Genomic DNA, 57671 nt, shown 5'->3' with positions numbered 1-57671 from the left:
TGAAAATTGAAAGTTGAAAATTGAAAATGAGAGTGAATCACGGAATTTGAAATCACAGAATAAGCGTTGGTTCGTGCGGCTGGAATCATAAATCATAAATCTAAAATCATAAATTACTATGCGTTCTCTTTTGGCGGCAGTGATGATGTTTACGCGTTTACCATTATGGAGATTGGTAAACGTGGATAAACGCTATTTCGCGGATGTGATTAAGTTCTGGCCGTTGGTGGGATTTTTGACGGGGGCGACAACCGGCGGTGTGCTGTGGTTGGCGGCACAAGTGTTGCCGTTGGGAGTGGCTTGTGTGTTGGCGATTATAGCCAGAATATTATTGACCGGGGCTTTGCACGAGGACGGATTGGCAGATTTCTTTGACGGCTTTGGGGGAGGAACTTCTAAAGAGAAGATTCTGGCAATCATGAAAGATTCCCATATCGGGTGTTACGGGACCATAGGTTTGGTGCTTTATTTCATGTTGTATTATGCTTTATTATCGAGTTTCGACCCCGCGATGATTTTTCCTATCGTGATAGCCGCTGATTGTTTTTCCAAATTGTGTACAGCGGTAATGATAAACACGTTATCTTATGTCCGCAAGGAAGAAGAGAGTAAAACAAAGGTGATTTACAGTAAGGTACGAATACTTATTTTCGTTCTCGTGGGGGCTATCACGATGATTCCCTTCTTTTTTCTAAAAGACGCGTCATTCTGTTGGGCAGTGGTTCCCGCTATATTGGCGGCTGTTGCTCTACGCTTCTTCTTTAAGGCAAAGATAGGAGGCTATACCGGCGATTGTTGCGGGGCCTCCGTCTTGATTATCGAACAGGTATTTTACTTGGGAGTACTCGTGATCTGGTGTCGCTATCAATTTTTGTTTTAGATTTTCTCATGTATTGTACAACTCGCCGAATAATAAGGTCTTCAATTCTTGAAGATCAAGTTTAAGGATTGATATTTAGTCCTCTATTTTGATTCGGATAATGTGTCCGTCTGTTTGTTGAACTTGCAAGGTGCCGTCTTCTCCGATTGGGTAGACGGTTTTGTACTTGCAGGGAACAATCTCTTTTCCGTCCGTGTTGATATAGCCCTCTGTGTTTTGATGCCTGACAATAGCGTATCCCTCGGGGGTAAATTCTCCGATATAGGTGTACTTGCAAGGAATAAGTTCTTTGCCTTCGCTATTTCGTAAGCCGACCATGAATTCGTCATCCATGACGAGCAGGCGTCCGAGGTTCAGACTTAGCCAATAGATGTCTTTGTATTTACATGGAAGCATGACTTCTCCCCTGATGTTGACCATCCCGAAGTGTTTGTTTTGAGACATGCGGTACAGGTTACCTCCCAATTTCCCGATGGATTCGTAAATACAAGAAAGTAATTCGTTGCCCGAACTATCGATAAGCCCGTATTTTTGACTTTTTTTCACGCGAAATAGTCCGTTCCCGAAATCTTGAATGTCCTCGTACTCGGCAGGGACGATTTCTCTTCCGGAACGATTCATGTATCCGTATTTCCCGTTTCGTTTGACGGGAGCGGTTTCGTAATTCTGGAAGTCTTCTATCCGGTCATATTTACATTCGGTCAGTTCCCTGCCGTCCCCGCTCATAAGCCCGAATTTATTGTCCCGTTCCACGCGTATCAGTTTGCCCTTGAATAGGTTCACTCTCCCGTCGCATAGCGTGAGGGAGGTATATTGGCAGGGAAGAATTTCTTTCCTGTCTATATCGAGAAGTCCATGAAGGGAATCTTGTGTCGTGAGGTATAGAATCGGACCGAATTTACGGATTTTATCGTATTGGCAAGGAAGGATTTCTTTCCCTTTTTTGTTGATGAACCCGAATTTTTGTTCCCGTTTCGCGAGAGCGATACCTGTAGAATCGAACTCTTCGATGTCGTCGTACAGGAAGGGAATAACGGTTTGATCGGTAAGGGTGATATAGCCGTATTTATTCAGTTTTTTCGCTTTGATAATCGTGTCTTCTCCCGGAAATTCGATTTCATCATACAGGCAGGGAATAATTTCTTCGCCGGTAGTCGTGATAATTCCTTGGCAGCGGTTGAAATAGACTTTTGCCACGTTGTTTTGGAAAGATTCTGCGGCATCGTATTTCAACGGGATAACGATATCGCCGGACATATTGATGTACCCGTATTTGCTGCCCATTTTGACAGCCGCCAAACCTTCTTGGAAGTCAAGAGCGTGGTCATATTTGTAGGAAATGATTTCTTCCCCCTTCTCGTTGATGAATCCCCATTTACCGTTGGCAAGCTGGTGGGCGTATCCCGTGAAGTTGTAATTATTTTGGCATGAACATACAATTACTATGTAACAAACGCTTAGTATAAATAAAATAGAACTTTTCATTGTAGTTAGATTTACTTCTAATCGAATCAAAAATATAAATTAATTGGCAAAATTCTAGCAGGATAGGAAAAAAAAGACGATTTTTACAAAGTGAAAGATTGTATTATGGAAGTAATTTTGGTAAGACATACGAAAGTAAATGTCGTGCCGGGCATGTGTTACGGGAATACGGATGTGGATGTGGCTTCTTCGTTTGAAGAAGAGGCGGAGCGTGTACGGCAGGCATTATTAAAGCATGAGTTTGACGCTATTTATTCGAGTCCTTTGCAAAGGTGTCGTAAACTGGCTCTTTATTGCGGGTACGAGAATATGCTGTTGGACGAGCGATTGAGAGAATTGAATTTCGGGAGTTGGGAAGGACAGCGTTGGGACGAGATTCAGGATCCCCGGTTGCAGGAGTGGTATGACGATTGGTTAAGTATGCCGGCGGGAGGGGCTGAAAGTTTTTTACAACAATACAACCGGGTTTCAAGTTTCATGGATGATTTGAAAGAAACGAAGAGCCGGAGTGTCTGCGTGTTCACTCACGGGGGAACAATCCGGGCGGCATTGATTTATGCCGGGAAGTACAATTTTAATCAAGCTTTCACGGATGATGTGGATTACGGATCTCAAATCAAGATTACAATATGAGAAATATTGTTATTGTTTTATGCCTGTTATTCACGGTGAATCTTTTTGGTGAACAGAAAGAAAAAGAGGATGAATATATTCTATTGATTAGTTCGTATAGTAGTCGCTATCCTTGGCCGAAGATGATAGAGAATACTTTTCGTGACGAGGTGGGAAGAGTGGAAGGAAGGGTTAAAGTGTATAGCGAGTATCTGAATTGCGACAGGTTTTCTTCCTCTGAAATATGGTTGGAGAGGATGAGGATGATTATTCGGAATCATGCTTCCCGTCCTCCTAAAATTGTCGTACTGATAGCCGACGGGGCTTGGATGGCTTACCGGAAAGCCTATTCCGGGGAATGGGGGGATGTAAAAGTACTGCTTGGCGGGGTCAAGGATTGGGGAATGGATTTTGACCGTTACTGTGACAAACAACATTTGTCCGCGAATGATTTCGTGGCAACGGCCGATTTGTGCAAGCGGTATAACGCGACAGGATTGACGGAGCGCGTGGGGGTGAATAAGACGATACATATGATGAAACGATTGTTCCCGGATACGAAGAATGTTGCCCTTATCGGGGATAATTGTTTTTACGGGATATTTGCCTCTTTACTTGCCCAGAAGTTTATCCCGGGAGAGCATCCGGAATTGAATTATATACCGTTGGACGGTCGTTTCCTCACGACGGATTCTTTGTTGCGGCGTTTACGGCAATTACCGGAACACACGGGTATCGTGTACGCGTCATGGTTGCAGGATGTTACCGGACAGACGAATGATTTCGAGAGAATGAACGACAACATTCTTGCGCTGGTGGGGCAGCCTGTGTTTTCTCTTTCCGATTGGGGCGGGAAAGGCGACGATTTTATAGGTGGTTATTATTATTCGTCCATGAATTACGGGCAACGGTTAGCCGGAATTGCTGTCGAACTGTTGCATGGGGTTGAACCGGAAAATATACCGTTACACAATGCCAGTGATGATTTCGGGGCGCATCTGAACAAGAGTTTGGTCGTGAAGTATAACTTGGACCCGGCAGTCGTGGGAGAACCGGTGACTTATTTCAACGTTCCTCTTTCTTTCTGGGAAGAGAACAGGAGAGTACTGCTAAATGCGTTGATCGGTTCGTTGGTTTTTGTCTTGGTGGTAATGATCGGTTTCTATTTTTACCGGACAAAGAACTATTTGAAGTGGCAACAGAAGTTAAGCGAGAGTTTGAAGAGTTCTTTGGAGAACCAGCTTCATGTTTCAGAGACACTGGAAACTTTTTTACAGGAGAAAACCGAAGCGGAAGCGGTGAATCAAATGTTGTTGCGGATGTTGGAAGAGTATAATGCAGATCGGGCGTATATATTCGAACTGGACCGTTCCGGGCAATATTGTGACAACACGTACGAGATTGTGGCGGAAGGTATTGAACCTCAAAAAGAATACTTGCAACATATACTTTTGGCAAACTCGGGAAATTTTTATTCCATGGTATGGCAGAATGAGTTGCTTGCCGTGGATGATTTAGAGGCTACCCGCGGAAGCATACCGGAGGAGGAATGGCAGATATTGGCGAATCAGGGTATTCAGTCTATTCTCGTGGCTCCTTTACATTCGAACAATCGTACATGGGGATTCGTGGGTGTTGATTTCGTGCGGGAAAAGAAGGTGTGGACGGAACAGGATAAATTGTATCTCAGCACGTTGTCGCATGTTTTGTGTATCGGCATGTCCCATTATCGTTCGGAAATACTTCAAAAAGAGAGTGAATTGCGTTTCGGTTATCTTTATCGCAATACCTCCTTGGCGATATGCCTTTTTGACACTAAAGGGGTTTTGCAGGAAGTGAACGAGTGTTTCCTCGAGGCGACGGGAATCATGAACAAAAAAGATTTGTTGGGACTATCTCTCTATTCTCTTCGTTTCCTTTCCGATGAGCGTTGGAAAGTGCTGGACGGAACGGGACAACTGGTAATGGATTACGTGTTCTCTCCCAAGGCATGGAAAGAGGCGTACGGGATTTATTCCCGTCGGGTTTCTTCCTGTTATTTCACGGTTCACGTGAAAGAACTGAAAGATGAGGTTGATAATACTCTCGGGTATATGATGGTTTGGATTGATAACACGGTACTGGTGGAGGCGAGAGCGAAGGCCGAAGAGTCCGACCGTTTGAAATCTGCTTTTATTGCCAATATGTCGCACGAGATACGGACTCCCTTGAATGCTATCGTCGGTTTTTCCGAGTTGCTTACCACGGACGAGGAGGTGGAAAAAGAGGAGAGGGACGAGTATATCAAGTTGATACGGACGAACACGGATTTATTGTTGCAGTTGATAAACGATATTCTCGATCTGTCGAAAATTGAAGCCGGAGTGTTGGATTTTGTCCCGGAGAAAGTGGATTTGGAGTTACTTTTGTCGGGCATCGAGGCATTGTATAAGATGAAAGTCAGGGAAAATGTGAATGTTGAGTTTGTGAGTAAACATACCGGATTGCAGTTTTTGTTTGTAGATAAAAACCGGTTGAGTCAAGTGATATGTAATTATTTGAATAATGCCTTGAAATTTACCGCGAAAGGACATATTTATTTCGGGTATGAAGTCCGGGAGAATGACGTGTATTTCTTTGTCGAGGATACAGGTACCGGAATACCGCGGGAGAAACAGGAGTCTATCTTTCAGCGTTTCGTGAAATTGGATTCTTTCAAACAAGGTACGGGACTGGGACTTTCAATATGTTCCACTATCGTGGAGAAATGGAAAGGGCAGATTGGTGTAAAATCGGAAGAGGGACGAGGTTCCACGTTCTGGTTTACCGTGCCGAGATTATAGAGAGGTGTGTTCGTATGCGTTGTTCTTTGCTTTCTTTTTTTCTGCACGGAGTTTTTTGCGCAATCCTTTCTCGACGGCAAGTACAAGGAAAACGATTAGAAATAGTATTGCGACGTTGAGCCACGTGCGGAAACTGGACTCGTAGAAGTCCGTCATGGCAAATTTAGCGATTGCGGCCAAGATCAATATATACAGACACGTGCGTACATTCCGCAGCTTCTTTTCCGTGGAAGCAATGATGTCATTATCGGAAGATTCCTTTTCTGTTTTCATGGCCTTGTGGTTTAGTGCGTGTAATTATATTTTTGTAAAGGTATGAAATTAATTTTAGATATCAATCACGTGAAATTGCACTTATTCCCGTGTGTTGTAGAATTCTCGGTATCTTTCAATTGCATCCTCAAGCAATGCTTTTTCGATTTTCGGTTGACGTTCAAAGAAAGTGGTTTCTATTTTTATCTGGCTTCTTTGAGCAATCTTTTTCCAATTCCCGACAATTCTGCCGTTATACAAGATGACGGGATAGAATATGCCATTGTTAGAGAATGCTTTCGGGTGGTGAACGGGGTCTATCACTGTGCCTCGCTCTTTATAGCTGATGAGGTATTCGTCATAGGAAGGCAAGAGATGAAGTTGTGGTCGCGTGGAAGGTGCGTTAGAGCAGGATTCATGCACGTGTAACTCGAAAGAGCCGTATTTTTCCACGTGCAACTCCGATTTGATGGTTTCTATCGCTTGTTTGGCTTCCGAGATGAGCAAACCGGACCACCAAGTGAAATCTTCTAGGCTGGCAGGAGAATGGCTTCTGAAATAATAAGTAGCTAATTTAGCCAGAGCTTCTTCTTTGTGTAGCTCTTTTACGGGGGGAATGCGTTCTTCCAAGAGAGCGTAAGTCGGTTTTTGTTTCCTGTCAATGCCGCTGCAAATGATACCTTCCGATTCTGAGCGGTTCAAACAATATTTCAAGAATATGGGATCTCCGCTATGGCTCATTTGCACAAGAGTTTTCTCCAGTTCTTCCTTGGTTAGACTCTTGCCTTCAAGAATTTTCTCTATGTCCTGTTTACATTTTTGATATTCTTTCTCGCCAATATTTATTTGGCTACACCATGACTTGAATGCTGCTATATTACGTTGTTTGCATAGTTTCAGCATCCAGCGTAAATCTTCTGCCGCGACAATGTGCCACGTGGGACGCATGACATGGGTACGGATGATTTCTCCTTTTTGTAGAGCCTCTTCAACGACAGATAAAGAACCTGATTTTAGTCTTATTCCGATAGCCCGTTTTACCATCGGGTAGTTTTGAGCTTGTATCGCACCCATCCATGTCACGAGTTCTTTCGGTGTTTCGAATCGTGAATTTGTCAATTGTTGGCATTGCAGACGGATGTTTGTCAACATATGTGGGTTTGTTAAGTTATAAGGTTTATAAAGTTCATAAAGTTCATAAAGTCTTTACCGCCACAAGCATCTTACTGAAAAAACTTATATACTTTATAAACTTTATAAACCTTATGAACCTTATGAACTTATTCTATCGTTTTACTTCTTCTTTTACGTTCGTTTTCGTCCAAGTAAATCTTGCGAAGGCGCATGGCTTTAGGGGTGACTTCCACGTATTCGTCTTCTTTGATATATTCCAGTGCTTCTTCCAAGCTGAATAATATCGGGGGAGCGATGTTCGTTTTCTCGTCCGAACCGCTGGCACGCATATTCGTTAATTTCTTGGATTTGCAGACGTTGATAACAATATCGTCTTGACGTGAACTTTCGCCGATTACTTGTCCGGCATATACTTCGTCGCCCGGGGTAATGAAGAATTTACCTCTATCCTGCAATTTGTTGATCGCGTAGGCAAATGAATCTCCTGTTTCCATGGCAATCAGCGACCCGTTGATGCGCATCTCGATATCTCCGGCGTAGGGCTCGAAACCTTTCAGACGATGTGCCATGACAGCTTCTCCCGCGGTAGCGGTCAGCAAGTTACTTCTTAAACCGATGATGCCTCTGGAAGGGATATCAAAAGTCAAGTGTACCCGTTCGTCACGGTGCTCCATGTTTGTCATAGTTCCTTTGCGGCGGTTGACCATCTCGATGGCCTTGCCGGAAACCTCTTCCGGGAGGTCGATGGTTAATTCTTCCACGGGTTCACATTTCACGCCGTTGATTTCTTTGATGATTACTTTCGGTTGTCCGACTTGTAATTCATAACCTTCGCGGCGCATGGTTTCGATCAATACGCTCAAATGAAGGACGCCTCGCCCGAATACAATAAATGAATCGGCTGATTGCCCCGGCTCAATCCGTAAAGCAAGGTTTTTTTCCAATTCCCGGTCTAAACGGTCTTTGATATGGCGGGAAGTCACGAATTTTCCGTCCCGTCCGAAGAATGGCGAGTCATTGATCGTGAACAACATACTCATGGTCGGTTCGTCAATGGCGATGGGAGCAAGAGCTTCCGGGTTCTCGAAGTCCGCGATGGTGTCTCCGATCTCAAAACCTTCGATTCCCACGAGTGCACAAATTTCTCCACATTCAACTTCTTCTACTTTCTGTTTGCCCATACCTTCGAAGGTCATCAGATCTTTAATACGGGTTTTTATTTTGGTGACGCCGTCTCTTTTGCAAAGCGTGACGGGCATACCGGATTTCAACGTGCCCCGGGTTAATTTACCGATGGCAATCCGTCCCACGTATGAAGAATACTCCAAAGAAGTGATTAACATTTGGGGTGTCCCTTCCTGTACTTTCGGGGCGGGAATATCTTTGATGATAGCGTCCAGCAATGAAGTAATGTCTGTTGTCGGTTTGCGCCAATCCGTGGACATCCAACCTTGTTTCGCGCTACCGTAAACAACCGTGAAATCCAATTGTTCTTCGGTGGCATCCAACGAGAACATCAAGTCGAACACTTGCTCGTACACGAAGTCCGGGCGGCAATTTGTTTTGTCAACTTTGTTTACAACTACAATCGGTTTTTTACCTAACGCGAGAGCTTTTTGAAGTACGAAGCGTGTTTGCGGCATCGTTCCCTCGAAAGCATCAACTAACAATAAAACTCCGTCAGCCATATTTAATACCCGCTCCACTTCTCCACCAAAGTCGGCATGTCCGGGGGTATCAATAATATTTATCTTGTAATCTTTGTAATGAACTGAAACGTTCTTTGCCAGAATGGTAATTCCTCTCTCTCTTTCTAAGTCATTGTTGTCAAGGATTAAATCTCCCGTGTTTTCTTTTTCTCTGAAAAGGTTTCCTTGAAAGATCATCTTGTCAACCAAAGTTGTTTTTCCGTGGTCAACGTGTGCGATAATCGCGATGTTTCTAATTTTCTGCATTTTGCTCCTATGGTATTAAATCCAAATAGGGCGCAAAGGTAGTGTTTTTTTCATAGAAAAGGGGCTCATTGAGCCCCTTTTTTTATTCTACCCTGTTGGCACTTCCCAAAACGTTAATGGTTTTGTGCTTGTATAATTCTTTTAAAGCATCTCTTGCCGGTCCCAAATATTTGCGGGGATCGAACTCTGCCGGTTTGTTGGCGAACACTTCGCGAACGGCTGCGGTCATGGCAAGACGACCATCCGAGTCGATATTGATTTTGCAGACAGCGGAAGTGGCTGCTTTACGTAATTGTTCTTCCGGGATACCTACCGCGTCTTTCAATGCACCGCCGTATTTGTTGATTTTGGCAACTTGATCTTGCGGAACGGATGATGAACCGTGAAGAACGATGGGGAATCCGGGGATTCTTCTTTCGATTTCTTCCAGTATGTCAAAACGTAATGGAGGGGGTACTAATATACCGTCAGCATTGCGGGTACATTGTTCCGGTTTGAATTTATTCGCCCCGTGAGAGGTACCGATGGAAATAGCTAACGAGTCAACACCCGTTTTCTTCACGAAATCTTCCACTAAGTCCGGGCTGGTGTACACGCTCGCGGCGGCAACCACGTCGTCCTCGATTCCTGCCAATACCCCGAGCTCTCCTTCCACGGTAACGTCATATTTATGAGCGTACTCTACTACTTTTTTGGTGAGTGCCACGTTTTCTTCATACGGGAGGGCTGAACCGTCAATCATCACGGACGAGAAACCCATCTCGATACAGGAAACGCACAATTCGTATGTATCGCCATGGTCAAGGTGAAGACAGATGGGGATATTACATCCTAATTCTTTAGCGTATTCTACCGCTCCTTGTGCCATGTAGCGTAGAAGCGTTTGATTGGCGTATTTACGCGCACCGCTTGATACTTGTAAGATAACAGGTGATTTCGTTTCCACGCAAGCACCGATGATAGCCTGCATTTGCTCCATGTTATTGAAATTGAAAGCCGGGATAGCGTATTTGCCTTCCATTGCTTTCTTGAACATTTCTCTGGAATTAACCAGTCCTAAGTCTTTGTAATTAACCATAGCTGATATGTTGTTTATATTTCGTGCATCAAAGTTATATATTAAAAACAGACTTTCACAAGGAAATGAGAGAAAAATTTCAAACGTTTGCGGAGATTGAAAATTCTTTGAATTTTCAAGTTGCGGGTTGAGCCTACGGCTCTGCAAGTTACAAGTTGCAGAGTCGTAGGTTGAAGTCACACGGACAAAAAAATAGAGTGGTTTACCACTCTATTTCTTGCAGCCCGTGTGACTTCAAATAATCATTCGCCCGGCTGAATTGGTGGTTACCGAACCAACCGCCCCGGTTTGCCGATAAGGGAGAAGGGTGGACGGATTTTAATACCAGATGACGGTTCGTGTCGATGAAAGCACCTTTACGTTGCGCGTATGAGCCCCAGAGGAAAAACACCAGATTGTCTTTGCGCTCCGCGATGACTCTGATAACGGCGTCCGTGAATGTTTCCCAACCTTTGTTCTGGTGCGAGCCGGCTTGATGTGCCCTCACGGTCAACGTGGCGTTGAGCAGGAGTACTCCTTGTTCTGCCCAGCGTTCCAGATTTCCCGAGGTAGGAATAGGGGTACCCAAGTCGTTTTGTATCTCTTTGAAGATATTTTGCAAAGAGGGTGGTTGCTCGATTCCCTCGGGTACGGAAAAACAAAGCCCGTGTGCCTGTCCGGGCCCATGATAAGGATCTTGTCCTAGAATGACAACCTTTGTCCGGTCGGCAGGACAGTGGTCGAAAGCGTTAAAAATGAGTTTGCCGGGAGGGTATATTTTCGTGGTGCTATATTCTTGTTTCACGAATCGAATCAATTCTGAAAAATAAGGCTTTTCAAATTCATCTTTTAATAATTCCTTCCAAGAGGGCTCGATTTTCACGTCAACCATAACAATTCAATTTTAGATTTAATGATTTAAGATTTTAGATTTCTATCGCATGAGGCGAACGCTTTTCATACAATCGTAAATCTGAAATCATAAATCGTAAATTAGTAAGTTTTTATCTCAAATAATTTCGGCCAGTGTTTTCCGGTAACGTAAATCGTGCCCTTCTTTTCATTGTAAGCGATACCGTTCAACACGTCGTCGTTTTCGTCTAACTTGGCTTTCTCCGCGGGAGTCAGCATATTCGGTAACAATAGTTCTTCTGTTACTTCCCCTGTTTCCGGGTCGATAATCACGATGCGATCCGTGAGCCATTCGTTTGCCCAGATATAACCGTTGATATATTCCAATTCATTCAGGTTGGTGACCGGACCTTTGCTATCGTAAACCTCTACTGTTTTTATCACGGTGAACAGTTCCGGGTCTAGGTGATACAAACGGTGTGTCCCGTCGCTCATGACGAGCTTGTCACCCATGGTGGTAAGTCCCCAACCTTCCTGCATGGAATAGTCGAAGGTGGTCAATAACGTGAAGGTTGCCAAATCGTACACGAACGCTTTTTTGGATGTCCACGTGAGTTGATAAATTTTATCCTTGTACACGGTGATCCCTTCCCCGAAATAACGGGCATCCAAGCTCAGGGATGCTAACGTTTTGTTGCTTTCCAGATCAATCTTGCGTAGCGTGGACTGACCTTTTATCCCGGTTCCCTCGTACATGATTCCGTCGATGTAGACCAAACCTTGGGTGGAGGCGTCTGTCGCGTGGTTGTATGTCTTGACTAATTTGTAATTCAGTCTTTTCGGTGCTTTATCCGGCTTCACGATAAATGACTGGGTGGCGACTCCTTGCTTGCTATCCGGGTGGAAGGCGATAATTTTCAGCGTGTTAGTACCGCACTTTTCTTTCGGGAGTTTGAATATGTATTCTTTCGTGGTACTGTCAAGCGTGGCAATCTTTTTCTGGTTAAAAAAAAGATGTGCTGAGTCGATCTTGTAGCGTTTGTTATTGGCGTACACTATTTTCAACTCTTGGTCAAATTGACAGGTATCGCCTTTCATGGGATAGACAAATTGTACGCTTTTCACGTATTTCGGACCCGTGCCGCGTGCTTCTTCCGTGGTGGAAGAAACAGGCGTGTTCCCGGTGTTTTTGGCTTTATTTGTCCCCTGACAGGCAGCAACCAGAAGAATGGATAATAATATGTAATAGTAGCAAGAAGTCATAATATGCATCGTTGAATTATTCTAGTTCCCATTCGTAACCGTCCTTCGTGTCCTTGATCTGAATCCCGGCATTCTTCAATTCGTCCCTGATTTTATCCGAAGTTGCCCAATCTTTGTTTGCCCGTGCCGCTTTTCTGACATTCATCATGGCGTCGATTACTTTACCAAGGGCTTGATTGCTGGCGCTGGAATCCGTTTCACCCTTCAATCCGAGGATGTCGAACACGAAGCTGTCAAATAATTCCGTTAAGGTTTGCAGGTTTTCAGCATCTATTTTTTCACTTCCGGCGGCGATAGAGTTAATCATGCGTACCCCGTCGAACAAGTGTGCGATTAGAATGGGCGTGTTCAAGTCGTCGTTCATGGCATTGAAACAATTGTCCCGTAATGTTTTTACATCCACGGTATTCTCGTTTGATGCTTTCAATTTATGCAATTGCACGATGGCGGACATCAGGCGCTCGTATCCTTTTTCTGCCGCTTTCAGTGCTTCGTTCGAGAAGTCAAGCGGACTACGGTAGTGTGCTTGAAGGATAAAGAAACGCACGGTCATGGGCGAGTAGGCTTGTTCCAAAACGGCATTATTTCCGGCAAAGAGTTGGTCCAAGGTAATGAAATTGCCGAGTGATTTACCCATTTTCTGTCCGTTGATCGTTACCATATTATTATGCATCCAGTATCTCACGGCAGGATGTCCTTGCGCGGCAGTGCTTTGCGCGATCTCGCACTCGTGATGAGGGAATTGCAGGTCAAGACCGCCCCCGTGAATGTCAAACGTGTTGCCAAGGTATTTCTGGCTCATGCAGGAACATTCCAGATGCCACCCCGGGAAGCCCACTCCCCACGGGGAAGGCCAGCGCATAATATGTTCGGGAGTCGCTTTTTTCCATAGGGCAAAATCCACGGAGTTCCGTTTTTCTTCCTGTCCGCTGAGTTGTCTTGTATTTACTAGTAACTCGTCTATTTTTCGTCCGGAAAGAATCCCGTAATGGTATTTTTTACTGTAACGCTCCACGTCGAAATAGATATTCCCTTCGCTCTCGTAGGCATATCCTTTGTCGATCAGGGTTTTGATTAATTCCTGCTGTTCGATGATATGTCCCGACGCGTGAGGCTCTATACTGGGAGGGAGCGTGTTCAGTTGTTCCATGTTCTTGTGATAACGGTTCGTGTACAATTGCACGACTTCCATGGGTTCCAACTGTTCCAGCTTTGCTTTCTTCGCGATCTTGTCTTCTCCGTCATCCTCGTCATTCACGAGGTGTCCCACGTCCGTGATATTGCGGACGTATCTCACCCGATAACCTAAATATTTGAGATAACGAAACAACAAGTCGAACGTGATGCCCGGGCGGGCGTGTCCTAAATGTGCGTCCCCGTACACGGTAGGCCCGCAGACATATAACCCCACGAACGGGGGGTTCAACGGTTCAAACAACTCTTTCTTTCGACTTAGCGTGTTGTATATCGTCAACTTGTTTTCCATAATTCTAAAGTACTATATTGATATGATTCAACAAAAGTATGAATTTTATAATTGAAAATTGAAAATTGAAAATTGAAAATGAAGAAAATCGTGAATTATTGCCCGATTTCCTGTCTTCCTTCCTATGTTCCTGATGGATTGCCTACCTCTTCCCGCTCTTATGATGACAACATAAATGTAGCAACTTGCCAGCATATTCGCTTCCCGTCGATGATGCTACGTTCGTGCTACGTTCATGCTACGTCCATGGGGGCAGGAAGGGGTAGCCTTCGGGTAGCCCGGGGGTTATTGAGGTTTATATTTCAATGCCTCGGGGATCGTGGCCTTCAATTTCGCGATACGGTTTTGGTCAGCGGGATGGGTAGAGAGAAATTCGGGTTGTTTGGCACTTCCCGAGTTTGCCATTCTACTCCAGAATGCCACAGCCTCGTTAGGATCGTAGCCTGCCATAGTCATGAAAATCAGGCCCAAGCGATCGGCTTCATACTCGTGTTTCCGGGAGAAGGGCAGAGTGACGCCTAAATTCGTGCCCATGCCGATTGCCGCGGCGAGCAATGCTTTGCGTGTATCGGATTGGTCGTGCCCGAGAATTTCCGTTGCGGCAGCTTGACCGTATTGTAGCAAGGTTTGCTGGCTCATTCGCTCGTTGCTGTGATGTGCCACGGCGTGAGCGATCTCGTGTCCCATGACGACCGCTATCCCCGCATCCGTCTTGCAATAGGGAAGGATGCCCTCGTAAAACACGACTTTCCCGCCCGGCATGCACCACGCGTTCGGTTCGTTGCTGGCAACAAGGTTAAATTCCCATTGGAAGTTGGCGATCTGATCCTGCATGCCGTTAGCGGCAAGATATTGTTCTACCGCTTTCGAGATTCGTGCCCCCACGTCTTTGATGCGTTTTTTGTTTACCGCGTCAGTGGATAGTTTGTTTTCCTTTAAAAAGCTACTATATGAGGTCAGGCTCATGGATACCATTTCGTTTTCGGGGAAAAGGATAAGCTGACGACGCCCCGTGATAGGTACGGTGGCGCATTGCGCGAAAAGTAGCAATATTATTACCGGTAATGCGATACGTGAAATCAATGTTTTCATGTTTTATCATCTTTAATAAATTCACTGACGAATAGATTTGTGGTTTTTGTGCAAATATACGAAATAATCTTCAGTTTGCGGAATTTGATGTAAGGAGGGAGCGAGTGGAGCGTATCCGGAGAAGTTTAGATGAAAATGGGATGTGATGAGGGTGAGAACGGGCAACAACGCCAGATCAACTCCCGACCGTGTTTTATATAGGACCGGAGGGGAGTAATGTTGTTGCATAGTGATGGAATTGGAATATATGTGCGGGTGTTTGATTTCTGTTTATATTTTTCTTGAATTGGGCGATTATTCTGTTTGATGTAAAAAAAAAGTCCCGGAAATGCGAATATGATTCCCGGGACTTTTTTTCGGATTTTTACAGTTCAGCTAACTGTTGCTCGATAGCTTTGATTTTGGCTTCGGCGTCAGCTTGTTTTTTGCGTTCGTTTTCGATGACTTGTGCGGGGGCTCCGCTCATGAATTTTTCGTTATTCAGTTTCTTCATGACGGAAGCGAGGAACCCTTGGGCGTAAGCCAGATCGGCTTCCAGTTTGGCTCTTTTTTCTTCCGTGTCTACTTCGCCCACGGCGGGGATGAAGTATTCAACGGTGTTGCTGATAAAACTCCATGCGCCTTTGACGGTTTCGTCCACCATTTCAACGTCGCTGATGTTACCCATTTTAATGATTACGCTTTCGAAGCGTAGCGGGTAGCGGTCGTTGCTTTTTACTCTTAACGAGATGGCATCTTTGAAAGCAACGTTATTTTGTTTACGAATGGTACGGATACCCGCGATAACTTCTTTGGTGTTTTCAAATTCGCTCAGGAAGTTTTCGTCATAGCTGCCGGGTTGAGGTTGTACGGAAATCATGATACTCTCGCCTTCTTTGCGTTCCCGTAAGTTTTGCCATATTTCTTCCGTGATAAACGGCATGAAGGGATGGAGTAATTGCAACATCTCTTCGAAGAGATAAATAGTCTTCTCGTAAGTTGTCCGGTCAATGGGTTGTTCGAATCCCGGTTTGATGATTTCCAACAACCAAGATGAGAACTCGTCGCGAAATCCGGTATATACCGTCATTAGAGCTTCCGACAAGCGATATTGGTCGAATTGGTTGTTCAATGTTTCTTTACACTTGTTGAGGTATTGTTCAAACCAATCGAGAGCCAGCTTGGAATGTCGCGGTTGTTCGATGTCCGCTACTTTCCAGTTGCTTACCAGACGGAAGGCGTTCCACACTTTCGTCGTGAAATTGCGTCCTTGCTCCGGCAGACTCTCGTCAAATAATAAATCACCACCGGCGGGTGCGCATAAAAGCATACCTACCCGTACGCCGTCTGCCCCGTATTGATTGATGAGGTCAAGAGGGTCGGGTGAATTACCGAGTGATTTGGACATTTTGCGATGCAATTTGTCGCGTACGATACCTGTCAGGTAAAGATTCCCGAATGGTTTCTCGTGTCTGTACTCGTAACCCGCCATGATCATGCGTGCCATCCAGAAGAAAAGAATATCCGGTGCTGAAACTAGATCCGTGGTCGGGTAGTAGTAATTGATATCCTCGTTGTCCGGCTCCAATATGCCGTTGAAAACGGAGATCGGCCATAACCACGAGGAGAACCAAGTATCAAGACAGTCTTCATCTTGACGCAATTGATCGGCGGGGATGTTTTTCCCGAATTTTTCTCTTATCAGTTTTGCCGCTTCTTCTCTAGTATTGGCTACCACGTAATCGTTGCTATCCGGCAGATAGTACACCGGAATCTGGTGTCCCCACCATAATTGACGGCTGATGCACCAGTCTTTCACGTTCTCCATCCAGTAACGATAGGTGTTCTTGAATTTCGATGGTGTCAAACGAATGTCGTCGTTCATCACGGCGTCTAATGCCGGTTGAGCCAAATCTTTCATTTTCAGGAACCATTGCATGGAGAGCTTCGGCTCGATAACCACGTTGGTACGTTCGGAGTAGCCTACTTTATTATTGTAGTCCTCGATTTTTACCAGATTACCTGCTTGTTCCAATGCCGGGATGATTTCCTGACGCACGACAAAACGATCTTTGCCCACGAAAAGTTGGGCGTTCTCGTTCAGTGTTCCGTCGTCATTGAAAATATCGATGGATTCAAGATGATGCTTGAAACCGATTTCATAGTCGTTAATATCATGGGCAGGCGTGATTTTCAACGCACCGGTACCGAATTCCATATCCACGTACTCGTCTTGGATAATCGGGATGACACGATTCACGAGCGGCACGATACAATTTTTACCTGCCAGATGGCGGAAACGCTCGTCGTTCGGGTTCACGCACACGGCGCTATCCCCGAGAATGGTTTCCGGTCGGGTGGTGGCAATGGTGATGTACTCGTTGTCCGAGCCTTCTATTTTGTAGCGGAGGTAATACAGTTTGCTGTGTTCCTCTTTGTAGATTACTTCTTCATCAGACACGGCTGTTTTGGCTGACGGGTCCCAATTCACCATTCGGATACCCCGGTAGATCAATCCTTTGTTGTAAAGGTCTACAAATACGCGAATCACGCTTTCCGAACGGATTTCATCCATCGTGAAGCAGGTTCTGTCCCAATCGCAAGAGGCACCGAGGCGTTTCAATTGTTCAAGGATGATTCCCCCGTGTTTTTCTGTCCATGCCCAAGCATGTTTCAAAAATTCTTCCCGGGTAAGGTCCCGTTTCTCTATGCCTTCGCTTTTCAATTTGGCAACCACTTTGGCTTCCGTGGCGATAGAGGCATGGTCTGTTCCGGGAACCCAACAAGCGTTCTTTCCTTGCAAGCGAGCCCGTCTGACGAGTACATCCTGTATCGTGTTGTTCAACATATGTCCCATGTGCAGGACTCCCGTGACGTTAGGCGGGGGAATAACAATACAATACGGAGTTCTCTTTTTATCAACAACGGAATGGAAAAAACGATGTTCCATCCAGTATTGATACCATTTCTCTTCGCTTTTTCGCGGATCGTAGTTTGTTGGAATCATTTTGTTTTAAATTAAAATTTTAGATTCGTAAAAAGGGGCTTTTCAAAAAGCCCCTTTGGTCCGTAAAGTCTATAATGTCCGTAAAGTCAATGTTTATAGGTTTATGCCCTCGTGTCAATTGTTGACCTTATGGACTTTATGGACCTTATGGACCTTTGACTTTTATTTATTCTTCTGATTTTCTAATTCTTCGTCCTTTTTTCTTTTGTGCATCAAGGAGAGCGTCAAGGTCTGCTTTTTGTTGCGAGCCGTCGTAATCACAGATGTATTTATCGATGAGGATACGACCACAGTATTCACAGACGATAATTTTCTTCCGGGAACGGATATCCAATTGTCTTTGTGGCGGAATTTTGTTGAAACATCCGCCGCAAGCGTCACGATCCACGGTTACAACAGCCAGACCGTTGCGTGCATTGGAACGAATACGACGATAAGCGGTCAATAGACGATCGTCGATAGTTGCAGCCAATTGTTCGGATTTTATTTGTAAGGATTCCTCGTCCTTGTGTGTTTCGTTGATAATGTCGTTCAACTCGTTTTTCTTGGCTTCGAGGTCGGAAACCTTATCCTCGTAACGCTTTTTGGATTCTTCCATTAACGCGTCTTTTTCCGCTTTGGCTTTGGTCGCTTCACGGATTCTTTTTTCTTGTAATTCGATTTCGAGTTTCTGGAATTCGATTTCCTTGCTCAACGCATCGTATTCACGGTTGTTACGTACGTTGTCGAGTTGCTCGCTATATTTTTTTATCGCTTCTTCTGCTTTCTTGATTTCTTGCTTCCTCGTGGAAGTCGTTTTATCAAGTTCGCTTAATTCAGCCTTCAAGTTTTCGATACGTGTTTCTAGCCCCGCGATCTCATCTTCAAGGTCTTGAACTTCCAAAGGTAATTCTCCTCGAAGAGTTTTGATTTTATCGATCTCGGTGTCAATTCGTTGTAATTCATACAGGTTCTGCAGTTTTTCTTCAACTGTCAGCTCTTGCATTTTCTCATTGTTATTCGTCACCATATATTATAAATACTTAATCGGATTTGTATTAATCTCTGAAAACTGAACCGCAAATGTAGATATTTTTTTTGTAAGTATCTCATAAAATATCTCTTTTGTGAATTGTTCGCTTTCATAATGTCCTATGTCTGCTATCATAATCCGGTTTTCCGTGAGAAAGAAATCATGATATTTGAAATCACCGGAGATATAGATATCCGCGGCATTCGCTAGAGCCCGGTTGAAAAAAGAGGCTCCGGCTCCGCCACAAACAGCAACTTTACGGATAGAGGGTGTGTGAGGTCGCGTGTAGCGTAGCCTGTCACAGTGGAATGTCGCTTTCACTTGTCGGAGAAATGCCATGCTTTCGACCGGAGTTTCAAGTTCCCCGATAATGCCGAAGCCGTTGCCTTCCGAGAGGTCGCCTTCCGGTTGTAATATTTGCCTGTTATGCAAGTGTAATTTATCTGCCATGCGCCCGCTGACACCATTGGCAACGACATCCATGTTCGTGTGGGCGGCGTAGATCGTGATGTCATGTTTGATAGCGGAGATAACGCAGCGTTCCACGTACGTGGCAGGTGTAATGTGTTTCAACCCGCTGAAGATAAGCGGGTGGTGCGAGATGATTAAGTTGTGACCGTGGATAATGGCCTCGTTCACGACTTCCTCTGTTACGTCAATGCATAAAAGCACGGAAGTTAATTCCCGTTTGGGATCTCCACAAAGTAACCCGGAGTTATCAAAACTCGCTTGGAATTTTAGCGGGGCATATTCTTCTATTAGCGCAATAATTTCTTTAATGTACATGGTCTTGCTGTTTTTATGATATTAGCTTGTGAAATTCATAAATCTAAAATCATAAATCTAAAATTATTATGGCAGTTGATTTTTGATAGATAACAGTTCTTCTTTTATGTTTTTCAGCCGTTTCACGACTTCGAAATGAAGCTCGGTTTCTTCTTTGCGGTTTTTCAACTGTTGTTGCGCACCTTTCAGTGTCATTCCTTTTTCCTTCACGAGGTGGTAGATCAGATGAAAGTTGTCTATATCTGCTTTCGTGAACTGGCGGTTCCCTTTTTTGGTCTTGTGGGGTTTGATTACATCAAACTCTTTTTCCCAAAACCGGATGAGGGAAGTATTAACCCCAAACATCTCGGCTACTTCTCCGATAGAGTAATACAGTTTTAATGCTTCTTCTTCCACCATAATAATTGAAAGTTGAAAATTGAAAGTTGAAAATGAGATTATTTTCAGATTTCAATACCAGTGTTATACAATCTTTAAATCTAAAATCGTAAATCTACAATTTGTTAGTCCATGCTTTGTCCCGTGTTGTTCGCTATCTCTACTAACTTTTCGAACTCGTCAGGGGAGAGGTCGTTGAAGTAGAAATTGATAGGATCTACGGGTTTTTCGTTTTTCCGGACTTCGTAATGTAAATGAGGTCCGGTAGAGAGTCCGGTATTACCGAGGTAGCCGATGACATCCCCTCTCTTGACAGTTTGTCCTTTCTTCACGACAATCTTTTCCATGTGGGCGTACATCGTTTTGTAGCTGAAACCATGATCAATGATAACGTGACGACCGTACCCTTTGTCAAACTGACTTTCCACGACAAGGCCGTTCCCTGTGGCATAGATCGGTGTGCCTATGGCTCCTGTGAAATCCATGCCGGCGTGAAACTTCATCGTTTTGTATATAGGGTGCATCCTGTAGCCGTATGAGGAGCTTACTTGATGAGCTTCTTTTAACGACACGGGTAAGATTGCCGGAATGGATGCCAGCATTTCTATTTTGTTTTTAGCCAGATTTTCGATGGCATCAAAAGATTTGCTCTGGACAAAAATGGCTTTGGACAGTTCGTCGATTTTTTTAGCTGTCCCGATAATCAAATCGGAGTTATCCAGATGTTTCAGATGTTCGTATTGGTCCACTCCACCTGAGCCGGCGCGCCTGATGGTGGACGGTATCGGTTCCGTCTCGAAAATCACCCGATAGATATTGTCATCTCTTGATTCCATGTCTTTCAGAACATTATCAAGGTATTCTACCTTGTTGCTGAGAAGGCTGTATTGGGTAAGAACTTCTTCGTATTTGCGTTTTAACTGTTTCTCTTTCGGGGAATCAATGAATGCATACACAAGGTATAGCATGACGATGGCCAACGAGAAGCTGGAGAAGAATTTTTTGAACAACCGCCAAGTTTTTTTCCTTAGAGTTGATTCTATTTTATCAAAAGATAGTGTGTCCGAATTAAAATGATACCCTGCTTTTCGCATAGTTACTCAATAAAAAATAGTATTTCCGATGCAAAGTTAAAGAAAAAATCTAATTTTGCAACTTGGGAAATCAGGCAATCAATATGATTACATGATATTTCCGTTTGAATGTGAGAAGTAACATTCGTTGTTTAATGGTGGATTTACTAAATATTGAGTGTATGAAGTCGGCAGAGATTAGACAGAAATTTTTAGATTTTTTTGAGAAGAAATCACATACGATAGTACCTTCGGCACCGATGGTCATCAAGGGGGATCCCACGTTGATGTTCACGAATGCCGGAATGAACCAGTTCAAGGATATTATATTAGGTAATGTTCGTCCGAAAGCGACTCGGGTGGCGGATTCGCAGAAATGTCTGCGGGTATCGGGAAAACATAACGATTTGGAAGAGGTCGGGCATGATACTTATCATCACACGATGTTCGAGATGTTGGGGAACTGGTCATTCGGGGATTATTTCAAGAAAGAGGCAATAGCTTACGCGTGGGAGTTTCTGACGGAAGAGATGAAGTTGGATAAAAACCGATTGTATGCCACGGTTTTCGAGGGGAACAAGGAGGATCATCTTGATGCGGATAATGAAGCCTTGGAGTATTGGTTGCAGTATTTGCCCAAGGAACAAATATTGTACGGGAATAAAAAAGATAATTTCTGGGAAATGGGGGAAATGGGACCTTGCGGTCCCTGTTCCGAGATACATATTGATTTGCGCCCTGACGAAGAACGCAAGATTAAGCCGGGACGTGACTTGGTTAACAAGGATAATCCTTTGGTGATCGAGATATGGAATCTTGTGTTTATGCAGTATAACCGGAAAGCGGATGGCAGTCTGGAGAACTTGCCGAGCCATCACGTGGATACGGGGATGGGCTTCGAACGTTTGTGCATGGCGGTACAAGGGAAAACGTCTAATTACGATACCGATGTATTTACCCCGATTATCGGGGAGATAGCCCGGTTGAGCGGCAAAGAATACGGAAAGGACAGTGCGGCGGACGTGGCTATGCGCGTGATTGCCGACCACTTGCGTACGATAGCTTTTTCTATCACGGACGGGCAGTTGCCCTCGAACGTGAAAGCCGGATACGTGATCCGTCGTATTTTGCGGAGAGCCGTACGCTACGCGTATACTTTCTTGGATCAGAAAGATGCTTTCATGTATAAATTGGTGCCGATGCTGATTGAAGTAATGGGACAGCATTTCCCCGAGTTAGTGTCACAACGGGTACTGATCGAGCGTGTGATTCAAGAAGAGGAAAATGCATTCTTGCGCACCTTGGATAAGGGTATCAAGTTGTTGGATAAGATTATAGAGAAAACCAAGGCGGAGGATTATTTGACCGTGCCGGGTAACGTGGCTTTCGAGTTGTATGATACTTACGGTTTCCCGTTGGATTTGACCGAATTAATTCTGAAAGAACACGGACTGGTGGTGAATCGCAGGGAGTTTAAGGCGGAAATGGAGGCGCAGAAAGAGCGTTCGCGTTCAGCCGCGGCTGTGAATACGGATGATTGGGTGGAGTTGATTTCAGACGACACGCAGGAGTTCGTGGGATATGATTACACGGAAACGGAAGTACAGATTACACGCTATCGCCGGGTGAGTACGAAAGGGAAGGCGTTTTATCAATTGATATTCAATATAACACCTTTCTATGGAGAGAGCGGGGGACAGGTCGGAGATCGCGGTTGGTTGATTTCCGAAACGGAAAAGATAAATATTCTGGATACGCAGAAAGAAAACGGGTTGACGGTGCATCTCACCGATCGTTTGCCGGAAGACTTGACTCAAGTCTTTACCGCCAAGGTCGATTTGGATAAACGGGTTGCCACGGAGAATAATCATACATCCACGCATTTGTTGCATTATGCTTTGAGAAAAGTGTTGGGAACTCACGTGGAACAGAAAGGATCGTTCGTGAGCGACGAGTATCTGCGTTTTGACTTTTCGCATTTCCAGAAAGTGACAGACGAGGAGTTGGACAAAGTGGCAGCTATCGTGAACGAGGAGATACGGAAAAACTATCCGCTGGAGGAGAGTCGGGCAATTCCGATCGGTCAGGCAAAGAAAATGGGGGCGATGGCAATATTCGGAGAGAAGTATGGCGATCTGGTACGTGTGGTGAAATTTGGGGAATCTGTGGAATTGTGTGGAGGTACACATGCCCATGCCACGGGACAGATCGGTTTCTTTAAGATTATGTCCGAAAGTTCAGTGTCTGCCGGAGTTCGTCGTATAGAGGCAATTACCGCGGCGAAAGCGGAAAGTTATATATTGAACACGTTCAAGATGCTGAAGCAAATGGATAGCATGTTCAAATCCAATCGCGGGATATTGGAGAATATCAAGGAATTGATGGACGAGAACGAGGGACTGAAAAAGGACGTGGAGAAATTCACTCAAGAGAGTTTGAAAATACTCAAGGAAGCGTTGAAGAATGAAAAGCGCGTGATTCGGGATATCAACATGATCGTGAGGACGGTCGGTATGGCTCCGGCGGCGGCAAAAGATGTTGCGTTCCAGTTGAAGGGGGAGTTGGATAATCTGGTACTCGTGTTAGGAGGAGTATTTAACGGAAAACCTCACTTGACTGTAATGATTAACGATACTTTAGTGAAGGATTATGGATTGCATGCCGGACAGATCGTGAAAGATGCGGCGGTGGAAATCAAAGGTGGCGGCGGTGGTCAACCATTCTTCGCTACAGCAGGGGGATCTGATCCGAATGGGGTGTCTCGCGCACTTGAAAGAGCAGAAAAATTAATTTTGGACAAAATTAATTAGAGTTTGGTACAAAATTTGTGCGAAGGATTTCGTATATAGATAAATTTTTATACATTTGTTTTGTGAAAAAACACGTGAACTAATTTGAGTATTACAAATAAAATTAAGAAATCATTATGAAAAGAACATTAGGTCTGGTTGCTGTTGTTGCCTTGTCTGGGTTAATAACTGTTTCCTGTTCTTCATTAAACAAGATGAAGAAGCGTGCAGGAGAAATTTCGTACTCTGTAACTCCGGAAACATTAGTGGCTAAAGGTGGAATGGTAGATTTGAAAATCGACGTGACATTCCCTGCCAAATATTTTAACAAGAAAGTGGCTATCGAGGCTACTCCCGTGTTAAGATTTAAAGGAGGAGAGAAGGCTTACGAGATGAAAGCCATCCAAGGAGAGAAAGTTCAGGGAAATGCAGAGGTTATTCCTTACGAAGCAGGAAAGACGATTACTTATGTAAGCCGTGTTCCTTTTGAGGATGCGATGAGACTTTCTGATTTGGAGATTGATATTACCGGATCTAAAGGCGCTAAAGTGGTGAAATTCGAGCCGAGAAAGATCGGTGACGGTGTGATTGCTACCGAAATGTTGGTTGTTAACGCTCCGGCTACGACTATCGGTGAAGATAAATTCCAAAGAATTATCAAACAACAAGAGGAAGCTGCTATCTATTATTTGATTAATTCAGCTAATATCCGTTCAAAACAAATGACTTCTGAAGAAATGAAGAAGTTGGAAGCATATATTAAAGAAGCTGCTTCTAAAGAAAACATGAACTTGAATGGTATTGATATCAGATCATACGCTTCACCCGACGGTTCTTATGACTGGAATGATAAATTGGCCAACAAACGTGAAGCCGGTTCTTCTGATTTCTTGAAAAAACAAATGAGAAAAGGTAAAGTTGAGCAATACAAAGACGAGAATTTCTTCAAGAAATTTGTGGTTGCTGAAGACTGGGACGGATTCAAGAAAGCTATGGAAGAATCAAATATCCAAGATAAAGAATTGATCCTTCGCGTATTGGAAATGCATTCGGATCCTGAAGTGAGAGAAAGAGAAATCAAGAACATCGCTTCTGTGTTTGCCGTTGTGGCAGATCAAATCCTTCCGAAATTGAGAAGATCTTTGTTCGTGGTAAATACCGAATTGATAGGTAAATCAGACGACGAGTTGAAAGCATTGGCTAAATCCAATCCTGCTGAATTGAATGTTGACGAATTGCTTTATTCCGCTACTTTGTTTGATAATAACAATGATAAGTTGGCTATCTATCAGGCTTGCATGAAACAATTCCCGAGTGATTGGAGAGGTTTCAACGACGCCGGTATGGTTCAATTCGAAATGGGTAATGTTGCAGAGGCTCAAGCAAACTTCAATAAAGCTAATTCTTTGTCAGCTAACAATCCCGTTGTACAAAACAACTTGGGTGCAGTGGCCTTGAAGAATGGTGATTTGAAACAAGCTGAAGTTTATTTCGGTGCCGCTACCGGTGTGGGTCCGGAAGTTGACTACAACAAAGGTATTATCGCTATCAAGAGTGGTGACTACGCTGCGGCTGTAAATTATTTCGGAAAATGCAATTGCGTGAATGCCGCTTTGGCTAACGTACTTGCCGGAAATAATAACGAGGCTTTGAAGAAATTGAATGCAGAGAGCAAAGAATGCCCGATGTCTTATTACTTGAAAGCTGTAATTGGTGCGAGAACCAATGACGCTAACGCTGTAATGAGTAATCTGAGCAAAGCATGTGCTATGGACGCTTCATTCAAACAATTAGCTGCTACCGATATGGAGTTCGCTAAATATTTCGAAAACAGTGATTTCACTTCTATCGTAAAATAAGTGATTGTTAATATATCTAAAAAGGCGACCCCTCGGTCGCCTTTTTTATTTACCTTTTCTTTAACACATACTTTTGTTTTGAATGCATATCTTTGTACTCCAAAAGTTAACGTGATTGAGCATGAGGAGTTTTGTAGGTATATTATTTATTGTTCTTCTGGCTGCATGCGTCCATAATAAAAGTGTACAAGTATCGGGGCGTGTAGAAACCGGAATGACTCGTGATTCCGTCATATCTTTTGACGTGAACGGGACGTCGTACGAGTTCAAGTTGGACAATAAATACTTTTTTTCCGGTAAAATACCACTGGAAAAAGGGGTCTATGCAAGAGTATACAGGCCTAACTCTTTTGACGTGTATCTTTCCCCGGGAGAAGATTTGGAAGTGAATATTGTTCGTAATACCGTGTCTCCGCAATTTAAGGGAACGTTGAGTGCGATTAATAATTACTTGAGAGAGCAGGGGAGGACGATGTCTTATCTTCCTTATGAAGTATATCAGTTGGGAGAAGAAGAATTTATACAGCGAATGCAGGATATGCTTAACATGGATATTCTTTTGCTGGAAGCCAAAAATCTTGGTGATGATTTCACGAACAAGGAAAGAGAAAGAATAAGATATAAGATAGCGTTGCAGGCAGTGGGATATCCGAGTATGCACCAAGTTCCTGATTCCGTGAAATATGAACCGGGAATCGTGTTCACGGATTTTATTACCGGTTTTGATTTTAACAACGAGGAACTGTTGTCGTTCCCTTTTTATAGACAATTCCTGATGAATTATTTCTATTATTACAAAGGGAAAAACATGAGTGGCAGAAGGCTCGTGAATTATATTTTAAACAACGTGACGAATCTTAAAGTACGGGATTTCTTGTTATCGGAGGTGGTGTATGTCTATTTTGCCCAAAACGGATTGAAAGATTCTGATTACTTGCTTTCGGTATGTTGGAACGAGGTCTCCGATACCAGTAAATTGGTAAAAGTCCGTCAGTTGGTTGACCGTTGGAGAAAATTGTCTGCCGGGGCAACAGCACCGAATGTCCTTTTAACCGATGCTTCGGGCAAGGACGTGCAGTTGAAGGATATGCGCGGGAAATATCTTTATATTTGTGTTTTGACGCCAAGTTTCGGTACGATGGGGGAAGAAAAAGAAACAACAGCGTGGAAAGAACTTGTTGAAGAATATAAAGAAAAAAATATACGGTTCCTGACGTTTGCCACGGATGAGGAAGCATTTTCGCGTGTGAAAAATATTCCGGGTGAACATTTCCTGTTAAAAGATCCTGATTTTTATCGTTCTTACATGATAACCAATTCTCCCAGATTCATATTAATCAACCCGGACGGCAGGATTACCGATGCTGATGCGTCAAAACCTTCAGGATCGATGAAATTACTTTTGCAGAATATTGGGTTATAATTTATTTTTGTATATTTGTCGATGTTTACGGCAGGTAAATTTATTTGCTGTAATGTTAGGTTAATTATTAGAGCAAGTATAATAACAGATGAAATTTACACTTGTGGCTATGGTCACAAATGGTGTATAAAATTTAGTTAGTATGAAAAGAATTGGTTTATTTTTAGTGCTTGTGACATTTTTACTGGGTGCTTGTGACAGTAATACGGTAAAAGTGCGAGGTGAGGTTGAAGGATTAAAAGGGAAGGTTAAGTTATTGGCAGAAATGCCGGGAGAACCCGGGTTGACTATTTTAGCCGAGCAGGATGTTACGGATGGAAAGATTGATTTGAGGACAGAGCAATTCCAAATCCCGGGTAGGGTATGGGTGGATATCGATGGGAAAACCACGGTTGAAGCTATACTGGACACCAAGGATATGATTTGGATTCAAGGAAAAATAAAGTTCCCGGATCAGATTGAAGCTAAAGGTTCCGGCTTGATGGACGAGTACGATGACCTGAAAAAGCAATATAAAGAGAGATACGGAAAGGATCTTGGAAAAGTAGATCGGTTGATAGAGAAGATCAGCAAGAAAGATAAATTGACGAAGGACGACGAGGTGATGTTAGGTATCCACCAGTTACAGAAACAACGTTTCCTGAGACAACGTGCTAATTGGACGAAACAATTGATTGAAGCGAATCCCGGTAAAGAATTGTCTTTGTTCTTGCTTAAAGATGAGTTACAAGATAGTCTAGCGTTGCAAAAGCGTCTTTTCAAGAAAATGAAGATCGAAAATAAAGAAAGCAATATTTATAAAGTATTGGAAACCAAATTGCAATAAAGTATAAAACCATTAATTGGTTTTTATTTTCCCGTTTTTATTACTTAGTTGTTTTTTAGAGGTACCTACCCGGGTACCTCTTTTTAATTTTTTGTGTCAGGCGTTGCATGATGACATAAAAAACACTAACTTCGCTAATTGTATATGTCAGCTTATGATTAAGAAAATTATTATCAGGATACTGTCTATTGTCATGCTTATTGCTTTTATTGCTGTGGTAAGCGTGCAGTGGATTTGGATGAAATACAGTATGCGGGAAGGAGAAGCACGTTTTACCTCGAAAGTGTATGACGTGTTAGGTAAAGCTGTCAGTTTAGTGGATCAGGTCAGTGAACGAAAACTTTATCAGGAGGTCAAAGAACAATACAATATTTTGGAGGAACAGATTGCGGCCACTGACCAGATGTTGGATTCTTTGGAAAAAGGAAAAGAGCAGCGCTTGCGAACAAATTCCGCGAGTGTTTCGATTGAGATGCAGCAGGCGAACGGACAGGTGACGATAAGGCATATGAGTGTCGGGTATCAGGATCCTTTAGAGGAGTATTCAAGATATCTTCAAGAAATCTCCAGATCGATAAGGGAAGTCACGGACAGGAGTTTTCCGCATCAGTTGATAAAATCGGAAGAGGAAGAGGTAAAACAACAGACGGATTCATTGGACGGACAGCGTTTGTCGGATATGATTCGGAAAGTAGTGATCCGTTATATGAAAGAGGAAGATCCGCATAATGCCGATGTAGCCAAACGGCTTGAGGGGGTGGATTTGGATATCTATTTGAAAGATGAGATGGCAAGTACGGGAATAAAGAATCATTTCAAATGGAAGGTGATGAAAGGCGAGGAATTGCTGAAATATATCAAGGAACACGGCAAGAAGGGGTTCTATTACACGGATCTTTTCCCGAATGATCAAATCAAGAAAGACGCTAACTTGTGTATCATGTTCGACACGAAAGATTCGCTCTTCTATAATAATATCGGGTGGATGTTCATAGCTTCCGGTTTTTGTATTATCGGTTTGATGTCCGTGTTTATTATAACAATCGTCGTGATTATGAGGCAACAGAAGCTTTCCGTGATCAAGAATGACTTTATTAATAACATGACACACGAGTTTAAGACACCGTTAGCCACGATTTCTTTGGCAACGGCTGCAATCGAGAAAGAAAAGGTGCTAAACGATAAAAACCAATTGCTGAAATTCAACTCGATGATCCGGAACGAGAATGAACGTATGAACAAGTACGTGGAGCGTATTCTGTTGCAGGCTAAACTTGATCGTCGGGAAGTACATTTGAAGAAAGTGAATGTAAATCTGAACGTGCTGGTGGATGAAACGGTTGAGCATTTCCGTTTGCAGGTAGAAGAACGGGGCGGAGTTATCAAGGCTGACCTTGATCCGGAAGGATACGTGATGCAAGCCGACGAGATACATATGCTCAACGTGGTATGTAATCTGGTAGATAATGCGATAAAATATTCGCATGATTCGTTGAATATATATATATTTACGAAGCGGGAGGGGAATCGTTTTATCATCGGAGTTCGGGATACCGGAATCGGGATACCGAAAGAGGCTCAGGATAAGGTGTTTAAACGATTCTATCGCGTGCCGAGCGGTAACGTGCATAATGTAAAGGGATTCGGGTTGGGGTTGAGTTACGCCAGATCGATCGTGGAATTGCACGGGGGTGAGATTCACTTGACCTCGAAAAAGAATAAAGGAACTTTGGTAGAGATTATTTTTAAAATGGAAAATTAAAATTGAATATATGGGACATAAAATACTTTTAGTAGAAGACGATCCTTGTTTCGGATCAGTATTGAAATCCTATCTGGAATTATCCGATTATGATGTAGTGCATTGCACGAACGGGGTGGATGGATTCGAGGCATTTCGCAAAGAGAAGTTCGATTTGTGTCTTTTGGATGTCATGATGCCCGAGATGGATGGTTTTACATTAGGGAAAAAAATCAGAGAACTGGATGTAACCGTGCCCTTTGTTTATATCACGGCAAAGAGTATGAAAGATGATATGAAGCAGGGATACGAGATTGGAGCGGATGATTATATTATAAAACCCTTTGATTCCGAATTGTTGATTTTTAAAATCAAAGCAATCCTTAGCCGTTGCGAACACGAGGATACGGAGGTTAAACCGAAAATGATCGAGTTGGGAGCTTATCTGTTCAACACGGAATTGCGCACGATCACGAAAGGGGATGAAGTGATTAAATTGACTCCGAAAGAATCCCGGTTGCTGGAATTGTTGTACTATCACAAGGATGGTCTGTTGCAACGGGACAAGGCTTTGAATGAAATCTGGGGTGCCAGCGATTATTTCACGGCTCGTAGTATGGATGTGTACGTGACGAAATTGAGAAAGTATTTTAAAGACGACTCATCCATTAAGATCGAGAACGTGCATGGTTCCGGATTCCGTCTGATTCTTGAATAGCCGGTAATTGAAATAAAAAAATAGAAGTGAGGATTTTTCCTCACTTCTATTTTTTTATTTCAATTTGTTCAGTGTACGGTAATGGTTCCTGCATCACTGTTTGCCGAATATTGTGGGGCGTATACACATTGTAGAGTACTGATACCGTCTTGATAGGTTCCGCTTTGTGCGATCCATACCGTGTACTCGAATACATGCGTACCTTTCGGGAGGAAGTCGAAGAAGAAGTTGGTAGCAACATCTGTCGTTTCCTGATAATACACGAGAGCCTCTTGCCAACGGTTGCCGGAAAGTTGTTCTGTCGGTTCAAAACATCCGGCTCTTAGATCTTTCAGATGCACGAATTGCATATCCTGATCGTTGGATACCGTGATACGGATACAGATTCTATCACCGACTTTTAATTCTTGTCCGGCCAGCGGGATTAACGTACTTCCGGTATCTTCTTCTTGTTGGATGAATAGCTGTTTCTTGACAGAGATTCCGCCCGAATGACTGGTGATTTTGTCCAGTTTCTCGAAATATTGCAGGTATAAACCACCCCAGCTTGCTTGCTGTTGTTGTTTTGAGAGCGTTACATTCAGCATTTTCGGGGTAATCTCTTTGCCCGTGAAACTTTGTTTGATGTATCCCAATTTGGATTCTTCCGGGGTAATATTCAATTTCTTGTTACCGAGTTTTACCGCCAGTTCTTCTTGGGATGCCAATTGATTATTTCCCGTGAGGAGTAAAGCGTAGATAGCGTCGACCGTAGTGGGTGTTGATCCCCAGTTTTGAGTTTGTTTCTGGCGCAATAACCATTGTTTCATCCCTTCGGTATCCGTGGAATTGCCTTCAATTTCACGGAAAGCACTCATGATCGCCACGTGAGTCTGGATAGCGGAGTTGGTGAAAAGGGTTGAACGGTTGTTCGCCCAGTACATACCCATTTCAGGTGTGGTGGTGGAGTATTCTTTCAAAGAATGTATGATTTGTTTCGCCGCATCCGTTTTACCGTATCGATAAAGAGTGATGGCTGACAAGGCTTTCTCGTACAGTGAAAGTTTGGTCCATGAAGTTTCCAGTTGTCCCAGATAGAACTTGTGAGCTTCCAGAGCATCGGTCAACGGGATATCCCGGTATGAACTGCGGGTGTACAGGTATAATATTTGGGAATATCCGGCAGTTTTGATGTTCTTGTAGGATTCTTGGATTTGTTTATCGAGGAAGTTCAACGCTTTGATTTGCATCATCTTTACTTCTTCCGGGTGGCTCGTGGCGTTTAACGAGACAAGCCGTGCCATTGCCTCAAGGACATTTTCAGTCATGAAGGAGCTGGAATAGAATCCCTTGAACCATGACCAACCACCATCTTCGTTTTGCAGTTCAGCCAATTTTTTGATGGCTTGCCGGGCGATATAGTTCTGGCGGTTCACGTCCAGAAGTTCACCTAAGGAGTGCATTTGTTGTGTTTCACTCTGTGCTTCGGTTACCCACGGGGAAAGTTGTAGCAGAATGGATTTTAATTCCTGATTCTTTTCCAGCGGGGAAGTTAGTGCGGCATCCGGTTTTTGCATCCATTGCCGTATGGCATCCGTGATTCGCGGATTCCCGTTTGCGATAGCCGTCGCCAATGTACTGACATAATAGGACGCCGTGATTTCGGTTACATTCTCGGTTTGCGGCGTGTTTATTGTCGGCAGGGCGAGAACGGCGTACCATACCGGGTTGGCGGTGAGTTCCAGCGTCAGGCGATATGGGGTAATTCCTTTCGGTGCATTCAACTTGAACGTTTGTTGCCCTTGTTTGCTCGCGAATATCGGTAAGGTTTGAGTCACCAGTGTGGCATCGGGAACCACGGGAAGCACATGTTGTTCTCCGTCACTGAATTGTGCTGAAGATGCAACAATACGACACCCGAGTAGATCCGTATCTTCCGGGGCGGTAAACTCGAAACTTACGGTTTGGTTCTCTTGTGCATTCACGTTGAACGGTTGTTGTTGTTTACTGATCACGACATCCGTCGAGGGAACGAACAGTTCGAGGTATGCTTCACCTTGTTGTGCGGTTGTCGTGAGATTATTGATTGTCGCTTGCAGCACGACCTTATCCCCCGTGCGTACGAATCGGGGCAGATTGGTATTAACCATAAATTCTTTGCTCGTGATAACCGATCTTTCAATTTGTCCGAATTGCATATCCCGGGTATGTGCCAGTGCCATGAATTTCCACGTCGTGGTAGATTCCGGTACCGTGAATTTGATTACCACGTTACCCGTTGAGTCCGTTAAAAGTTGCGGGTAGAAGAATGCTGTTTCTTGGAAATTTTGTCTGATTTGCGGAGTTGCGCCAGTAACGCTTTCTTCCGATAAGACTCCCGGAACACCGGAATCGGCTGATGCTTTGAATGAACTCAACCCTCTGATATAAAATTTCGTGTTATCATTATCTTCCGCAATACCGGCAACCTTTCTGGGCAATGCTATTTCTTCTTCTGCCATTTCTTCTACCATAATTTCTTGTTTTGCCCCTCCTCTGGAATGGCCATATCCCGCGACAACAGCATTATCCCAACCGAGGAATGTGTATTGGCTTAATCCGTAGAGGTTTAATCTATTAAATTCAAATCCGGGTACCTCCATGCGTTTCTGATTATAGCCGAGAGTTCCCCTTAACGGATAGTTGTCGAACCTCCACCGGGGCGTTGTGCTGTAATTGTAGTAAACCGGGTTGAAATTCCAAATATTTGGACGGATTTTGTCCAGAGAAGCATCATACATATCTGCCATTATCTCTGCAATGACAGCTTTTCCCTGTCCGTTTTTAATGGTGAATGACCATTCTTCTTTTTGTCCGGGAGTAAGATGATCCCGGAATGTTTTCGTGATAATATCCAGTTTTTTGTCAGCTTCTTCACGAGTCAGCATGAAATTATTCGTGAAAAATTCGCCGTCTTTGATAAAGCTGACAATTACCTCTGCCTTCTTCCCGAAATCCTCTTTATACGGTATAGTCAGAGTCGTATTGGAGTTGTTTAGTACCAATCGTTTTCGCTCCATGAGTTTCTGGTCGGAGTATATTTCATATAATACATACACGTCTTTAGCGGATGAGCCCAATAAGATTCTGGCATCTTCTCCCGGGATGCAAGTTGTTTTCTCTTCCACGCTCCAGAAATAGGTGAGATAAGGCGGGCGTTTATCCTGAGGGGAATAAAGATATATGATATTTTCGTCGGTAATATTACTATTGTCACCTGTGCCGGAAAGTTTTAACAGATACGCTCCGGAAGGTAATGAGGATAGATTCAACTCCAATGGTTTGTCCGTATTGGTAGTAAATGTGCCTTCCAATACTTTTTTATCCACGGGTAAATTACTCCGGTCATATTCTTCCCCGAGTTTTTGTAGCGGTTTTAATGCGGATAATTCGTAAGTGATATTTTCGGTTAATGGATATTCATTATAGTTTAGCGTCGTGACTGTAATACTATTCGGTTTCTCTTTATTCATGTAAGGATAAACGGAAGAATTCAACCGATAGTTTTGGGGTGCTACTTGTACCGAATAATTGGACTCTTGTGTTTCCCCGTTGGGAGTGGTGACCGTGACCGAAACCGTGTACGTGACGAAATTTCTATAAAGAGCCCCGGGAGAATTGTCTGTTGTTTTTTCCGTGTCGAATGAAATACTGAATTCGCCTTTCTCGTTTGTTTGAGTTTTACCGGCGGCAATTGTATTTTCTTGGAATCTCCACGCGAAAGAGCGGCTTTGGATGGAGTAGGTGACTTTACTATTGCCCGCGTTGGCGCCGGAATAGTTTTTGGCGATACCGGAAACCGTAAGTCGGTCACCTGATTTGTAAGCTCCTTTTATCGGGTTAAAGGTGATTTCGAACTTCGGGCGTTTGTATTCGGCTACGGTAATGGTGTGATTGGCTTCACCCGCGGTAATGAAGAAAAGTCCGTTCAGTACGTCTTGCGGTAACGTGAATTTACCGGCAAAGGAACCGAATTCATTGGTTTGTACTTCTTCTTTCGCCACGACTTGGTTATTGACATCCGATAACGTTACCGTGTATTTCTTTCCCGTGACGGCTTTTGAGGCTTCGGCGGTTGCTTCCCAAGAAATTCCGCTGAAATAGACGATTTGTCCCGGTCGATATATTGCCCGATCGGTAAAAAGACTGGTTTCTTTTACTATCGGTGTCGAGGAACTGAAATATTGATTCGGGAGGCGGGTTACAACCCCGTGGTCGTCACTCCCTGAAGTAACTTGATAGAGACGGTCTTGGGGGACGTTTTTTATAGAGGCAATTCCATTCGCATCGGAAGTGAATTCTGTATCCAGAACATATTTACGTCCGCTTCTGCTGTAAATTTTCACTTTTGCCCCTTGAATCGGTTTTCCGCTGACGAGATCGCATACAAGTACATTGTAGTTTTTGTCACTCGTTTTGCTGGCAATGGTTGACAGACGACTGGAACTGAAATAAGAGGAATCCGCTTGCTGTTTTGCCGTTCCGTAAGAAACTGTCAGTTGATAACGCCCGGTACTTGTCACGGGAATCTGTAAAACGGTATCCTGTGAATACAGTTCTTTGGGGAGGCGGTACGTGTGGGTAGATATCTTTTTCAGTTTCGGTGTTTTTTTGTCAAGATGCAAATAGTCTAATGTGGTTTCATCAACTTTATATAGCGTGAACGATATGTCGGATAAATTTTTGAACGAGAGTTTTATGTTTTGAGTATGTCCCGGATAGACATTGGGTTCAATCGTATAAAATACGTTCGTTCGTGTTATCTCTTGAGCCATTTGTTTCAATATGTTGATCCGGAAATAATTCGGATATTGGCGAATACCTTTATTGCATATATCCAGTGCTTTTTTGTATTCAGGTTTTTCCGTGGTGCTGGGATTGGCATAATTGAATCTGGTGGGTTGATAATAAGTCTGCGCGAGTTTGTAAAGAACTTCCGCGTTGTAAGGGCTTTTGTTATACTGGTGAGCCAATTGTTCTAAAGCGCTTGTATATAGTGAATCGCTATCGTTCGTGTTGATTACTCTACGAATATATTCCAGACGATCCAGATCGGAAATGAGAACGGCATCCGCACGTTTGGCTGTTAGTTCCGATTGTAATAGAGATTGATAGAGTTTGATGATATTTGAAGAAACGTCGAAGGGTTTAGCCTCGATAGTCATTCCTGCGAAATCCGCCACGGGAGCAAATAATTGATTATCGGTGACCGGACTCTGTTTGTAATATTGTGAAATATTATAGAGGCCGTTTAATATATCAATACTGCGATATACCAGAAAATCGTACATTGTCGGTCGAAGAGCCGGGGAGTTTTTCCCGAGAATCATTATTTCCTTGTAATCCAGACAATTTACTTCTGCAAGTTGCGGTTGCGCTTTCACTGCGTCCAGTGCGTGCTGAAATATTTTCTCGATATATATGTTACCGGTCCATTCCGCCATGTTGCGGGGGATATATCCGGTAACGGGAGTCCTGTTGTATATTTGGGAGAGTTGACTCATGTAATACATTTGGTAGAGTTCCGCTATCAATGAATGAAGAATGCTTTTTTCCACCGTATTCCGGTCTTCTCCGATGTATTTTTCCAGATCCTGTAACATGGGAGGGATACTATCCATGTCAATCAAAGCCTGATACTTGATTTGGCGAATCAGAGATTGTATCAGTAGCGGGGAGTTTTTTTCTTTTACCGCTTGTCGATAGTCTTTCAGTGCTTGAAGCAAGGCCGTTTTCGGGGCTGCCTCGTTTTCTTTGTCGGAGATATTCTGCTGACTGAACGCAACATGTACCCCGAATAATAATACCGTAATAATTAGTAGTCTTTTTATCATATCGTTATCTGTTTGAATTATACTTTTTCATCCTATGTTATTCGCAATTCCCAACGGGAAAGTTATTACATAGATGCAAACGGAACAGAAATTCCATAAAAGTACGAATAAAATTCTTTAATGTATCTCTGGAGGAAATAGATTATTGCCGGAATGTTTCTGTCGAATTGCAGTTGAAATAAGTTCCGGTGAATGAATTTCAGTTCGTTTTATGTCGTTCTTTCTACATGTGGGAGTGGCTGAAGAACGAAAGATAGACGAGAGAAGAACGAATGAAGGGAAGGAGTTGAAGGGATTTTGTAGGTTTGTTGTGCTGATTTCTAGTATTTTATATGAGAAAGGCTGTCTTTTCAGGGACAGCCTTTTTTTCATTTTAGAAAGTTGTTCAAAAAGTACTTAGATGCAAGGTAGGAACGCGGCAGATGAGTGCTTTTTGGACAACTTTATTTGAAGTTTGCGAATTCGCCTTGTTTCAGGAACTCAACGGCAGCTTCAATATCTTGATACATCACGCGGTCCTCGCTGTTGAACGGCACGATAGTGCGGAATTCAGATAGGAAGTTTTCCAAATACTCGGAAGTTTTGGTTGGGCGTTGCATGTCGATAGCTTGTGCGGCGTTCATTAACTCGATAGCCAGTACGCGTTCCACGTTTTCGATTACTTGTACCGTCTTCACGGCGGCGTTACCACCCATGCTGACGTGGTCTTCCTGCTCGTTGGAAGAGGGGATAGAGTCAACGGAACACGGGCTGCACAGTTGTTTGTTCTTGCTCACGATAGCGGCTGCGGCGTATTGCGGGATCATGAAACCGGAGTTCAAACCGGAATTGGCAACCAAGAATTCGGGAGTCTTGCGGTCACCGGCAATCAAACGGTATACCCGTCTTTCAGATATACTGCCTAACTCGGCGATAGCTATACTAAGGAAGTCGAGGACCAGTGCCAACGGTTCGCCGTGGAAGTTACCACCGGAGATAATCAGGTCGTCGTCCATGAAAATGGTCGGGTTGTCGGTCACGGAGTTGATTTCGCGTTCCACCACGGAAGCCACGTAATTCACGGTATCTTTCACTGCACCGTGTACTTGCGGCATGCAGCGGAAAGAATACGGGTCTTGCACGTGAGTTTTTTCCACCTTTTGGAATTCAGAACCTTCGAGTAAAGTGCGGATATTGCGTGCCGTTTCGATTTGTCCCGGATGAGGACGGGCCTCGTGAATTTGTGGCAAGAACGGGTCGATGCGTCCGTCGTATGCTTCCAGAGAAAGGGCACCGATAATATCGGCATATTTAACCACCTTGAAAGCGTTCAATAAAGCGTAAACGGCATGTGAGCTCATGAATTGAGTCCCGTTCAACAAGGCCAAGCCTTCTTTTGCACCCAATTGGATAGGTTCCCAACCGAATTTTTGGTTGATCTCTTTGGCGGGATAGATTTTGTTTCTATAGAATACTTCACCCTCTCCAATCAGCGGTAAAAATAAGTTGGCAAGCGGGGCAAGGTCACCGGATGCACCCAATGAGCCTAATTCTTTCACCACGGGAAGCACGTCTTTGTTGAACATATCGATGATACGCTCCACGGTCACTAGTTGTACTCCTGATTTACCCAAGGAAAGAGCGTGAGCCTTCAGTAACAACATCAAGCGGATAATATCCTGATGCACGGGTTTTCCCACGCTACAAGCGTGTGACATCACGAGATTGGCTTGCAGTTGACTCAGGTCTTCGGGCGAAATGGTGATCTTGCACAAAGAACCGAATCCGGTCGTGATGCCGTACAACGGCTTTTCGGAAGTGGCAATCTTGTGATCCAGATATGCCTTACAGTCATTAATTAACTTCTTGCTCTCGTCAGATAAAGCGAGTTTATATTTTTTATTAATGATTTTCTCTATTTGATCGAAGGTTAAATACTCCGGGGTAATATAATGAGTCATTGGAATTTTAGATTTTAAATTTTAGATTTTAGATTGCACACATGCGGGGACGAGGTCCCCTTGGTTTATAAGGTTCGTAAGGTTCATAAAGTTGAACCTGCGGTTCTGAAAGTTTTTTACTTTATAAACCTTATGAACTTTATAAACTTTATGAACTCTTTTCCCGTCAGGGAAAACGAGTATCGAAGCCGTGGTTTTTTAGCGGGCGTTGTTCTTTGCGGTATAGTTGCATACGCTTTTATTTTAATTTCTCTGCCAATTCGGTGATTGCGACACTTTCTTGTTCTCCCGTGAGCATATTTTTCAGGGTTACCATGTTGTTGGCGATTTCGTTTTCCCCTACTAATGCCACGTACGGGATATTTTTCTTATCGGCGTACGTCATTTGTTTTTTCATCTTGGCGGCTTCCGGGTATATCTCGGCGTTAATGCCTGCTGCCCGTAAATTTTTCAAGAGCGGGAGGCAGAAAGCCTCTTCTTTTTCCCCGAAGTTGACGAACAGGATACGAGTGGTTGCCGTGGCATCTTTCGGGAAGATATCCAATTGGTTCATCACGTCGAAGATACGGTCTGCACCGAACGAGATTCCCACGCCCGACATATTTTTCATCCCGAATATTCCGGTCAGGTCGTCATAACGTCCTCCCCCGGTGATACTTCCTATTTCCACGTCTAATGCTTTGACCTCGAAAATAGCACCCGTGTAATAGCTTAACCCGCGGGCAAGCGTGAGGTCTAATTTTACTTCAATTCGGATATCGAGTTGTTGCAGGTAACGGAACACGGTACTTAATTCTGCCACGCCTTTTAAACCGATTTCGCTTCCTTGCAGTATTTCTTGTAGGCGGGCTAATTTCTCTTCGTTCGTTCCTTCCAGATGCAGGATAGGTTGTAATTTTTCGATGGCCTCTTCCGATACTCCTTTTTCCCGTAATTCAGCGTTTACATTCTCTGCCCCGATTTTATCCATTTTGTCGATAGCCACGGTGATGTCAACCAATTTTTCCGGGTGACCGATGGTTTCGGCGATTCCGGCTAACACTTTCCGGTTGTTCATCAACAGGCGGACATTTATCTTCAAGCGTTTGTAAACCTCGTCCACGATTTGTACTATTTCCACCTCGTTTAACAGGGAGTCGCTACCCACGACATCCACGTCGCATTGGTAAAACTCCCGGTAACGTCCCTTTTGCGGGCGGTCGGCACGCCACACGGGTTGGATCTGGTAACGCTTGAACGGGAACGTGATTTCGTTCTGGTGTTGCACCACGAAACGGGCGAAAGGTACCGTCAAATCATAACGCAAGCCCTTCTCGCAAATCTTGTTTGTCAGGCGAGGAATGTTGCGCTCCGTCATTTCGCTATCGGTAACGGAGGAAAGAAAATCGCCGGAATTCAGTATCTTGAAAAGTAATTTATCACCTTCTTCCCCGTATTTACCCATCAACGTGGAAAGGTTCTCCATGGCAGGAGTTTCCAGTGGCAAATAGCCATACAGTTTGAATACGGATTTAATCGTGTCGAATATATAATTTCTTTTCACCATAATTTCCGGTGAATAATCTCTTGTCCCTTTAGGAATTGATGGAGTCTGTGCCATTTTTCGTTTTTAAGCTTTAGATTTAAATGTGTTGCAAATATAAACGATTCTAATTTCTTTTGAAACTTCTTTTGTGAATAAAAAGTAGCTATTCCAAAATTGTAATGTTTTTCTTGCATCTAAATTGTAATTTTCTGATATTTGTTTCGTGGACCAGTGGTTTAGTGTGATGATAAGAGAGGACATATTATTTCGGAAAATGCAAGAGGGTGACTGGAGTGCTTTTAACTCCTTTTTTGACTGTTATGCGGAACAACTATTTCATTATGCCTTGGGATTCGTGAAGCATCGGGAAGAGGCGGAGGATATCGTGCAGGAAGTTTTTATTTACTTGTGGACGAATCGGGATAAAATTACTTACACGGGCTCCGTTTATGCCTATCTTTGCCGTTCCGTTAAAAATTCATGTATCGATTACAAACTTCACGAGAAGGTCGAGGAACGTTATCGTCAGGAAATGATGATAACCGGTGTGGATGATTCTGACGAGAATGATAATTTCGAGGAACTTTATGACCGTTTGCAATCCATTATGGAAACCCTCCCCCCGAAATGTAGGGAAATTTTTATCATGGGATGCATGGAAAGCATGAGTTATAAAGAAATCGCCGAGCAACTGGATATTTCCGTGAACACGGTAAAGACACAGATGAAAACAGCGTACAAGAAAATTAAGGATGAATTCGGCGATAAGGACAAGAGATTTATGATGATTCTTTTAGTCGCTTTCGAGTAAAATTATTATTTTACGGTTTTATCCAATTTTCGATACGAATGTTAGGTATGCGGGCTAGATGTTTGACGTTTTCAGTTACCATGATATATTCGAGTGCTGTTGCTGTAGTTCCTATGAATAGATCAAGATCATCAATTAAAGTGCCTTGACGACGGAGGAATGCTTTTTGACGAGCGTATTCTGGTAGTATGATACTGATAGGGATAATTTCGATATCAGAACAAAATTGTTGGACCAAATGAATGTTTTCTTCCACTTTGTCACTGCATTCTGCTCCATAAAGTAATTCAGCAACTGTTATTTCTGAAATACAACAATTTTCCCAGCCGACTTATTGGATATGAGCTTTTACTTCAAGTCGATTGCGTAATAAATATATGCAAATATTACTATCAAGCAGATATTTGTTATTCATAGGGTTAAGGGGGCTTTACTGCCATGACGGCTATCATTTAAATTTTTAATGATCTCCTCTGTTGAACGGTTGTCTTGCCAAGCTCCGGCATATTTTGCGAGCATCTCTTCGGTGTGATTTGGTGTTCTGCTTTTTGTTTCAATGACGGATGCAGTGAGGCGTGTTGCTAGTCGTAACTTAACTTCATTACTGAGAGATTTCAGTATTTCCCAATAAGAATTGGTTAAAATTAGTATGTTGTCTTTTTTCATTATACAATATCATCTGATTATCATAGACAAATATACTGATTATTTGGGAAATTTCAAATTCTTTGCCCCATTCTCGTTTAGAAAAAGAATTTCTCTGCACCGATACCTCTCCATCACAGACCATGAACGATGATTTGGGGAGGAAGTTTTTTGAACTTATTGGGGAGGGATGCGTGGAAAGTTTCGAATAAAATTATTATTTTTGCAACAGCGGTTGAATCAACCGTGGTTGAAATAATAATTCTGGTTCACATGAAGTTTTATAATCGAGAAAAGGAAATTGAAGAATTGAAGCGGGTGCAGGGACTTGCTTTCACGCGAAATTCCCGAATGCTTGTTGTAACAGGGCGGAGGCGTATCGGGAAGACCAGTTTGATAAAGCAGGCATTTAAGGATGATGGTTCTGTGACGCTTTATTTCTTTGTCGGTCGGAAGTCGGAAAGTGTTTTGGTTTCCGAATTCGTGGGACATGTGCGTGAAGTGTTATCCGTGTTTGTACCGGAAGGGATGATTTCGTTTTCAAATTTGATGCAATATCTTTTTGAATTGGGTAAAACACGTTCCTTCAATCTCGTGATAGATGAATTTCAAGAGTTCTATAATATTAATGAAACAGTTTTCAGTGATTTGCAAAATTTGTGGGATTCATATCGGCAGGATACACGTGTAAATCTGGTCATTTGTGGTTCCGTTTTTTCTTTGATGCAGAAGATATTCACGGATCATAGTGAACCCCTGTTCGGGCGGGCGGATAATATCTTACAGTTGCGTCCGTTCAAAGTAGAAGTTTTGAAACAGATTATGGAAGAATACGCTCCCGGTTATAGTAACGATGATTTACTTGCTCTGTACACGATTACCGGGGGAGTCCCTAAATACGTGGAGTTGTTTTGTGATAACGACCGATTGACTGTCGAGAAGATGTATCGGTTTGTTTTCTCTGAAATGTCGCCTTTTTTAGATGAGGGGCGGAATTTGTTGATCACGGAATTCGGGAAGAATTACGGGACATATTTTTCTATACTCCAAGAATTGGCTAACGGGTATTACACGCAGGGCGAGATTGAAGCTCGTTTGGGAGGAATAGCCATCGGGGGACATTTGAATAAACTGGAAAATGTTTATCATTTGATCACACGTGAACGTCCTATTTTCGCGAAGCCGGGTAGTAAAAAAAATGTTCGCTATATTATAATAGATAATTTTTTGAGTTTCTGGTTCAAATATATAGAGGGTAATCGTTCCTATATCGAATTACAAAATTTTGATGATTTGTATCACTTGGCGCAGGCTGATTATCCGACTTATTCCGGACGGGTATTGGAAAAGTATTTCAGGCAAAAACTCGCGGAAGCCGGAGGTTTCAAAGAAATCGGCTCATGGTGGGAAATGAAAAGTATGTCCGGTAAACAAAAGATAGAGGCTTTTGAGATTGATATTATTGCTTTACGGGCACGAGGCAACGAGGCATTGGTGGCAGAGGTGAAACGAAATGTGAATAACTATAATCATAAGTTGTTCATGGAGAAAGTGGAACACGTGAAGCAAAAGGAAATGGCGAAATATTCCATTGAAACGAAATTCTTCTCTTTGGAGGATATGTAGTTTTCTGGGTATGTTTATAAAATTGGAAAAATGAAAGAACAAGATATATATAAACTACTTGCGGATGGAGAGTGTGTGACATTGGAATGTAAGAAAGCACAGAAAGGTGTGCCAAGTTCTTTATGGGAAACGTATTCTGCTTTTGCTAATACATATGGTGGTACCATTCTTCTTGGTGTTGACGAGAACATGGTAGGGGAGGGCCAGGCAAAGAGATTTGTCATTACCGGTGTGGGAGAGGCGGATAGGATGCGTAAGGACTTGTGGAACACGATAAATAGTCATGAGAAGGTAAGTATCAATTTGTTGCGTGACGAGGATGTGCAAGTTGTGTCTGTGGAGGGGAAGAACGTGATAGTAATAAATGTACCACGAGCAGATTATACTATTCGCCCTGTGTACATTAACAATAATCTTTCAAGAGGAACTTACAAGCGAAATCACGAAGGTGATTATCATTGCACGGAACAAGAACTAAGAATGATGGTGCGTGATTCTAATGAAACAGGCAATGATCGTATGTTCTTAGAATATTATACGATGGATGATATTGACATTCCTTCTTTGGAACGGTATCGTATGTTGTTCAGGACAGATCATCCAGAGCATGTATGGAATAGCCTTGAACATAAGGAATTCCTAGTGCAGATTGGTGGCTATGTGGTGAATCGTAAAGAACAGACTGAAGGATTGACTATGGCAGGATTGTTGATGTTTGGTAAGGGCTTACCCGTACGTGACCGTTTTGATAATCTTCGTATGGATTATATTGATAAAACCAATCTTATAGGAGAGCAACGTTATAGTGACCGCCTTACATACGATGGAACTTGGGAAAATAACCTTTTTAATTTCATACAAAATGTGTTGCCTAAATTGACAAAAGATCTACCACGACCATTCAGGATGGAGGGGGTTATCAGGAAAGATGATACACCTCAACATAAGGCTGTGCGTGAAGCTTTGACCAATGCTATCATTCATGCAGACCTAATGCTTAATGGTGTATTGAAAGTAGAAAAATATGATGATCGTTTTGTTCTTACAAATCCGGGCTTACTAAAACTTCCTGTAGAACAAATTTATGCAGGTGGAGAGTCAAGAGCTCGTAATCAGCGTATGCAAGCAATGCTTCGTGCGATTGGTTACGGGGAGAATCTTGGGTCAGGCTTCCCGCTTATCCTTAGTGCGTGGAATGAGAAGCATTGGTTGAAGCCGGAACTCATTGAGCAACCGGAATTAATGCAGGTAAAATTGATACTGCATATAGAAACTCTTGTAGAAGAGAAGCCTAATGACATGTCGGATGTCTTGAAGAATGTCTTAAAGAATGTCTTAAAGAATGTCTCAAAGGATGTCCTAAAGGAACTTACTGATCGTCAGAAATCTATATTAGAATTTATCTATTGTACGCCAACGATGACTGGACAGGAAATGTCTGAAAGACTTCGAGTATCAGAAAAAACTGTGCAGCGTGATTTTTCTGCGATTAGGAAACTTGGCATTAATCTTATACGTGAAGGTGGAAAGACTTATGGGCATTGGATAATCAAAGAGCAACAAGGTGGTGAATAAGAATTAGTATGTTATTATAGACATTTAGTGCTATATTGGTCTTAGAATTTTGTGCTTGCCGAAGATTTTTTTCAATTTTTCTGAAAAAATCTCATTTTCTTTTCACCCTTTTTTCACCCCTTCTCGCTTAGAGGGTAGAAAACAGAAAAACTATGAGCACAAAAGACGAAAAAGAATGGTTACGAGCGGTGCTGGAAGGGAGAGTGAAGCCGGGTGATGCCGAGTGGCGGAAAATTTGGCGGGATGCGGATTTCGCGAGGGTGCGGGGCGTGTTGCGGGAAGTGGGAATGATGGAGCGGGGTGATGTGATGTTCGACCGGGAGAAAATGTGGAGAGTTGTCGAGGGATACCGGGGTGAAGGTCAGAATCGGCGTCGGGTGGCAATGTTGTGGCGTTGGGTTGCGGCGGTAATGATCCCGTTATTCGTGGGTGGCACGATATGGTTCTCGTTACGGGAAACAAAAGAGATTCCCGTGGCACAAGTTCCGGTACTGGAGGCAGGCAGTCCTCAAGCCGTGTTGATTATGGCGAAAGGAGAACGGATAAATTTGGCATCCGTCCAAGTTGATACTTTAACAACTAAAGGAGGCGTGCGTGTTCGCTTGGATTCGGCTCGAAGCGTGACCTATGAACAGGGAGAGGGGCAATCGACCGAGGTGGAATACAACACGATTGTAGTCCCGCGTAAAGGAGAGTATCAGTTGACACTGGCAGACGGTTCTAGGGTTTACTTGAATTCCGAATCGGAAATTCGCTTCCCGACATTCTTCTCGGGTGAGGAACGCAAAGTGTATCTTAAGGGAGAAGCCTTCTTCGAGGTGGCACCCGATGCCGGGAAACCTTTTATCGTTGACGTTGGTGAAGTGGATGTGCGGGTACTGGGTACCCGGTTTAACGTGAATGCTTATACTCCGGACGAAGTGATTCGTACGACGTTGGTATCCGGAAAGGTGCAGGTAAGCGATCGAAAAGATAGAGCGTCAACCATTCTTGCACCCGGACAGCAAGCCGTGTGGGAAGAAGGTAGAATCTCGACGAAAGAAGTGGATGCGGCAGCTGTTTCGGCTTGGGTAAATGGAAAATTCTATTTTGAAGAAGGTGCGACATTAGAGGATATTGCGGCGCAATTGCAGCGTTGGTATGATGTTGATTTCTTCTTCGCTTCCGAGCGTGTGAAGCGTTTTGTCTTTGCCGGGGTAATCAAGAAGGAGTACACGGCAAACGAGATATTCTCGATAATAGAGAAAACCACGCGGGTGAAATTTACCGTGAACGGTAGGACTGTTGTCGTGACGGAACTGAACAGATAAAAAAACGCCGGAAATTGCAGCGAACAATTCCCGGCATAGTGAAACCTCCCGAGTGATTAGTCAAACCCCAAAGGAGGTAATGTTTAACTCTTATGACAAAATTATGAAAAAAAATCGAACGGGCACGTGGTTTCCGTTAAAAAAATCACGTGCGAAAATTTTAACGGTTATGAAACTGACGTTTTTATTGATGTGTGGTTTTGTCTTTTCGCTTTCGGCGTCTGTAAGAGCACAAGATCAGATGGTGACTTTGAAGGTGGATGGGGCTACCTTCACGAAAGTGATTGCCGAACTGAAACGACAAACTCAATTGGATTTCTTTTACAGTTTTAACGAGGTAGATGCGAAGCAAATGGTCTCGCTTGACGTGAAGAACGTGAAGATTGATGACGTGTTGCGACAAATACTGGGAGAGAAGTTCACGTGGGAATATGTTGACAAGATGGTCATTATTAAGCCGATGTCACAGGCAAATGAACCGGAGAAAAAGTCAATTCGGCTTAAGGGATTCGTGTATGACACGAAGAAGCAACCGATGCCGGGTGTGACAGTCAGATTGATAGGGACTTCCGTGGGTACGGCAACCGATGCTAATGGGCGGTTTTCCGTGGTATTACCGGTAGAAAAGGGACAGTTGGAATTCTCTTTTGTCGGTTTCCGTGGCCAAATTGTGCATTTTTCAGAAAAGACGGAAGCCGACACTTTAAGGATAACGATGCATGAGGACGTGCAAGCGATTGATGAAGTGGTGGTGACGGGTTACGGTGACGTGAGCCGGAAAAACTATACCGGGGCGGCGACAACGGTACGGGCGGCGGATATTTTAATGCCGGGAGTCTCCTCTATCGATCAGATGTTACAAGGTGTTGTTCCCGGTATGTTAGTATGGAACACGACAGGGCAAGTGGGGGCAACACCCAAGATTCGAGTTCGGGGGACTTCCACCTTGTTGGGGAGCCAAGAACCCGTGTGGGTAGTGGACGGCGTAATCCAACGGGATCCTCAACCTTTTAACCCGGAGGATAACACGAAGTTTTCCACGGATGCCGACGATATCAAGCAATTGGCGGGAAATGCCATCTCGTGGTTGAATCCCAATGATATTGAAACCATAACCGTGCTGAAAGACGCTTCAGCCACGGCTATTTACGGTTCTAAGGCTGCGAACGGGGTGATCGTGATCACCACGAAGAAAGCCACCGCGGGAAAGGTGCAAGTTAGTTATAGTGGAAATGTCTCCATCGGTCAGCGTCCTCGTTACGGGTTGTATGACTTGATGAACTCGGCAGAGCACATGCAATTTCAACGGGAAATACACGAGGAACGCAAGCAATATCCTTTATCATCTCAAATGTTGGATATTGGTTATTATGGCTTGCAACAGAAATTGTTACGTCGTGAGATTACCTTAGAGGAAATGAATAAAGAGTACGAGAAATTAGCTCGGACGAACACGGATTGGTTCGACATTCTATTCCGCAATTCATTTAATCATTCCCATAATTTAGGCATCAGTGGCGGTTCGGAGAAGATTCAAAACCGTACTTCCGTGGGATATACTCAAGAAAAAGGAGAGGCAAGAGGAAACGACATGAGGAGTTTCACGATGTCTTCCAACACGACGGTGTCACTTTGGGATAGAGTAATCGTTAATTTGTCGCTCAACGGGAGTATTCGAGATGTGGAAGGTTTTGCCTACGGGGTGGATCCTTTTAATTATGCATACAACACTTCTCGCGCAATTCCGGCTTACAATGAGGATGGTTCGTTGTATTATCACGAGAAAAAAGGTAGTTCAAGCACGGCTATTGGTAGCAAATCGCTTTATAACTATAATATCTTAAATGAGTTGGCAAACACGGGAAGCGAAAATGGAACCCGAACATGGGGTGCCACGGTAGATTTACAATGGGAGGTATTGCCGGGATTGAGTTATCAAGGATTGTTCTCTTACTCTTCCTCTTCAGCAGACACGAAGCAATATGCCGGGGAACGTTCTTTTTATATTTCCAGTTTTCGAGGGTACGAGTACGGAAGTGTGGCGCCCAATGGAAATGAAACAAAATGCACTCGTTTGCCCATGGGGGGATTGCTGGAAAGCAGTTTGACGAACACAAAGGGTATTTCGGTGCGTAATAGTTTAGTTTATAATCGATTGTTTAAAGAAAAACACCGGGTGACATTGCAATTGGGAATCGAGACAAGTTCGATAAAGACGAAAGGAGAAACCAATAAACGCTACGGGTATATGCCGGAGCGCGGGGAATCTTTCGCCACTCCCCCAGCTATTTATTATTGGGACATGTCTATCGAGAGAGATAATCAGGATGTTGTCAGTGGGGAACATACCATCGTGAATCGTGTAGAGAATAGTTTGAGCGAATTTGCCACGGCTGTGTACACGTATGATAGTCGTTATGTATTGAATTTTAGTGCCCGATTGGATGCTTCAAATCGCTTCGGACAAGATAAAAATAAACGGTTCCAACCCACTTGGTCGGCGGGTTTCAAATGGCATGTGGTCAGTGAGCCGTTTTGGTCTGCTTCCTGGTGGTTGAATAATCTGGATATTTACGTCTCTTACGGTTACCAGGGAAATGCGGTGTCTAATGTCGGTCCGGAATTGATAGCGGCAGAGAAATTCCTCAACCATTATGGGGCGTACGGGTTAGAGATTAAGTCGTTGCCTTACCCTGATTTAGGTTGGGAGAAAACGAAAACTTGGAACTTGGGAATAGATGCCTCTTTCCTGCGAGGACGTTTGAATTTGACGTTCAATTATTTCAAAAAAATCAGTGATGTGCTTTCTTCTCGTGGGATAGCTGTCGAGAATGGTATGGCAAATGGTCTTGTTTCCGGTTCCACGATGGAGAATAGCGGTTATGATTTCGTGATTAATGTGGTTCCGGTTCGGACAAAAGACTTCACGTGGCAGATATCATTAAATACCGCCACGACAAGAAATAGTGTGGATAAAAATCAACGTATCAATACATTAGATGATTACTTGAATGGTTCTGCCGTGGTGGATGGCCAGCCTTTTTCCACGTTCTACTCTTATGAATTTGATGGCTTGGACGAGGAGACGGGTATGCCCACGTTCAAACACATGGATATTGCCTTCGAGGATGCTGAAAGCCCGAAAAATTTCTTGGTGAAAAGCGGTAAGTTTACCCCGGATTTCTCGGGCGGGTTGAACACAATGTTTAAATACAAGAATCTTTCTCTTTATGCGTTGTTTGCCGTGCAATGGGGTGGACATAATCGTTTGCCGGATTTATACCCGTCTGTCGGCTTAGTTTTGGGTTCTGGACTTCCTCGGCCGGAGCAAAATGTGTCACGGAAATTGATCAATCGTTGGCGTTCCCCGGGAGACCCGACCATTTACCCCTCCTTGCCGAGTTTCACCCAAAATGAAATTCTATATCTTCCTGAAACAAAGACATCCGCAGAACAGGAACAGAGTAGGTATGTCATGTATAATCTCTCCGATATTCGTGTGGCCAACACGGACTTTATACGTTGTCGTTCTCTTTCTCTCAGTTATGATTTCACTGGGGAGTGGTTGAAGAACACGGGATTGGGTTATTTGCGATTGTCAGCGAGCATGACGAACCCTTTCATGTGGGTATCAGACAAGAAATGGGATGGGTTAGACCCGGAAACGTGTAATTGGCCGGCTCGTCGGATAACGTCATTTGCGTTATCGCTAATGTTTTAGTTTTTAACGATTAAGTAAATAAAAATGAAACAGTTAAGATTAATGATGTTAGGGGTGATCTGTATTTTTCTATTAAACGGGTGTTCCGATTTTCTCGAAGAAAAGTCTCAAGATGAGGTGATTCCAAAAACAGTGGAAGACTACGGTGAACTTTTGTTGAATTATATGGGATATACTGATGTTTGGAGAGTGCTTTACGTGTTAAGCGATGAGACTGGTATTGAGGAGAAAGTATTGGGGGCTTACTCTGATGATAAAGATGATTATCGTGCCGTTGGGATTAAAAGTATTTTTACCTGGCAGCCGGATATGTGGGAAACCGAATCGGTTGGTATCAATTCCGGTTACGAGGATACGTATAAGTTAATCATGGGGGTAAATGCCGTGTTGGACGGGATTGATGAGGCTATCGGGGATCAAAAGACGAGAGACCGGATTAAAGCAGAAGCCTTGGGACTGAGAGGATTTTATTATTTTTTCCTGATAAACTTGTATGGAGAACCGTATAATTACAATAAAGATGCACCTGGTGTTCCATTGAAGTTGACAGCGGCTTTGGTGGAAAACGGTATCGCTCGTGCTACTGTGGAAGAAATACACGAACAGATCGTGAAGGATTTGGAGGCTTCGTCTAGGTTATTTGGTAACCTCCCGAAACGGCGTGGTGATTACCGGATAAATAGTACAACGGTAGATATTCTATTGTCCCGGGTATATCTTTTCATGGAGCGATATGACGAGGCCATCGCCGCTGCCGATAAGGCAATCCGCACGGCCGAGGGGTTGACCGATTATACTGATCTACCCGAAGATACGGAGTTTTTCATGCCGACTTACGACCATAGCGAGGTGGAGTGGGTGTATGGTGCGGTAAGTTTGGAACCGGGTATGCATGTATTTGCTCCTGCCAAGGAGTTAATGGCTTATTTTGAGGGGAAAGAGGACAGGCGTGAAATTTTTTGGTTTGAAGATAGTGATTATTATGGCCTGCAAGTTAATAAGATTGTCTATAGTTACCAGACAATTCCGAACAACACGATTCGCGTGTCCGAGGCTTACTTGAACCGGGCAGAGGCCTACGTGCTGTCGGAGCAGGCGAATAAAAACACGCTTGCCTTGGCGGATTTGAACGAATTGCGCCGCCACCGTATCGTGGGTTATGAGGATGTTGTCATTGCGGACGGAACGGAGTTGTTGGCAGAAATCCGGGAAGAGCGCTACGTGGAATTGTGTTACGAGGGACACCGTTGGTTTGATCTGCGCCGTTACGGGATGCCTTCCATTTCCCATGATTACAAGGCAAGACCAAATCTTTCGTGGTTAACTTATACTTTGCGGGAGAAGGATCCGCTCTACACGTTGCCATTTCCGACAACCGTATTCAAGAATAATATTCAATTGGAACAAAACCCTTCTGCCCGGGAACCGGAAAGAAAGGGAGAAATTAAATCGAACTAAAATACAGAAAATGATGAGAAAAATAGTAATATACTTGAGCATATTAGGACTCTTGGGCTGCTTGGCTTGTTCGAAGGACAAGAAAATAGGAGAGGTGGAACCGTTAGGTTTAGATTATGAATTACCACAAGGAAAATCGCCAGCAGATGATCGTATCGTAGAAATGTATAAGAAGTATGAATCGTATATCTTGTACGAGTACTCGGATAAGGATTTTTATTATGACAGTGACATCACTCAGGCAAGATCATATGTTTACCAACTACTGGATCCGCGATACGTGGAGAACATGATGGATTTATTGGATGAAATCTGGTTTGATCTTTATCCGGAAAAGTTTCATCAACAAACGTTGCCTTATCAGGTTTTTCTGGCGAGTGATTTGCAGTACGAAGATTTCTATGGGGAAATTGTGAAAGAATTTGTTTGGTCGGGAGCGTTCTCGGTAATAGTGAGTGTGAGTGCCGAAAAATTACAAGAATTGACCCCGGAAATGAAGCTGGAGTTAAAAAATAAATTGCAAATAAAATTGTGGTCATTCTGGCGGAGTTATAACTATATCAAGCTTCCGGACGAATTTTATGAAGTGAGTAATTACGTGGGAGTGGCTGATACAGACGAATCTTCCCCTGATTATGCTCGTGCAAGAGGGTTTGTGGACGGATATAATCGAACCTCTTTATGGTATGATTATATTGACGACTGGAACACAGGCTCGATTAGTGAAGTAGCCGATCTGAGTACATTCATAGAGTGTTTGTTGACCCGATCATCGGAAGAATGGAAAGACGATTTGACTTGGCCTCTGGTGAAAAAGAAATACGACATTTTAAGAAATTGGGTACAAGAGCAATATGGCTTTGATATTCAAACTGTCGGAAATTTATTTTGTGAATAAATATAGTAATAAATAATATAGATAAAGTATGAAAAAGACATTATTGGCATTTGTATTCGGAATGCTCGTGTTGAGTGCATTTCCACAAAAGAAAGCATTGTTTCTAGATAATGAACCATGGGAAAATGTGTTGAAACAAGCTCAAAAGGCAAACAAAATGGTGTTCGTGGATTGCTACACCTCGTGGTGTGTTCCTTGTAAACACTTGATGAATGTAATTTTTCCTCAAAAAATAGTAAGTGATTATCTGGATTCAACATTCATATGTGTAAAATATGACATAGAGCAGAAAAACGGGAAAGAATTTGAAGCTCGATATCCTAATCGGATAGTGGCAATTCCTACCATGTTTATCACCGATCCTCATGGAAATCTTTTACACGTGGTAAGGGGGGCACGGGAGGCCGATGATTTGTTAGATAAATTGAAAGACGGATTATCCGGGAACCCCCTGTACGAGATCGAAAAAGAATACCAGCAAGGGAATCGAGAATTGAATTTTATAAAAAGATACTTGTGGTTTCTAGAGGTGTGTGCGGCAGATCAGAGCAGGTTTGAAAAAGTGGCCGGTGATTATGCCGCTCAATTTCCTATGGATAGCTTATTAAATCCGGATATCTGGGATATGGTAGGAGGTTTCATTTGGCGGGATATGTACAGCCGGGAGTACCGTTTTATCCTTGAACACTTGGAAGGATTCGGGAAGATAGAAGATTATTACAAATTGGAAGATCGATTATATGATGTACTGAGATTCGAGACCAATGTGGTAATGTTGAAAATCGTTCAAACGGAAAATCAGGATTCTTTGCTTGTTTTGAAGCAAAAAGTTGACCAATTATTGGAATTAAGTAAATATCCCGTGAAAGAATTTCCCAAAATATCGGCTGATTTGCTGGTGATAAAGGCTATGCTTGATGGGGATACAGACAAAGTATACGAACGTTTTATGGCATTTGAGGATTGTAATTTTCTGTTTGATGTGCCTTGGTTGCGCACGACTATTTTCCGTTATTTGTTTACACGGTTAGATGATAAACGGCGTGTGCAAGCTTGTATGGATCGCTTACTTGCCTATCAGAGGCGATTAGGTTACGAAAAAGGAGGGGAGGTTGATGAAGTGGTTGCCTTGGGTAAGGAAAAACTAGCAAAGATGTAATTGTATACCCTGAAAAAAGTTTACTGTAATCCAGAGTAAACTCAGGTTAGAGTTAGGAAAAATGTGTCGAGCAATACAAACGAACAGATGTGGGTAAAAGTCGTGAACACAGATGGGATGTTCTAGCAGAATGGGCTTGACCGGAATCTTAGGACTTTTCAGCTCTATGGGGTTAAGACGCTTCCTTGCACGATATTGCTGGACGAGGAGAATTACATCATTGCTAAAAATATTGAAATCAAAGTTCTTCAAAAGAAAATTAACGAGTTGTTAAAGAAAAAATAATATCAAGATTATTTGTTTTTATTCAGCCGGGGTACCTCTTTTGCGCGTGAAGGGAATGTGTACCCCGGCTTTTTCGTGGAGATATATAAAAATCTATCGGGATGGTCATTTCATGAAACCTAACACTTGATAATCATGGAAAACAGATACATCCCGGGGACGGGAAACACGTCCGCGACAGGAAACGCTGTCGCGGAGATAATAGATTTCAAAAAAGACCGGCTCTTCGTTTGGAATAAAGATTCTTATGACCGGGTTTTTCACGCGGAAATCCTTTGGTTGGAAGCCAGTCGTAATTATTGTTACATGCACTTGAAGGATCGCCCGAAAATTCTTGTCGGGCTCCCGCTGTTAACCCTCGAAAAAGGTCTTCCGGCGGGACTGTTCACGCGAGTGCATCGCGGTTACATGGTGAATTTGGAGCACGTGGAACGTGTACGGGGGAACACGATTTATATCGGCAAACAGGAAATCCCGCTAGGACAACCCTACCGGGAGGGTTTCCTCGCCCGTTTCCATTTTTTAGGAAGCGTGAAGGGCTTGCACAAGTAGAGAGGAACACGCTCGAATAAAATTATTTATAAACCGTTTCGTGGAATGGCTGTTCCGGTTTGGCTGTTCGGTCAGTTGAACGGGACGGGGGATCAGTGGATCGGGTGTACGGGATAAATTAGTTGCGCGTGGTGTGTGGGCATACTATTTTTGTCGTGTAATCAAAAATTAAACGATATGGAATTATTATTTGACAGGACTAAAGAACAAGAGAGGGACCCGGGGAGAACAAGGCGAAGAGGAGGCGGGGAAAGGGCGAGAACAAGCCACAACTCCGGCACAACTCCAACACGGGTATTGTACAACATCTTGCCGGACAAGCGTGGCACGGTCGTTATCGTGATCGTGTATCCTTGGTCGGGCTTTATCTCTTCCCGTCCGCTTTTTGCACGTGGCGGGAATCAAGTAAAAACAATTTATTCACTTAAAAATGCAGGATGATGGCAGAAATAAGCAGTATTTTCAAGATTAAAGGGCGAATCGGTAACACGATTTTTAGCGGACGGAACGGCAAGTATTACGCCCGGGCGGTACCGGCATCGGTGAGCAACCCGAACACGGAGAAACAACAGGCGGTTCGTGATCGCTTCCGGGTGGCGGTTCGTTTTTACCAGCGTTTGAAAGAAACACCCTTGGAAGAGGTTTGGCGTCGTTCCGGCAAGAATGCTAAACTCACGGGGTTCGCCCTGTTCATGAGGGAGAACCTGAAAATGTTCGATCACCGGGGTAAAATTGTTGATTATGACGGTTTACGCCTTGCAACGGGAAACCGGGACGGGGTGTACGACTTGTCGGCTTCCGTGGACGACGGGAGCCGGGTAACCCTTCGCTGGGCGGGTGCCGACGATAGTGCCTACTTGGATCAGAATGATCGCTTGATGGTTGTCTTGTTGCGAGGCGATCGCGCGTTCTCGCCGGAAGTGGTAGAGGAAGTGCAAGTCACGCGAGGAGAGGGAATGGCCGTGTTCCCGCTATACCGGGTGAAAGATGTGCCGGTGCACGTGTATTGTTTTTTCGTGTCACCGTCGTTTTCTGCTTTCTCTAACTCTCAACACGTGGTGGTATGAGCGGGGGAAGAAAACCCGTGGCGGGGCTCGTCAACTCGGTCGGGGAGGTGATCGACCGCTTGACGCTTCCCGCCCGGGAGAAAAAGAAGCTGGAAACAGATATCCTGCGGGTGATCGCCGAACGCGAGCGACAGCGTTTGGAGTCGAGTGCTGCCGTGGTCGGGGAGGAAGCCCGGGGAAACTGGCTGCAACGCTCGTGGCGTCCGCTCGTGATGTTGATGTTTGCCGTGATTATTCTTGTCGGGACGTTCACTAGCTTGCCGATACTGGCAGAAACCTCCCGTTTCTGGGATTTGCTGGAAATCGGGTTGGGCGGGTACGTGGTGGGTAGAAGCGGGGAGAAAATCATAGAGGCTGTCACGCGAAAACGATGTTAATTTTAGATTTTTAAATGTATAAACATGATGATTTTTAATTCTCAAATTTCAATCGTCAACCATCGGTTGACGGGGAACGGTGTGGTTCACTTGCAATGCGCGAAAAACACGCGCAAGTTGGTTGGTCCGGATATGATTGTTTTGCACTATACCGGGGGAACGAGCCCGATGTCATCGGCTCTTTTCTTGACCAGACCGGACGTGGCCGCTTCGGCACATCTGGTGATCGGGCGGGAAGGGGAACTGGTTCAACTTGTGCCGTTTAATATAGAGGCGTGGCACGCGGGGAGAAGCTGGTACGCGGGACGTGCCGAGTTGAATCATTATTCAATCGGTATCGAATTGGATAACCTTGGAAAACTTCGCGTGGAAGGGAACACGTTCGTGGCGGAGTGCGGGCGGAAAGTGAAGCCGGAAGATGTACATGCCGATTGCTCGGGAGAGGAATTAACATACTGGCATCGTTACACGAGTGTACAGGTGAGGACGTTGGTCGAGGTGTGCAAGTTGCTGGAATCCAATTACCCGATCCGGGACGTGGTAGGGCACTCGGACATCACGAACCGGAAAATAGACCCGGGACCGGCGCTGGAATTCGCCTTGGGGGAAGCATTTTAGATTTATGATTTATGATTCGTGGATTTTGTAATCAAGTGATTTCATTTTCAATTTTCAACTTTTAATTTTCAATTATTATGGCAGAATTTAATTCTTATTTGTTAGGTAAAGCGAGAAGATCAGTGGGTAACATCACGTTGTGTTACACGAGAAGTAAAAACATCGCCAAAGCGAAGGTGTTTTCAAGGAAAGATAACCCGACGCCGGAGATTCTTGACCAACGGGCGAGAATGAAAGCGTTGGTATCCTTGTCCCGGAAGATTATACCCGTGATCCGGAAAGGATTCGTGGGAATCGGTAACGGAACGACCTCGAACGCCTTCGTGGCGCGAAACATGGGGGCGGTAAACGTGGACGAGAAACACGTGGGAACGGTAGATCTCGACCAGTTGAAGCTGGCCGCGGGGATACTTTACCCTCCCAAGGTCACGGTCGCGTACAGCACGGGTAGCCAGAAGTACACGTTCGAGCAAGAGATGCAAGGGGAGGAAGATGGATTCGCATTGCAGGATGACAGGGTTTACGGGGTACTTTACGAAACGGTACTGGAGCGCGCGAGATTGGTGACCTTGCGGGACCGTGGCGAAAGTGGTAGCACGAGTTACGCGTTACCGGAGGACTGGAACAACGAAAACGTGAAGGCGTATTGCTTCGCCACGTCGAAAAACGGGCGACAAGCATCAGATAGTAGAGTCTTGACGCTAGGGGAATCCTAATTTGTTTCGTTTTGCTATGCCAAGAGGGGATCGGTCAAGTAGGCCGGTTCCCTATTTTTAATAGGGATTGATGAAATATTTTAGATAATCTACTTTAGATTATCTAAAATAGATAGTCTAAAATGGATAGTGAAAAGATATTTTCATTCTTTTGTCAAAAATGAAATCGATATGAAAAGGAGTGAAGAATCCATTTTACTCGCGTGTTGGCTGAAGCTATTTTATTGAAATTTCCTGAAAAGACAAGTACCGGGAATACTTTGAGACTTGGGATGGCGTGTGGTGTTGTTTTTAAATATTTGTTTTCTAGTGTCTTGTAAAAAAGTTAAAAAAAAGAGGGTAAAAAATTTGGAAAAGGGGATTTTATGCTGTTATCTTTGCACCCGCTAAACCGGAAGGGGGGGGCGAGTGAAGAGAGAGGTTGGCGAGGTTCTTTAGATGTTGTAGAGATGAAGCGAGGGGGGTAAAAGTTAGTTGTAACGACACCCCGCGAAAAAAGTTTGAAAAAACTTTGAAAAAGATTTGGAAGGGAAGGGAAAAACGTTTTATCTTTGCATCCGCTTTCGCCTCGAGAAAAGGGCGAGGGTGAAGACGAGAGAAGAAGAGTTCTTTAAAATATTGACGTGAACAAAACAACGTAGCGAGCGTGAATCGAAGAACGACGAGAGTCGTGATTCATGAACACATGACCCTGCCAGAACAAAATTTCTGAATAATATTTTACAATGAAGAGTTTGATCCTGGCTCAGGATGAACGCTAGCGACAGGCTTAACACATGCAAGTCGAGGGGCAGCATAAGGTAGCAATACCTTGATGGCGACCGGCGCACGGGTGAGTAACACGTGTGCAACCAACCCCGTACCGGGAGATAACCCGCGGAAACGTGGACTAACACCCCATGGAACTTCAAGATCGCATGGTCTTGATTTTAAAAGTTAATGGTACGGGACGGGCACGCGCGACATTAGGTAGTTGGCGGGGTAACGGCCCACCAAGCCGACGATGTCTAGGGGTTCCGAGAGGAAGGTCCCCCACACTGGAACTGAGACACGGT

42 protein-coding genes and 1 rRNA gene are annotated in these 57671 nt (G+C 43.8%); 24 read left to right on the top strand and 19 right to left on the bottom strand.

Annotation, left to right across the window (positions count from 1 at the left end):
• The first annotated feature begins 118 nt into the window (after positions 1-118).
• Complete coding sequence (cobS, locus tag H8S64_RS00215) at positions 119-880, top strand: adenosylcobinamide-GDP ribazoletransferase (RefSeq protein WP_186974521.1); 762 nt, start codon at positions 119-121, stop codon at positions 878-880.
• Positions 881-955: 75 nt separating this feature from the next.
• Here the strand turns inward: cobS and H8S64_RS00210 are convergent, their stop codons facing one another.
• Positions 956-2365 (bottom strand): WG repeat-containing protein, encoded by a 1410-nt coding sequence (locus tag H8S64_RS00210; RefSeq protein ID WP_186974520.1) that lies wholly within the window; start codon positions 2363-2365, stop codon positions 956-958.
• A 105-nt stretch (positions 2366-2470) separates the two neighbouring features.
• Here H8S64_RS00210 and cobC point away from each other — a divergent pair, with 105 nt between their 5' ends.
• The gene (cobC, locus tag H8S64_RS00205) at positions 2471-2998 is read left to right on the top strand and encodes an alpha-ribazole phosphatase (RefSeq protein ID WP_186974519.1); all 528 of its coding nucleotides are present in this window, start codon (positions 2471-2473) and stop codon (positions 2996-2998) included.
• Entirely contained in the window at positions 2995-5799 is a 2805-nt protein-coding gene (locus H8S64_RS00200; protein WP_255469362.1) for a GAF domain-containing sensor histidine kinase, read from the top strand. Before cobC ends, H8S64_RS00200 begins: the two co-directional genes overlap by 4 nt.
• Here H8S64_RS00200 and H8S64_RS00195 read toward each other — a convergent pair.
• The 13 genes from H8S64_RS00195 to H8S64_RS00135 all read right to left on the bottom strand — a co-directional run bounded on the left by H8S64_RS00195 (position 5794) and on the right by H8S64_RS00135 (position 21062).
• A complete protein-coding gene (locus H8S64_RS00195; RefSeq protein WP_186974518.1) occupies positions 5794-6072 on the bottom strand; it encodes a hypothetical protein in 279 nt (92 codons plus the stop codon). The two genes, H8S64_RS00200 and H8S64_RS00195, sit on opposite strands and share 6 nt — an antisense overlap.
• A gap of 81 nt (positions 6073-6153) precedes the next feature.
• Positions 6154-7203, bottom strand: a complete 1050-nt coding sequence (locus H8S64_RS00190) for a winged helix DNA-binding domain-containing protein (protein WP_186974517.1) — start codon at positions 7201-7203, stop codon at positions 6154-6156.
• Positions 7204-7331: 128 nt separating this feature from the next.
• On the bottom strand, positions 7332-9140 hold the full coding sequence (gene typA / locus H8S64_RS00185; RefSeq protein ID WP_186974516.1) for a translational GTPase TypA: 1809 nt from the start codon (positions 9138-9140) through the stop codon (positions 7332-7334).
• A gap of 82 nt (positions 9141-9222) precedes the next feature.
• A complete protein-coding gene (locus H8S64_RS00180) occupies positions 9223-10218 on the bottom strand; it encodes a class II fructose-bisphosphate aldolase (RefSeq protein ID WP_099290854.1) in 996 nt (331 codons plus the stop codon).
• A gap of 202 nt (positions 10219-10420) precedes the next feature.
• Positions 10421-11089 carry a uracil-DNA glycosylase gene (gene ung / locus H8S64_RS00175; RefSeq protein ID WP_099290853.1) on the bottom strand — a complete coding sequence of 223 codons (669 nt, stop codon included), beginning with the start codon at positions 11087-11089 and terminating at the stop codon, positions 10421-10423.
• A 101-nt stretch (positions 11090-11190) separates the two neighbouring features.
• Complete coding sequence (locus tag H8S64_RS00170; RefSeq protein ID WP_186974515.1) at positions 11191-12321, bottom strand: glutaminyl-peptide cyclotransferase; 1131 nt, start codon at positions 12319-12321, stop codon at positions 11191-11193.
• Positions 12322-12328: 7 nt separating this feature from the next.
• On the bottom strand, positions 12329-13798 hold the full coding sequence (cysS, locus tag H8S64_RS00165; RefSeq protein ID WP_186974514.1) for a cysteine--tRNA ligase: 1470 nt from the start codon (positions 13796-13798) through the stop codon (positions 12329-12331).
• Positions 13799-14083: 285 nt separating this feature from the next.
• Positions 14084-14890 carry a M48 family metallopeptidase gene (locus tag H8S64_RS00160; protein ID WP_186974513.1) on the bottom strand — a complete coding sequence of 269 codons (807 nt, stop codon included), beginning with the start codon at positions 14888-14890 and terminating at the stop codon, positions 14084-14086.
• A 364-nt stretch (positions 14891-15254) separates the two neighbouring features.
• Complete coding sequence (locus H8S64_RS00155) at positions 15255-17876, bottom strand: valine--tRNA ligase (RefSeq protein WP_186974512.1); 2622 nt, start codon at positions 17874-17876, stop codon at positions 15255-15257.
• Positions 17877-18042: 166 nt separating this feature from the next.
• Complete coding sequence (locus tag H8S64_RS00150; RefSeq protein WP_099290848.1) at positions 18043-18885, bottom strand: zinc ribbon domain-containing protein; 843 nt, start codon at positions 18883-18885, stop codon at positions 18043-18045.
• Positions 18886-18888: 3 nt separating this feature from the next.
• The gene (locus H8S64_RS00145; protein WP_186974511.1) at positions 18889-19674 is read right to left on the bottom strand and encodes a Nif3-like dinuclear metal center hexameric protein; all 786 of its coding nucleotides are present in this window, start codon (positions 19672-19674) and stop codon (positions 18889-18891) included.
• Positions 19675-19740: 66 nt separating this feature from the next.
• A complete protein-coding gene (locus H8S64_RS00140; protein WP_218014302.1) occupies positions 19741-20076 on the bottom strand; it encodes a MerR family transcriptional regulator in 336 nt (111 codons plus the stop codon).
• 101 nt (positions 20077-20177) lie between these two features.
• Positions 20178-21062, bottom strand: a complete 885-nt coding sequence (locus H8S64_RS00135) for a M23 family metallopeptidase (RefSeq protein WP_227215671.1) — start codon at positions 21060-21062, stop codon at positions 20178-20180.
• A gap of 245 nt (positions 21063-21307) precedes the next feature.
• On the opposite strand from H8S64_RS00135, the gene alaS reads away from it, so the two are divergent.
• The 6 genes from alaS (at position 21308) to H8S64_RS00105 (ending at position 30481) form a co-directional block, all read left to right on the top strand.
• Positions 21308-23935 carry an alanine--tRNA ligase gene (gene alaS, locus H8S64_RS00130; protein ID WP_186974509.1) on the top strand — a complete coding sequence of 876 codons (2628 nt, stop codon included), beginning with the start codon at positions 21308-21310 and terminating at the stop codon, positions 23933-23935.
• A gap of 116 nt (positions 23936-24051) precedes the next feature.
• Positions 24052-25773, top strand: a complete 1722-nt coding sequence (locus H8S64_RS00125) for a tetratricopeptide repeat protein (protein WP_099290844.1) — start codon at positions 24052-24054, stop codon at positions 25771-25773.
• Positions 25774-25894: 121 nt separating this feature from the next.
• Positions 25895-27196: a TlpA family protein disulfide reductase gene (locus H8S64_RS00120; RefSeq protein WP_186974508.1), complete on the top strand. Its 1302-nt coding sequence runs from the start codon at positions 25895-25897 to the stop codon at positions 27194-27196.
• A 142-nt stretch (positions 27197-27338) separates the two neighbouring features.
• The gene (locus tag H8S64_RS00115; RefSeq protein WP_186974507.1) at positions 27339-28022 is read left to right on the top strand and encodes a hypothetical protein; all 684 of its coding nucleotides are present in this window, start codon (positions 27339-27341) and stop codon (positions 28020-28022) included.
• Positions 28023-28176: 154 nt separating this feature from the next.
• Entirely contained in the window at positions 28177-29784 is a 1608-nt protein-coding gene (locus H8S64_RS00110) for a sensor histidine kinase (protein WP_186974506.1), read from the top strand.
• A 10-nt stretch (positions 29785-29794) separates the two neighbouring features.
• Positions 29795-30481 carry a response regulator transcription factor gene (locus H8S64_RS00105; protein WP_099290841.1) on the top strand — a complete coding sequence of 229 codons (687 nt, stop codon included), beginning with the start codon at positions 29795-29797 and terminating at the stop codon, positions 30479-30481.
• A gap of 68 nt (positions 30482-30549) precedes the next feature.
• Here H8S64_RS00105 and H8S64_RS00100 read toward each other — a convergent pair whose 3' ends face one another.
• From H8S64_RS00100 to hisS, 3 genes are all read right to left on the bottom strand, one after another.
• Entirely contained in the window at positions 30550-36333 is a 5784-nt protein-coding gene (locus tag H8S64_RS00100; protein WP_186974505.1) for an alpha-2-macroglobulin family protein, read from the bottom strand.
• A gap of 443 nt (positions 36334-36776) precedes the next feature.
• Positions 36777-38273, bottom strand: a complete 1497-nt coding sequence (gene hutH / locus H8S64_RS00095; protein WP_186974504.1) for a histidine ammonia-lyase — start codon at positions 38271-38273, stop codon at positions 36777-36779.
• Positions 38274-38511: 238 nt separating this feature from the next.
• On the bottom strand, positions 38512-39873 hold the full coding sequence (gene hisS, locus H8S64_RS00090; protein WP_186974503.1) for a histidine--tRNA ligase: 1362 nt from the start codon (positions 39871-39873) through the stop codon (positions 38512-38514).
• 169 nt (positions 39874-40042) lie between these two features.
• On the opposite strand from hisS, the gene H8S64_RS00085 reads away from it, so the two are divergent.
• Entirely contained in the window at positions 40043-40609 is a 567-nt protein-coding gene (locus H8S64_RS00085) for an RNA polymerase sigma-70 factor (protein WP_186974964.1), read from the top strand.
• 10 nt (positions 40610-40619) lie between these two features.
• Here the strand turns inward: H8S64_RS00085 and H8S64_RS22455 are convergent, their stop codons facing one another.
• Both H8S64_RS22455 and H8S64_RS00075 read right to left on the bottom strand, forming a co-directional pair.
• On the bottom strand, positions 40620-40919 hold the full coding sequence (locus H8S64_RS22455; RefSeq protein WP_366482330.1) for a PIN domain-containing protein: 300 nt from the start codon (positions 40917-40919) through the stop codon (positions 40620-40622).
• A gap of 101 nt (positions 40920-41020) precedes the next feature.
• Complete coding sequence (locus tag H8S64_RS00075) at positions 41021-41275, bottom strand: hypothetical protein (RefSeq protein WP_186974502.1); 255 nt, start codon at positions 41273-41275, stop codon at positions 41021-41023.
• Positions 41276-41527: 252 nt separating this feature from the next.
• On the opposite strand from H8S64_RS00075, the gene H8S64_RS00070 reads away from it, so the two are divergent.
• The 14 genes from H8S64_RS00070 to H8S64_RS00005 form a co-directional block, all read left to right on the top strand.
• Positions 41528-42880, top strand: a complete 1353-nt coding sequence (locus H8S64_RS00070; RefSeq protein ID WP_186974501.1) for an ATP-binding protein — start codon at positions 41528-41530, stop codon at positions 42878-42880.
• Between the two features lie 30 nt (positions 42881-42910).
• A complete protein-coding gene (locus H8S64_RS00065; protein WP_186974500.1) occupies positions 42911-44455 on the top strand; it encodes an RNA/DNA-binding domain-containing protein in 1545 nt (514 codons plus the stop codon).
• Positions 44456-44607: 152 nt separating this feature from the next.
• A complete protein-coding gene (locus tag H8S64_RS00060) occupies positions 44608-45765 on the top strand; it encodes a FecR family protein (RefSeq protein ID WP_186974499.1) in 1158 nt (385 codons plus the stop codon).
• 169 nt (positions 45766-45934) lie between these two features.
• Positions 45935-49486, top strand: coding sequence for a SusC/RagA family TonB-linked outer membrane protein (locus H8S64_RS00055; protein ID WP_186974498.1), 3552 nt, complete (start codon positions 45935-45937; stop codon positions 49484-49486).
• A 24-nt stretch (positions 49487-49510) separates the two neighbouring features.
• Positions 49511-50944 (top strand): RagB/SusD family nutrient uptake outer membrane protein, encoded by a 1434-nt coding sequence (locus H8S64_RS00050; protein ID WP_186974497.1) that lies wholly within the window; start codon positions 49511-49513, stop codon positions 50942-50944.
• 13 nt (positions 50945-50957) lie between these two features.
• Positions 50958-51842, top strand: a complete 885-nt coding sequence (locus H8S64_RS00045; RefSeq protein WP_222621120.1) for a hypothetical protein — start codon at positions 50958-50960, stop codon at positions 51840-51842.
• A gap of 28 nt (positions 51843-51870) precedes the next feature.
• Positions 51871-53001 (top strand): thioredoxin family protein, encoded by a 1131-nt coding sequence (locus H8S64_RS00040; RefSeq protein WP_186974495.1) that lies wholly within the window; start codon positions 51871-51873, stop codon positions 52999-53001.
• Between the two features lie 420 nt (positions 53002-53421).
• Positions 53422-53838: a LytR/AlgR family response regulator transcription factor gene (locus H8S64_RS00035; protein ID WP_222621119.1), complete on the top strand. Its 417-nt coding sequence runs from the start codon at positions 53422-53424 to the stop codon at positions 53836-53838.
• Positions 53839-54015: 177 nt separating this feature from the next.
• Positions 54016-54279, top strand: a complete 264-nt coding sequence (locus H8S64_RS00030) for a hypothetical protein (protein ID WP_099290829.1) — start codon at positions 54016-54018, stop codon at positions 54277-54279.
• On the top strand, positions 54279-54905 hold the full coding sequence (locus tag H8S64_RS00025) for a DUF6266 family protein (protein WP_099290828.1): 627 nt from the start codon (positions 54279-54281) through the stop codon (positions 54903-54905). The genes H8S64_RS00030 and H8S64_RS00025 overlap by 1 nt, the downstream gene beginning before the upstream one ends.
• Positions 54902-55282: a 3TM-type holin gene (locus tag H8S64_RS00020; RefSeq protein ID WP_186974494.1), complete on the top strand. Its 381-nt coding sequence runs from the start codon at positions 54902-54904 to the stop codon at positions 55280-55282. Before H8S64_RS00025 ends, H8S64_RS00020 begins: the two co-directional genes overlap by 4 nt.
• A 24-nt stretch (positions 55283-55306) precedes the next feature.
• On the top strand, positions 55307-55900 hold the full coding sequence (locus H8S64_RS00015) for an N-acetylmuramoyl-L-alanine amidase (RefSeq protein ID WP_255469361.1): 594 nt from the start codon (positions 55307-55309) through the stop codon (positions 55898-55900).
• A 77-nt stretch (positions 55901-55977) separates the two neighbouring features.
• On the top strand, positions 55978-56616 hold the full coding sequence (locus H8S64_RS00010) for a hypothetical protein (protein WP_186974493.1): 639 nt from the start codon (positions 55978-55980) through the stop codon (positions 56614-56616).
• Between the two features lie 722 nt (positions 56617-57338).
• Positions 57339-57671 (top strand): 16S ribosomal RNA (locus H8S64_RS00005); the annotation flags it as partial.

Source organism: Butyricimonas hominis (assembly GCF_014287455.1).
GTDB classification, from domain to species: Bacteria; Bacteroidota; Bacteroidia; order Bacteroidales; family Marinifilaceae; genus Butyricimonas; species Butyricimonas muris.
This window is presented reverse-complemented; position numbering and strand designations above follow the sequence as displayed.

What these genes read in the sequence shown, in the direction of transcription:
- ung (WP_099290853.1), bottom strand. Translation starts at nt 11,089, where the DNA reads ATGGTTGACGTGAAAATCGAGCCCTCTTGGAAGGAATTATTAAAAGAT.
- H8S64_RS00050 (WP_186974497.1), top strand. Translation starts at nt 49,511, where the DNA reads ATGAAACAGTTAAGATTAATGATGTTAGGGGTGATCTGTATTTTTCTA.
- H8S64_RS00055 (WP_186974498.1), top strand. Translation starts at nt 45,935, where the DNA reads ATGAAACTGACGTTTTTATTGATGTGTGGTTTTGTCTTTTCGCTTTCG.
- H8S64_RS00210 (WP_186974520.1), bottom strand. Translation starts at nt 2,365, where the DNA reads ATGAAAAGTTCTATTTTATTTATACTAAGCGTTTGTTACATAGTAATT.
- H8S64_RS00060 (WP_186974499.1), top strand. Translation starts at nt 44,608, where the DNA reads ATGAGCACAAAAGACGAAAAAGAATGGTTACGAGCGGTGCTGGAAGGG.
- H8S64_RS00170 (WP_186974515.1), bottom strand. Translation starts at nt 12,321, where the DNA reads ATGCATATTATGACTTCTTGCTACTATTACATATTATTATCCATTCTT.
- H8S64_RS00020 (WP_186974494.1), top strand. Translation starts at nt 54,902, where the DNA reads ATGAGCGGGGGAAGAAAACCCGTGGCGGGGCTCGTCAACTCGGTCGGG.
- hisS (WP_186974503.1), bottom strand. Translation starts at nt 39,873, where the DNA reads ATGGCACAGACTCCATCAATTCCTAAAGGGACAAGAGATTATTCACCG.
- cobS (WP_186974521.1), top strand. Translation starts at nt 119, where the DNA reads ATGCGTTCTCTTTTGGCGGCAGTGATGATGTTTACGCGTTTACCATTA.
- H8S64_RS00030 (WP_099290829.1), top strand. Translation starts at nt 54,016, where the DNA reads ATGGAATTATTATTTGACAGGACTAAAGAACAAGAGAGGGACCCGGGG.
- H8S64_RS00035 (WP_222621119.1), top strand. Translation starts at nt 53,422, where the DNA reads ATGGAAAACAGATACATCCCGGGGACGGGAAACACGTCCGCGACAGGA.
- H8S64_RS00150 (WP_099290848.1), bottom strand. Translation starts at nt 18,885, where the DNA reads ATGGTGACGAATAACAATGAGAAAATGCAAGAGCTGACAGTTGAAGAA.
- H8S64_RS00200 (WP_255469362.1), top strand. Translation starts at nt 2,995, where the DNA reads ATGAGAAATATTGTTATTGTTTTATGCCTGTTATTCACGGTGAATCTT.
- H8S64_RS00100 (WP_186974505.1), bottom strand. Translation starts at nt 36,333, where the DNA reads ATGATAAAAAGACTACTAATTATTACGGTATTATTATTCGGGGTACAT.
- H8S64_RS00010 (WP_186974493.1), top strand. Translation starts at nt 55,978, where the DNA reads ATGGCAGAATTTAATTCTTATTTGTTAGGTAAAGCGAGAAGATCAGTG.
- H8S64_RS00110 (WP_186974506.1), top strand. Translation starts at nt 28,177, where the DNA reads ATGATTAAGAAAATTATTATCAGGATACTGTCTATTGTCATGCTTATT.
- alaS (WP_186974509.1), top strand. Translation starts at nt 21,308, where the DNA reads ATGAAGTCGGCAGAGATTAGACAGAAATTTTTAGATTTTTTTGAGAAG.
- H8S64_RS00145 (WP_186974511.1), bottom strand. Translation starts at nt 19,674, where the DNA reads ATGTACATTAAAGAAATTATTGCGCTAATAGAAGAATATGCCCCGCTA.
- typA (WP_186974516.1), bottom strand. Translation starts at nt 9,140, where the DNA reads ATGCAGAAAATTAGAAACATCGCGATTATCGCACACGTTGACCACGGA.
- H8S64_RS00195 (WP_186974518.1), bottom strand. Translation starts at nt 6,072, where the DNA reads ATGAAAACAGAAAAGGAATCTTCCGATAATGACATCATTGCTTCCACG.
- cobC (WP_186974519.1), top strand. Translation starts at nt 2,471, where the DNA reads ATGGAAGTAATTTTGGTAAGACATACGAAAGTAAATGTCGTGCCGGGC.
- H8S64_RS00045 (WP_222621120.1), top strand. Translation starts at nt 50,958, where the DNA reads ATGAGAAAAATAGTAATATACTTGAGCATATTAGGACTCTTGGGCTGC.
- hutH (WP_186974504.1), bottom strand. Translation starts at nt 38,273, where the DNA reads ATGACTCATTATATTACCCCGGAGTATTTAACCTTCGATCAAATAGAG.
- H8S64_RS00105 (WP_099290841.1), top strand. Translation starts at nt 29,795, where the DNA reads ATGGGACATAAAATACTTTTAGTAGAAGACGATCCTTGTTTCGGATCA.
- H8S64_RS00120 (WP_186974508.1), top strand. Translation starts at nt 25,895, where the DNA reads ATGAGGAGTTTTGTAGGTATATTATTTATTGTTCTTCTGGCTGCATGC.
- H8S64_RS00155 (WP_186974512.1), bottom strand. Translation starts at nt 17,876, where the DNA reads ATGATTCCAACAAACTACGATCCGCGAAAAAGCGAAGAGAAATGGTAT.
- H8S64_RS00040 (WP_186974495.1), top strand. Translation starts at nt 51,871, where the DNA reads ATGAAAAAGACATTATTGGCATTTGTATTCGGAATGCTCGTGTTGAGT.
- H8S64_RS00085 (WP_186974964.1), top strand. Translation starts at nt 40,043, where the DNA reads ATGATAAGAGAGGACATATTATTTCGGAAAATGCAAGAGGGTGACTGG.
- H8S64_RS00070 (WP_186974501.1), top strand. Translation starts at nt 41,528, where the DNA reads ATGAAGTTTTATAATCGAGAAAAGGAAATTGAAGAATTGAAGCGGGTG.
- cysS (WP_186974514.1), bottom strand. Translation starts at nt 13,798, where the DNA reads ATGGAAAACAAGTTGACGATATACAACACGCTAAGTCGAAAGAAAGAG.
- H8S64_RS00160 (WP_186974513.1), bottom strand. Translation starts at nt 14,890, where the DNA reads ATGAAAACATTGATTTCACGTATCGCATTACCGGTAATAATATTGCTA.
- H8S64_RS00075 (WP_186974502.1), bottom strand. Translation starts at nt 41,275, where the DNA reads ATGAAAAAAGACAACATACTAATTTTAACCAATTCTTATTGGGAAATA.
- H8S64_RS00190 (WP_186974517.1), bottom strand. Translation starts at nt 7,203, where the DNA reads ATGTTGACAAACATCCGTCTGCAATGCCAACAATTGACAAATTCACGA.
- H8S64_RS00015 (WP_255469361.1), top strand. Translation starts at nt 55,307, where the DNA reads ATGATGATTTTTAATTCTCAAATTTCAATCGTCAACCATCGGTTGACG.
- H8S64_RS00025 (WP_099290828.1), top strand. Translation starts at nt 54,279, where the DNA reads ATGGCAGAAATAAGCAGTATTTTCAAGATTAAAGGGCGAATCGGTAAC.
- H8S64_RS00115 (WP_186974507.1), top strand. Translation starts at nt 27,339, where the DNA reads ATGAAAAGAATTGGTTTATTTTTAGTGCTTGTGACATTTTTACTGGGT.
- H8S64_RS00125 (WP_099290844.1), top strand. Translation starts at nt 24,052, where the DNA reads ATGAAAAGAACATTAGGTCTGGTTGCTGTTGTTGCCTTGTCTGGGTTA.
- H8S64_RS00065 (WP_186974500.1), top strand. Translation starts at nt 42,911, where the DNA reads ATGAAAGAACAAGATATATATAAACTACTTGCGGATGGAGAGTGTGTG.
- H8S64_RS00180 (WP_099290854.1), bottom strand. Translation starts at nt 10,218, where the DNA reads ATGGTTAATTACAAAGACTTAGGACTGGTTAATTCCAGAGAAATGTTC.